Origin of the sequence: Pseudomonas sp. NPDC087817 (genome assembly GCF_044742875.1) — a bacterium.
Lineage (GTDB): Bacteria > Pseudomonadota > Gammaproteobacteria > Pseudomonadales > Pseudomonadaceae > Aquipseudomonas.
In genome coordinates, this window is the sequence record NZ_JBIUVJ010000003.1 from 55,461 (window position 1) to 112,140 (window position 56,680).

Annotated in this window: 51 protein-coding genes (1 of these 51 running past the window's edge); 20 read left to right on the plus strand and 31 right to left on the minus strand. The window is 60.0% G+C overall.

From position 1 onward, the window contains the following. Window positions 1-685: 685 nt before the first annotated feature. Window positions 686-1,858 carry a cystathionine gamma-synthase gene (locus ACIONG_RS04000; protein ID WP_401296893.1) on the minus strand — a complete coding sequence of 391 codons (1,173 nt, stop codon included), beginning with the start codon at window positions 1,856-1,858 and terminating at the stop codon, window positions 686-688. Beyond that, on the minus strand, window positions 1,855-3,231 hold the full coding sequence (locus ACIONG_RS04005; RefSeq protein ID WP_103305740.1) for a cystathionine beta-synthase: 1,377 nt from the start codon (window positions 3,229-3,231) through the stop codon (window positions 1,855-1,857). Before ACIONG_RS04005 ends, ACIONG_RS04000 begins: the two co-directional genes overlap by 4 nt. A 234-nt stretch (window positions 3,232-3,465) precedes the next feature. On the opposite strand from ACIONG_RS04005, the gene ACIONG_RS04010 reads away from it, so the two are divergent. From ACIONG_RS04010 to ACIONG_RS04020, 3 genes are read left to right on the plus strand one after another with little or no spacing between them, the layout of a single operon-like run. Next, on the plus strand, window positions 3,466-3,663 hold the full coding sequence (locus tag ACIONG_RS04010) for a hypothetical protein (protein ID WP_212809241.1): 198 nt from the start codon (window positions 3,466-3,468) through the stop codon (window positions 3,661-3,663). A 48-nt stretch (window positions 3,664-3,711) separates the two neighbouring features. Next, window positions 3,712-4,938: a YcaO-like family protein gene (locus tag ACIONG_RS04015; RefSeq protein WP_401296896.1), complete on the plus strand. Its 1,227-nt coding sequence runs from the start codon at window positions 3,712-3,714 to the stop codon at window positions 4,936-4,938. Continuing rightward, on the plus strand, window positions 4,931-6,640 hold the full coding sequence (locus ACIONG_RS04020; protein WP_401296898.1) for an ATP-binding cassette domain-containing protein: 1,710 nt from the start codon (window positions 4,931-4,933) through the stop codon (window positions 6,638-6,640). The genes ACIONG_RS04015 and ACIONG_RS04020 overlap by 8 nt, the downstream gene beginning before the upstream one ends. Before the next feature lie 123 nt (window positions 6,641-6,763). On the opposite strand, the gene ACIONG_RS04025 is transcribed toward ACIONG_RS04020, so the two are convergent. Then, window positions 6,764-7,699 carry a Ppx/GppA family phosphatase gene (locus ACIONG_RS04025; RefSeq protein WP_401296900.1) on the minus strand — a complete coding sequence of 312 codons (936 nt, stop codon included), beginning with the start codon at window positions 7,697-7,699 and terminating at the stop codon, window positions 6,764-6,766. A gap of 308 nt (window positions 7,700-8,007) precedes the next feature. On the opposite strand from ACIONG_RS04025, the gene ACIONG_RS04030 reads away from it, so the two are divergent. Both ACIONG_RS04030 and map read left to right on the plus strand, forming a co-directional pair. Next, window positions 8,008-8,235, plus strand: a complete 228-nt coding sequence (locus ACIONG_RS04030; RefSeq protein ID WP_262139874.1) for a ParD-like family protein — start codon at window positions 8,008-8,010, stop codon at window positions 8,233-8,235. Next, a complete protein-coding gene (gene map / locus ACIONG_RS04035; protein WP_401296902.1) occupies window positions 8,232-9,023 on the plus strand; it encodes a type I methionyl aminopeptidase in 792 nt (263 codons plus the stop codon). The genes ACIONG_RS04030 and map overlap by 4 nt, the downstream gene beginning before the upstream one ends. Window positions 9,024-9,195: 172 nt before the next feature. Here map and ACIONG_RS04040 read toward each other — a convergent pair whose 3' ends face one another. From ACIONG_RS04040 to ribBA, 5 genes are all read right to left on the minus strand, one after another. Next, window positions 9,196-10,350 carry an ABC transporter ATP-binding protein gene (locus ACIONG_RS04040; protein WP_401296904.1) on the minus strand — a complete coding sequence of 385 codons (1,155 nt, stop codon included), beginning with the start codon at window positions 10,348-10,350 and terminating at the stop codon, window positions 9,196-9,198. Between the two features lie 17 nt (window positions 10,351-10,367). Then, complete coding sequence (locus tag ACIONG_RS04045; RefSeq protein ID WP_007918021.1) at window positions 10,368-11,177, minus strand: ABC transporter permease; 810 nt, start codon at window positions 11,175-11,177, stop codon at window positions 10,368-10,370. Between the two features lie 6 nt (window positions 11,178-11,183). After that, window positions 11,184-12,131 (minus strand): ABC transporter permease, encoded by a 948-nt coding sequence (locus ACIONG_RS04050; RefSeq protein ID WP_177431443.1) that lies wholly within the window; start codon window positions 12,129-12,131, stop codon window positions 11,184-11,186. After that, complete coding sequence (locus ACIONG_RS04055; protein WP_401296906.1) at window positions 12,128-13,153, minus strand: ABC transporter substrate-binding protein; 1,026 nt, start codon at window positions 13,151-13,153, stop codon at window positions 12,128-12,130. Before ACIONG_RS04055 ends, ACIONG_RS04050 begins: the two co-directional genes overlap by 4 nt. A gap of 319 nt (window positions 13,154-13,472) precedes the next feature. Continuing rightward, complete coding sequence (ribBA, locus tag ACIONG_RS04060; protein ID WP_212809233.1) at window positions 13,473-14,582, minus strand: bifunctional 3,4-dihydroxy-2-butanone-4-phosphate synthase/GTP cyclohydrolase II; 1,110 nt, start codon at window positions 14,580-14,582, stop codon at window positions 13,473-13,475. A 68-nt stretch (window positions 14,583-14,650) separates the two neighbouring features. Here ribBA and ACIONG_RS04065 point away from each other — a divergent pair, with 68 nt between their 5' ends. Further along, window positions 14,651-14,947, plus strand: coding sequence for a DUF1330 domain-containing protein (locus ACIONG_RS04065; protein ID WP_103305747.1), 297 nt, complete (start codon window positions 14,651-14,653; stop codon window positions 14,945-14,947). A 162-nt stretch (window positions 14,948-15,109) separates the two neighbouring features. Here the strand turns inward: ACIONG_RS04065 and ACIONG_RS04070 are convergent, their stop codons facing one another. The 7 genes from ACIONG_RS04070 to ACIONG_RS04100 form a co-directional block, all read right to left on the minus strand. After that, window positions 15,110-15,673 (minus strand): NUDIX hydrolase, encoded by a 564-nt coding sequence (locus ACIONG_RS04070; protein ID WP_103305748.1) that lies wholly within the window; start codon window positions 15,671-15,673, stop codon window positions 15,110-15,112. Window position 15,674: 1 nt separating this feature from the next. Next, window positions 15,675-16,427, minus strand: a complete 753-nt coding sequence (locus tag ACIONG_RS04075) for a GntR family transcriptional regulator (RefSeq protein ID WP_103305749.1) — start codon at window positions 16,425-16,427, stop codon at window positions 15,675-15,677. A gap of 58 nt (window positions 16,428-16,485) precedes the next feature. Then, complete coding sequence (locus ACIONG_RS04080; RefSeq protein WP_315447727.1) at window positions 16,486-16,875, minus strand: carboxymuconolactone decarboxylase family protein; 390 nt, start codon at window positions 16,873-16,875, stop codon at window positions 16,486-16,488. Between the two features lie 131 nt (window positions 16,876-17,006). Next, window positions 17,007-17,492, minus strand: coding sequence for a flavin reductase family protein (locus tag ACIONG_RS04085; RefSeq protein ID WP_401296910.1), 486 nt, complete (start codon window positions 17,490-17,492; stop codon window positions 17,007-17,009). A 12-nt stretch (window positions 17,493-17,504) separates the two neighbouring features. Further along, entirely contained in the window at window positions 17,505-18,986 is a 1,482-nt protein-coding gene (locus tag ACIONG_RS04090) for an aldehyde dehydrogenase (RefSeq protein WP_401296911.1), read from the minus strand. Further along, window positions 18,983-19,816 (minus strand): alpha/beta fold hydrolase, encoded by an 834-nt coding sequence (locus ACIONG_RS04095; RefSeq protein ID WP_103305753.1) that lies wholly within the window; start codon window positions 19,814-19,816, stop codon window positions 18,983-18,985. The genes ACIONG_RS04090 and ACIONG_RS04095 overlap by 4 nt, the downstream gene beginning before the upstream one ends. 31 nt (window positions 19,817-19,847) lie before the next feature. Then, window positions 19,848-20,438 carry an amino acid synthesis family protein gene (locus ACIONG_RS04100; RefSeq protein WP_007917992.1) on the minus strand — a complete coding sequence of 197 codons (591 nt, stop codon included), beginning with the start codon at window positions 20,436-20,438 and terminating at the stop codon, window positions 19,848-19,850. A gap of 450 nt (window positions 20,439-20,888) precedes the next feature. Here ACIONG_RS04100 and ACIONG_RS04105 point away from each other — a divergent pair, with 450 nt between their 5' ends. Both ACIONG_RS04105 and ACIONG_RS04110 read left to right on the plus strand, forming a co-directional pair. Beyond that, window positions 20,889-21,932, plus strand: coding sequence for a WD40/YVTN/BNR-like repeat-containing protein (locus ACIONG_RS04105; protein ID WP_401296914.1), 1,044 nt, complete (start codon window positions 20,889-20,891; stop codon window positions 21,930-21,932). Further along, window positions 21,929-24,313 carry an RND family transporter gene (locus ACIONG_RS04110; RefSeq protein WP_401296916.1) on the plus strand — a complete coding sequence of 795 codons (2,385 nt, stop codon included), beginning with the start codon at window positions 21,929-21,931 and terminating at the stop codon, window positions 24,311-24,313. Before ACIONG_RS04105 ends, ACIONG_RS04110 begins: the two co-directional genes overlap by 4 nt. Before the next feature lie 178 nt (window positions 24,314-24,491). On the opposite strand, the gene ACIONG_RS04115 is transcribed toward ACIONG_RS04110, so the two are convergent. After that, window positions 24,492-25,211 (minus strand): FadR/GntR family transcriptional regulator, encoded by a 720-nt coding sequence (locus ACIONG_RS04115; protein ID WP_103305757.1) that lies wholly within the window; start codon window positions 25,209-25,211, stop codon window positions 24,492-24,494. A 187-nt stretch (window positions 25,212-25,398) separates the two neighbouring features. Continuing rightward, on the minus strand, window positions 25,399-27,135 hold the full coding sequence (locus ACIONG_RS04120) for an IlvD/Edd family dehydratase (RefSeq protein ID WP_007917984.1): 1,737 nt from the start codon (window positions 27,133-27,135) through the stop codon (window positions 25,399-25,401). A gap of 193 nt (window positions 27,136-27,328) precedes the next feature. On the opposite strand from ACIONG_RS04120, the gene ACIONG_RS04125 reads away from it, so the two are divergent. From ACIONG_RS04125 to ACIONG_RS04160, 8 genes are all read left to right on the plus strand, one after another. Further along, window positions 27,329-28,651: an MFS transporter gene (locus ACIONG_RS04125; RefSeq protein WP_103305758.1), complete on the plus strand. Its 1,323-nt coding sequence runs from the start codon at window positions 27,329-27,331 to the stop codon at window positions 28,649-28,651. 153 nt (window positions 28,652-28,804) lie between these two features. Continuing rightward, a complete protein-coding gene (gene araD1, locus ACIONG_RS04130; RefSeq protein ID WP_401296918.1) occupies window positions 28,805-29,797 on the plus strand; it encodes an AraD1 family protein in 993 nt (330 codons plus the stop codon). Between the two features lie 9 nt (window positions 29,798-29,806). Then, on the plus strand, window positions 29,807-31,387 hold the full coding sequence (locus tag ACIONG_RS04135) for an aldehyde dehydrogenase (NADP(+)) (protein WP_401296919.1): 1,581 nt from the start codon (window positions 29,807-29,809) through the stop codon (window positions 31,385-31,387). A gap of 181 nt (window positions 31,388-31,568) precedes the next feature. Beyond that, the gene (locus ACIONG_RS04140; RefSeq protein ID WP_103305761.1) at window positions 31,569-31,859 is read left to right on the plus strand and encodes a DUF5629 family protein; all 291 of its coding nucleotides are present in this window, start codon (window positions 31,569-31,571) and stop codon (window positions 31,857-31,859) included. Then, window positions 31,846-33,021: a lactonase family protein gene (locus tag ACIONG_RS04145; RefSeq protein WP_401296922.1), complete on the plus strand. Its 1,176-nt coding sequence runs from the start codon at window positions 31,846-31,848 to the stop codon at window positions 33,019-33,021. The genes ACIONG_RS04140 and ACIONG_RS04145 overlap by 14 nt, the downstream gene beginning before the upstream one ends. Window positions 33,022-33,177: 156 nt before the next feature. Beyond that, window positions 33,178-33,357, plus strand: a complete 180-nt coding sequence (locus ACIONG_RS04150) for a hypothetical protein (RefSeq protein ID WP_007917967.1) — start codon at window positions 33,178-33,180, stop codon at window positions 33,355-33,357. Window positions 33,358-33,713: 356 nt separating this feature from the next. Next, entirely contained in the window at window positions 33,714-33,926 is a 213-nt protein-coding gene (locus ACIONG_RS04155) for a hypothetical protein (RefSeq protein ID WP_103305763.1), read from the plus strand. Beyond that, entirely contained in the window at window positions 33,923-34,180 is a 258-nt protein-coding gene (locus ACIONG_RS04160; protein WP_212809222.1) for a hypothetical protein, read from the plus strand. The genes ACIONG_RS04155 and ACIONG_RS04160 overlap by 4 nt, the downstream gene beginning before the upstream one ends. A gap of 203 nt (window positions 34,181-34,383) precedes the next feature. On the opposite strand, the gene ACIONG_RS04165 is transcribed toward ACIONG_RS04160, so the two are convergent. Genes ACIONG_RS04165 through ACIONG_RS04175 form a run of 3 tightly spaced genes read right to left on the minus strand, consistent with a single transcriptional unit; the run spans window position 34,384 to window position 39,847 of the window. Continuing rightward, the gene (locus ACIONG_RS04165) at window positions 34,384-34,968 is read right to left on the minus strand and encodes a glutathione S-transferase (RefSeq protein ID WP_103305765.1); all 585 of its coding nucleotides are present in this window, start codon (window positions 34,966-34,968) and stop codon (window positions 34,384-34,386) included. After that, window positions 34,965-38,606 (minus strand): AAA family ATPase, encoded by a 3,642-nt coding sequence (locus ACIONG_RS04170; RefSeq protein ID WP_401296925.1) that lies wholly within the window; start codon window positions 38,604-38,606, stop codon window positions 34,965-34,967. Before ACIONG_RS04170 ends, ACIONG_RS04165 begins: the two co-directional genes overlap by 4 nt. Continuing rightward, complete coding sequence (locus ACIONG_RS04175) at window positions 38,603-39,847, minus strand: exonuclease SbcCD subunit D C-terminal domain-containing protein (RefSeq protein WP_401296927.1); 1,245 nt, start codon at window positions 39,845-39,847, stop codon at window positions 38,603-38,605. The genes ACIONG_RS04170 and ACIONG_RS04175 overlap by 4 nt, the downstream gene beginning before the upstream one ends. Before the next feature lie 221 nt (window positions 39,848-40,068). Here ACIONG_RS04175 and ACIONG_RS04180 point away from each other — a divergent pair, with 221 nt between their 5' ends. The 3 genes from ACIONG_RS04180 to ACIONG_RS04190 are packed head-to-tail and all read left to right on the plus strand — an operon-like array spanning window position 40,069 to window position 41,120. After that, window positions 40,069-40,437: a hypothetical protein gene (locus ACIONG_RS04180; protein ID WP_401296928.1), complete on the plus strand. Its 369-nt coding sequence runs from the start codon at window positions 40,069-40,071 to the stop codon at window positions 40,435-40,437. Window positions 40,438-40,478: 41 nt separating this feature from the next. Continuing rightward, window positions 40,479-40,874: a hypothetical protein gene (locus tag ACIONG_RS04185; protein WP_401296930.1), complete on the plus strand. Its 396-nt coding sequence runs from the start codon at window positions 40,479-40,481 to the stop codon at window positions 40,872-40,874. 21 nt (window positions 40,875-40,895) lie between these two features. Continuing rightward, a complete protein-coding gene (locus ACIONG_RS04190) occupies window positions 40,896-41,120 on the plus strand; it encodes a hypothetical protein (protein WP_401296932.1) in 225 nt (74 codons plus the stop codon). Window positions 41,121-41,222: 102 nt separating this feature from the next. Here ACIONG_RS04190 and ACIONG_RS04195 read toward each other — a convergent pair whose 3' ends face one another. From ACIONG_RS04195 to ACIONG_RS04225, 7 genes are all read right to left on the minus strand, one after another. Continuing rightward, window positions 41,223-42,860, minus strand: a complete 1,638-nt coding sequence (locus ACIONG_RS04195; RefSeq protein WP_401296933.1) for a BatD family protein — start codon at window positions 42,858-42,860, stop codon at window positions 41,223-41,225. Continuing rightward, the gene (locus ACIONG_RS04200) at window positions 42,857-44,593 is read right to left on the minus strand and encodes a tetratricopeptide repeat protein (protein WP_401296935.1); all 1,737 of its coding nucleotides are present in this window, start codon (window positions 44,591-44,593) and stop codon (window positions 42,857-42,859) included. Before ACIONG_RS04200 ends, ACIONG_RS04195 begins: the two co-directional genes overlap by 4 nt. After that, a complete protein-coding gene (locus tag ACIONG_RS04205) occupies window positions 44,590-45,669 on the minus strand; it encodes a VWA domain-containing protein (protein WP_315447763.1) in 1,080 nt (359 codons plus the stop codon). Before ACIONG_RS04205 ends, ACIONG_RS04200 begins: the two co-directional genes overlap by 4 nt. Further along, window positions 45,662-46,159 carry a DUF4381 domain-containing protein gene (locus ACIONG_RS04210; RefSeq protein WP_401296938.1) on the minus strand — a complete coding sequence of 166 codons (498 nt, stop codon included), beginning with the start codon at window positions 46,157-46,159 and terminating at the stop codon, window positions 45,662-45,664. Before ACIONG_RS04210 ends, ACIONG_RS04205 begins: the two co-directional genes overlap by 8 nt. Continuing rightward, window positions 46,156-47,100, minus strand: a complete 945-nt coding sequence (locus ACIONG_RS04215) for a DUF58 domain-containing protein (RefSeq protein ID WP_103305775.1) — start codon at window positions 47,098-47,100, stop codon at window positions 46,156-46,158. The genes ACIONG_RS04210 and ACIONG_RS04215 overlap by 4 nt, the downstream gene beginning before the upstream one ends. Before the next feature lie 5 nt (window positions 47,101-47,105). Further along, a complete protein-coding gene (locus tag ACIONG_RS04220) occupies window positions 47,106-48,065 on the minus strand; it encodes a MoxR family ATPase (protein ID WP_003218556.1) in 960 nt (319 codons plus the stop codon). A 334-nt stretch (window positions 48,066-48,399) separates the two neighbouring features. Then, window positions 48,400-48,753, minus strand: coding sequence for a hypothetical protein (locus tag ACIONG_RS04225; protein WP_103305776.1), 354 nt, complete (start codon window positions 48,751-48,753; stop codon window positions 48,400-48,402). Window positions 48,754-49,257: 504 nt separating this feature from the next. Between ACIONG_RS04225 and ACIONG_RS04230 the strand changes: the two genes are divergently transcribed. Then, the gene (locus ACIONG_RS04230; RefSeq protein ID WP_401296940.1) at window positions 49,258-54,153 is read left to right on the plus strand and encodes an NAD-glutamate dehydrogenase; all 4,896 of its coding nucleotides are present in this window, start codon (window positions 49,258-49,260) and stop codon (window positions 54,151-54,153) included. 174 nt (window positions 54,154-54,327) lie between these two features. Here the strand turns inward: ACIONG_RS04230 and ACIONG_RS04235 are convergent, their stop codons facing one another. The 4 genes from ACIONG_RS04235 to ACIONG_RS04250 form a co-directional block, all read right to left on the minus strand. Next, the gene (locus tag ACIONG_RS04235; protein ID WP_401296942.1) at window positions 54,328-55,041 is read right to left on the minus strand and encodes an ATPase; all 714 of its coding nucleotides are present in this window, start codon (window positions 55,039-55,041) and stop codon (window positions 54,328-54,330) included. A 227-nt stretch (window positions 55,042-55,268) separates the two neighbouring features. After that, window positions 55,269-55,673 carry a cupin domain-containing protein gene (locus tag ACIONG_RS04240; RefSeq protein ID WP_103307410.1) on the minus strand — a complete coding sequence of 135 codons (405 nt, stop codon included), beginning with the start codon at window positions 55,671-55,673 and terminating at the stop codon, window positions 55,269-55,271. Between the two features lie 227 nt (window positions 55,674-55,900). Beyond that, complete coding sequence (locus ACIONG_RS04245) at window positions 55,901-56,194, minus strand: putative quinol monooxygenase (RefSeq protein ID WP_103307409.1); 294 nt, start codon at window positions 56,192-56,194, stop codon at window positions 55,901-55,903. 123 nt (window positions 56,195-56,317) lie between these two features. Continuing rightward, window positions 56,318-56,680, minus strand: the 3' end of a protein-coding gene (locus ACIONG_RS04250; RefSeq protein ID WP_401296945.1) for a PLP-dependent aminotransferase family protein. The gene runs 1,071 nt beyond the window's last position; 363 of the gene's 1,434 nt are visible here — the last part of the coding sequence; the start codon falls outside the window, past its right edge; it ends in the stop codon at window positions 56,318-56,320.

Below are 56,680 nucleotides of genomic sequence, written 5' to 3' on the forward strand. Positions count from 1 at the left end.
TGCGGCGCCGAACAGACGGCAAGTCGAAGCCGTCCGTTGGGCCGAAAGAGGTATTACTGAGTGCTGTTGAACTGGTCGGAATAACTGCCGGTCATCAATGCCGAGGCGACTCGATCAGAGCCGACGCCTACGCGGGAGTAAGCGAGGCGGTTGGCCTTAACCCGATCAGCACCGTCCGCTGCGAAGGCGCCTGCGATCAAGCTGTTTGGCAATTGGCACGGGTGCACCCTTCAGTGCACGGGTGTCGACGATTTCGATGACACTGGGAAACGCGACTGAAGCAGTATGGATCGGCATCGACTGCCCATCCTGCCGGGGGACGAGGGGACAATCAGCGATTAGTCGTTTCACTTCCTTGCAGGCAGGGGCAAGAAGGAAATCGGTCTAAAAACGCCAGCCCGGACCTCCGGCCTTTTGCTAGGCTCAAGAATGTAGGCGAAGACGCAGACTGATGCGCAAACGGATAGCAAGGGGACGTGGGGCGCGTTCCGAAGGGTACACGGTTAGAAAGATCTCCGCGCTGAGATCCAGCCCTTACGCCGTGTGAAGCAGCCGAGGCACTACTTTTTCAATTTCGCCCGGTACTGTGAGAAGCCTGATAAACCTTGTAAGCCAGAGACCAGCACTGGCCGCCTGCTCAAACAACCAAAGCCCGCATCGTGCGGGCTTTGTCGTTCTTGCCTGATCAGATTTTTGTCAGCGCGTGCGCCAGATCGGCGCGCAGGTCTTCGACGTCTTCGACGCCCACCGACAGCCGCACCAAACCATCGCCGATACCCAGTATGGCGCGGGTTTCAGGTGGAATGGTCGCGTGCGTCATGATCGCCGGATGCTCGATCAGACTCTCGACACCGCCGAGGCTTTCAGCCAGAGCGAAGATCTTCACGTTCTCCAGGAAACGCCGTGCGCCGGCCAGATCAGTGTTCAGATCCACCGAAATCATCCCGCCGAAACCGCGCATCTGCCGCTTGGCCAATTCATGCTGCGGATGCGACGCGAGGCCCGGGTAGTAGACGCGTTTGACCTGCGGCTGCTGCTCCAGCCACTGCGCCAGATCCAGTGCGTTGCTGCAATGCCGCTCCATGCGCAGCGCCAGGGTTTTCACCCCGCGCAAGGTCAGGAATGCATCGAACGGCCCGGAAATAGCGCCGACCGCGTTCTGCAAAAAGCCCAGGCGTTCGGCCAGTTCGGCGTTCTGCCCGACCACGGCAATACCGCCAATGACGTCGGAGTGACCGTTGAGGTATTTGGTGGTCGAGTGCAGCACGATGTCGAAACCCAGCTCCAGCGGGCGCTGGATGTACGGGCTGGCAAACGTGTTGTCGGCCACGCTGATGATCCCGCGTGCGCGGCAGATCCGCGCGATGGCCGCCAGATCTGACAGGCTCAGCAGCGGATTGGTCGGCGACTCGACGATGACCAGGCGCGTGTCGTCCTGCAGCGCCGCTTCGAACGCCGACAGGTCAGTCAGGTCGACGTAGCTGAAACGATGCCCGGCGCTGCGTTGGCGCACCTTGTCGAACAGGCGGAAGGTGCCGCCGTACAGGTCGTTGCCGGAGATGATGTGCGAACCGGCATCGATCAGTTCGAGGACGGTGGAAATCGTCGCCAGCCCGGAAGCGAAAGCAAACGCCTGGGTGCCACCTTCCAGATCCGCCACGCAACGCTCAAGGGCAAAACGCGTCGGGTTGTGCGAGCGGCCGTAGTCGAACCCTTTGTGCACACCGGGGCTGTCTTGCAGGTAAGTCGAGTTGGCATAGATCGGCGGCATCAGCGCGCCGGTGGTCGGGTCAGGCTCTTGCCCGGCGTGGATCACCCGGGTCGCGAAGCCTTGGGAATTCTTGTCGTGCTGACTCATGCGAGGGATCTCCGTAATTGGTTGAGCATGTCGGTGCGGGTGATCAGGCCATGGAAGCCCGACGCGTCGGCGACGATGGCCACGAGGCCACGGCTGAGCACCGATTCCAGTTCCGCAAGGGTAGCGCCTGGTGCCAGCGTTTGCAGTTTATCGGTCATCACGCTGGAAACTGATTGGCTGAAGCGTGCAGCGTCTTCGTGAACGGCCAGCAGGATGTCGGATTCATCGATAACGCCAACCAGCTCCTTGCCTTCAACCAGCACCGGCAGTTGCGAAACGTCTGCCAGACGCATGCGCTGGAACGCGGTCAACAAGGTGTCGTCGGGGCCGACGCTGATCACCCGGCCATCCTCGAAGCGACGGGCAATCAGGTCGCGCAAGTCGCCATAACCCTTGCGTTGCAACAGGCCCTGATCGGTCATCCACTGGTCGTTGTAGACCTTCGACAAATAGCGAGTGCCGGTGTCGCAGACAAAGCTGACGACGCGTTTCGGCTCGGTCTGTTCGCGGCAATAACGCAGCGCAGCGGCGAGCAAAGTGCCGGTCGACGAGCCGCCGAGAATACCTTCGGCCTTGAGCAGTTGGCGGGCGTGATCGAAGCTTTCTTCATCGCTGATCGAATAGGCGTGACGCACACTGGAGAGATCGGTGATCGACGGAATGAAGTCTTCGCCGATGCCTTCGACCGCCCACGAACCAGGCGTCAGCATCGAGCCGTCACGGCTGTATTGCGCCATGACCGAGCCGACCGGGTCGGCCAGAACCATTTCCAGATCCGGTTGCACGCGCTTGAAGAAACGGGTCAGCCCGGTCAGGGTCCCGGCCGAACCGACGCCGACGACGATGGCATCCAGGTCGTGTTCGGTCTGCGCCCAGATCTCCGGTGCGGTACTGCATTCATGGGCCAGCGGGTTGGCCGGGTTGTTGAACTGGTCAGCGAAAAATGCGCCGGGAATGTCTTTCGCCAAACGTGCGGCGACGTCCTGGTAATACTCGGGATGGCCCTTGCCGACATCGGAGCGGGTGATATGCACCTCGGCGCCCATGGCTTTCAAGTGCAGGACTTTTTCCGTGGACATTTTGTCCGGCACCACCAGCACCACGCGGTAGCCTTTGGCGCGCCCGACCAGTGCCAGACCCAGGCCGGTGTTGCCGGCAGTGGCCTCGACGATGGTGCCGCCGGGTTTGAGGCGACCATCACGTTCAGCCGCATCGATCATTGCCAGACCGATACGATCCTTGATTGAACCGCCGGGGTTTTGCGATTCGAGTTTGAGAAACAGTGTGCACAGGCCGGTATCGAAGCGGGTCACTTGTACCAGCGGCGTATTGCCGATCAGCCCAAGTACGGCAGGGCGTGAATCCTTTGACATTTCTTCACCTTTTTTTGTGGTGTTGATCGCGTTCCATTCGCGGGGAATAAGCTCGCGTGCAACATAGGCTCAGACATCATCTGTCGCAACCTTTTGTCGCTCGGAATTACTGCCATTTCGATCTAACTATAGAACTAAAAAATCCTATAAAAACCGATCTCTAATCGCACAACGAGAAGAGCGCGGGACATCCGCGCTGAAACCCGAAACTCATTGATTAGAGGAAGTACAACGATGGGAAGCAAACGTACAGAAATTACCTGCGAAGGATCGGCGGCTGGAATCTCCGCACGAATCTGCCTGGAAATCGAAGCCTCGTTCTTTACGCCTCTGGCAGAAAATGACGAAGCGTTGCCACGCCTCGCAGACAGGGAGGCGCTCGATCCGGAACAACAGTTTGATCGGCGTACGGTAACCCGGCCTTCTCTCTAAACAGGCGATGGCCGGATGAAGTGCATCCGGCCATTCGGGGGTATGTCCATGTTCAGCGAGCGCGAATCTGCGGGTGAAGAGCGGGTGGCAACGTTTTTGCGGGTGATTAGCGAGGAAGCCGGATTGTCCGTCAATTACTACGAATCCGGTGCCAATGTTGCCGCCGTGGAGTTGAAAGACGAACGAGGAAGAGTGGCCGCTGCCGGTGCCGGGAAAGGCCGCGCGCGAACGGTCGGCGCATTGGCCGAGGCTCTGGAACATTACAGCTTTGCCCACAAGGTCGAACCTTTGCGCCGTGTGCCGGTCAGGCAACTGCTGGCACAGGAGGCGACGCGCAACGATGGCTATCTGCAGAGTCTTGGCGATAGCAGCCACCAGGACGATTCGGTTCAATGCCTGCGTTTTTATCGTATCAATCAGCGTAACCATTGCATCCTGGTACCGGCATCGCTGGTGTCGCTGGCGTACCTGGGGCAAGAGGGCGCCGGCGGCGAACAACGCAACGCCGGTCCCGATGCGCATTTACTCAAATATTTCACCAATTCGGGCGTAGCCACGGGTTACGGCTGGCGCGAATCCGTCCTCTACGGGCTCAATGAAGTGATTGAGCGCGACGGGTTGTCCTCGATCTACGAGCAACTGGTCGCTGGTCGCCGACCGGATCTGGCCGAGGTCCATCCACACTGGCTGGCGGCGCACTTTCAGGACAATGCGGAGCTGCTCGGCTTCGTCAGCAGTGCGCGGGTTTTTTTTGGCGAACACAAAGGCATGCCGTTCGCGATGGCACTGAGCAAGGCATACCATGAGGGCAGACTGGCATTGATCGGTTCCGGCTGCTCGATATCGCCGACCCAGGCAGTCTATCGGGCGGTGACCGAGTTGTTGCAGGTGTCGAAGCTTCAGGACGATGTCACGCGGCGCGAGGACGAACGCGTCAAGGCGCATCTGCTAAGCGGGCGTGGCTTGCATCGTTTGATTGAGTTGGCGGACTGGCTGGCTGGCCCGTTTCCACTGCTCGATTCGTTGCATGCGTCGGGGGGCTTGAGTGTTGCCCAACAGTTGTCCTGGGTCGTGCGCCGACTGCGTGAACATGGATTCGCGGCATACTTTCGCCCGATCAAAGTGTTCTCCGATCGAGTGGTGGTTACTCAGGTTTACGTCCCGGGGCTGGAACGGTTCAATCTGGTGCGCAGCGGTCTTCGCGTCGTCCCTCAGCGTATCTTGTTCGCCGCCGCGCAGTGCCGTGGCGCAAAGGAAGAAGCCAACCATGTTTAAGGAAATGAAACAGGCGGTGGTGACGCATCGTTCAGCGTTTGCCCTGGTTTTGTTGATTGTGGTGCTGTCGAAAATCGCGGGTGTCATGCCCACGTTGATTCTCGGTCGGGTGGTCGACAGTTTTTCCAGTGCTGCTCAGGGCGTCGGTGCCAGTGGTTACCTGCTGGGTTTTGTCTTGCTGGGGCTGTTGAACGTGCTGTTACTGCCCGTTCAGGGGTTGCTGCTGACGCGCTTCATCCAACAGGCGCTCTATGACGCCTCCATGCACTGGATGGGCATGCTGATGAAAAAAGACTTCGGCCTCTATTCCTCGGTCAACGTGGGGAAAATGCTCAAGTCGGTAGAACGCGGCATCCTGGCCAATGAAAAGATGCTGGGTTACGCCCTTGGAACCGTATTACCGTTGGTGGTCGAGTTTGTGGCGATAGCGGTCTGGCTGGTTTATATCGCCAACGTGCTGTTCCTGGCGGTGGTTATTGCACTGTCAGTGGCCTATCTGTTGGTGACACATCGGCTGATCCGCTGGCGACGCAAGCACATTGATGAAGTCAACGATGCCGAAGACGAGCAGGGCGGCGTTTTTGCCAATACGATTCAGGCGACCAAGCAGATTCGCCTGGAAGTGGCGCAGCACGCTGCACTGCAGCCATTGGCCGCAACCTTTCGGCGCTACGCCGATGCTGCAACCCGGGTGGGGTTTTCCGGGGCCATACTCAACGCCTCCAGAACCTTTTTCCTGACGGCGACCACCGGCCTGGTGATTCTCTACGGGATGACCGATCAGGCAGCATTGACACCCAATCTCTCGGTCGGTGAGTTCGTGGCGTTGTTCTCGTTGTCCGGGATGTTTTTCAACGGCGTGTTCAATGTCGGTGAAACCTATCGCTTCGCCGATCAGTTCGCCGCGGATCAGGCGCGGCTCAAAGAGTTGCTGTTGTTGCCGGACTTCAAGCAAACCGATCATCTCGAGGTAGTCGGGTTCGCTCCCCAGACACTGGTTTTTCCTGGCATACAGTGGGAAAGCAATGGCAAGCGGGTGTTGCACATCCAGCAGCCACTGACGTTTTTCGCCCATCAGCGGGTGGCCCTGATCGGGGCCAGCGGTTCGGGAAAAACCACTTTTCTCGAAGTGTTGAGTGGAATCAGAAAAGTGCCCGGTGGCGTTGTTCGACTGGACAGCACGCCGCTGGACAACCTGCCGGAAAGCACACATTTCAACGTTTTGCGCTATTGCCCCCAGTTGCCACGGTTTCTGGCTGGCTCGCTGGAAGATGCGGTGTTTTTCTACACGCCCAGACATGCACGCTTTCGCCAGGAAGCCACAGCGCTGGGCCTGGAGAACCTGTTCCTCGGGGATAAGGAAAAAGTGGTGAATGAAGACGCCAGCAGCTTGTCCGGGGGGGAGGCGAAAAAGCTCTCGCTGCTGCGATTATTGTTGAAACCTGGAACCTTCAACCTGTTCGACGAGCCCACCGCCTCTGTGGATGCAAAAGGTGCCTCACTCATCTGGAATGCACTGTTTGAAAGACTCGCATCGCGCGCATTGATTTGTGTCACCCACGATCTGCAAGGGCTGTCGCGCTTTGATCGGGTGCTGGTGTTCGAACGTGGAGAGGTGATTGCCGATGGCCCGTGGCAGCGCATCGCAATGACGGAACGGGTTCAGGACGTTATCAGCCGAATCAGGACCGAAGTGCTTTGAAGGCAGTGCAACGGGGAGTAACAGCACAAATCCAGTGTGGGAGGGGGCTTGCTCCCGAAGGCGGAGTGTCAGGCAGCCTCGATGTTGAATGTGCCGGCCCTTTCGGCAGATGTTCTGCAATTGTCAGTGATTGCTCATCAGCCCATGCAGCACGCCCAGCCTCAATCCCGGCTCGGAGGGCACCATCTGCGAGATGCCAAACACCTTGAAAGCCGCCAGCATCAACACCAGCCCGCCGGGCAGGATGCTCTGGCGATGAGGTTGCAGACCGGCGAGCTTCAACTGTTGGACGTTGCTGACCTTCAGCAACAGCAAGGAAAGACGCAACAGGCCAGCGTAGGTAATACCGTCCTGAGCGAAGTCGTTAAGTCGATTGGCCTTCAGCACTTTGGCGAGCATGCGCGCAGTGCCCGAAGAGCCAATGGTCTGCTGCCAGCCCTGAGCGCGATAGCGGCGGGCGACTTTTTCGAATTGCAGGATGGCCACGCGTTCGGCTTCTTGCAGGGCGCCGGCAGAAATGGCGCCACCGCGAAAGAATCGCGTACTTAACGTGCCGCTGCCGACGGCGATGCTTTCGGTCAGTAGCGGTTGCGAACCCTGGCCGAGAATCAGTTCGGTGGAGCCGCCGCCGATGTCGACCACCAGACGCATGTCTTCGACGCCCGGTAACGTGTGCGCCACGCCGGCGTAGACCAACCGAGCCTCTTCATGCCCGGAAATGACGTCGATGCGAAAACCCAGATGCCGCTCGGCACTGGCCAGAAACAGCGGCGCGTTATCGGCCTCGCGCACCGCGCTGGTCGCCACTGCCCGCACTCGACCCGGGTCGAACCCGCGCAGTTTCTTGCCGAATCGCGCCAACGCCTGCCAGCCTCGATCCAGCGCCAGCGTATCCAGTGCGCCTCCGTCAAAGCCCTCGGACAAACGCACCGGCTCGCGCAGGGTTTTCACTTCCTGAATCATCAGGCCTTTGCGACTGCGTACCGACTGGCCGATCATCATGCGAAATGCATTCGAGCCCAGGTCGATGGCGGCGAACAGCGAGGCGTCTTCTTTCATGGGAGTCCTTGCAAAGCATCCGTCGAAGGCTCAAGACGGTTTGCGAGGATTCTGCCTTTGGCTTGATGACATCCTGATGACGACACAGGGGCGATTGAATGAATTTGCCGCTGTCATGACACTGTCATTTTCCGGCGCCTACACTTTGCTCAATACATCGCGTGTTCTTGAAGTTTTTGCTGCCATTTCCGGCAGCTTTTTTTTGCCTGAAATTTGTCACCCCATTACCCGCCACAGGTCTTGGTTTGCAATTTCTCATAGAGCTTGGCTAATATACGATCCATATACACATCGTATTGGATTCATATATGGGCATCGTAAAGATTTCAGAGGACATGCACGAGAATCTGCGCGTCTCCAGTAACGCTCTCAGCCGCTCGATCAACGCGCAGGCCGAGCACTGGATGCGCATCGGCATGCTCGCCGAGCTGCATCCCAACCTCGACCACAGCGCCATTTGCCGCTTGCTGATCCGCGCCGAGCAGAACGGTGGGCTGGATCTGCAACAACTGACTCAGGAAGCCGTCAGCGCATGAGAAACCAGATCAGGATCAACACCCCGGCCGATATAGCCCAATCGCGTGCCGCTGGCAAACTCGCTGCAGAAGTACTGGCAATGCTGGTGCCGCACGTCAAGGCTGGCGTCACCACCGATGAGCTGGATCGGCTGTGCAACGACTACATCGTCAACGTGCAGAAAGCCGTGCCGGCCAACGTCGGTTATCACGGTTTTCCGAAAACCGTCTGCGCCTCGGTCAACGATGTGGTCTGTCATGGCATCCCTTCGGGCACGCCGTTGAAGGATGGTGACATCGTCAACCTCGACATCGCGGTGATCAAGGACGGCTGGTTCGGCGACACCAGTCGCATGTACGTGGTCGGCGAGGCAACGCCTGAGGCGCAGCATCTGATCAAGACCACTTACGAGGCGATGTGTGCGGGAATCCGCGTGGTCAAGCCGGGCGCGACTCTCGGTGATATCGGCCACGCGATCCAGACGTTGGCGGAAAAGGAAGGCTTCAGCGTAGTGCGCGAGTACTGCGGCCACGGCATCGGCAAGGTCTATCACGATGAGCCGCAGATTCTGCATTACGGTTTTCCCAATCAGGGTATGAAGCTCAAGGCCGGGATGATTTTTACCGTTGAGCCGATGCTCAACGCGGGCAAGCGTCATGTGAAGAACATGCCGGACGGCTGGACCGTGCTGACCAAGGATGGCTCGTTGTCGGCGCAGTGGGAGCATATGGTCGCGGTGACTGAGACCGGGTTTGAAATTCTTACGGCGTGGCCGGATGAGATTGAAGGGTTTGCGCCCATCGTCTGAAAAAAAGGGCCACCGCAGCCCGACGCTGTGATGACCCGAGGGGTACACGCAGTTCAACTGTAGGAGTGAGCCTGCTCGCGATAGCGGTTTATCAGTCAACATCGTTGTCGTCTGACACGCCGTCATCGCGAGCAGGCTCACTCCTACAGGGGTTGTGTGTTGCCAGTAAAGCTCAGTGAGAACCCGCAGCCTTGTTGAGGTCGCTTTCAGTCCACTCGGTGTAGACGCAGGCGTCGGCAGTCGCCCAGCGCACTCGCACCGGATCCCCGGCCTTGAGCGGCATGCCAGCGGCTGACAATGCCTTCACCGTCATCGAGGTGCCGCCCGAAGTCACCACGCTGCAAGTCTGGCTTTCTCCGAGAAACAACACTTCTACGACCTTCGCTGACACCTCGTTCCAGCCCGACGGCAGCGGTTCGCTGATCGCCTGCGGCACGCTCAAGGCCAAGGCTTTTTCCGGCCGCACCATCAGCAATACATCCTGATCGGTGTGCAATCCCGCCGTCAGCCGAATCGACAACGACTGCCCTTCAAAACTCGCCGCTGCATTGCCCTGCGCCTTGAGTTTGAGGAAGTTCGAGTTGCCGAGGAACGAGGCGACAAAGGCATTCGGCGGATTCTGATAAAGGTCATATCCGCTGCCCAGACCGACAATCTTGCCGTGACTGAAAATTGCAATGCGTTGCGACAAGCGCATGGCTTCTTCCTGGTCGTGGGTCACGTAAACAATGGTGATGCCCAGACGACGATGCAGTTGGCGCAATTCGTCCTGCAAGTCTTCACGCAGCTTTTTATCCAGCGCACCGAGCGGTTCGTCCATCAGCAGAATGCGCGGTTCGTAAACCAGCGCCCGGGCGATGGCGACACGCTGTTGCTGGCCGCCAGACAATTGCGAAGGGCGGCGATGGGCGAACTGCTCAAGTTGCACCAGTTTCAACATCGCGTCGACACGCTTGTCACGTTCGGCTGCGGCAAGTTTGCGAATTGCCAAGGGAAACGCGATGTTGTCGCGCACCGACAGATGCGGGAACAGCGAATAACGCTGAAACACCATGCCGATGTCGCGCTTGTGCGGCGGCACGTTCACCAGCGATTGGCCGTTGACGAGTATCTCGCCGCTGCTCGGCGTTTCGAACCCGGCAAGCATCGACAGCGTGGTGCTTTTGCCCGAGCCGCTGGAGCCGAGGAAGGTCAGGAACTCGCCGTCCTTGATGTCCAGCGAGATGTTGTCGACGGCGGCAAAGTCGCCGTAATGCTTGTTCAGGTTGCGCAGGCTGACCAGGGGTTTGTCGTTCTGCTGGGATGCGTCTTTGATCACGGCACTCATGTCGTACTCCTGGGCGCTCAGGCGCTGATTTCGTTGCGCCGGCGCAGCGCGGCGGCGATCACCATGACCAACACTGACAAGCCGATCAGCAGCGTCGAAGCGACGGCGATCACCGGTGTCAGGTCCTGGCGCAGGGTGGTCCACATTTTCACGGGAAGGGTTTGCAGGGTCGGGCTGGCCATCATCACGCTGAGCACCACTTCATCCCACGAAACGAGGAAGGCGAAGAGGGCGCCGGCGACCATGCCCGGACGAATCGCCGGGAAGGTCACCTTGAACACTGCTTGCAGACGCGAGGCACCGCAGATCACTGCCGCGTCTTCAATCGACTGATCGAACAGCTTCAGCGAGTTGATGATCGAGATGATGGTGAACGGCAACGCGACGATCACATGGCTGACCACGAAGGCGAACATCGTCCCGGTGTAACCGAGCTTGAGGAACAGCGCGTACACCGCCACGGCGATGATCACCAGTGGCACGATCATCGGCAGGGTGAACAGGCCGTAGAGCATTTCCCGGCCGGGAAAGCGCCCGCGCACCAAAGCAAAAGCGGTCGGCAAACCGAGGGCCACGGCGCAGATTGTGGTCAGCACGGCGACCTTGAGGCTGGCCGCTGCGGCGTTCATCCAGTCCGGGTTGGAGAAGAACTGGCCGTACCATTTCAGCGTCCAGCCCGGTGGCGGAAACACCAGCCACTGCGACGAGCCGAACGACAACAGCACGATGAAGACGATCGGCAACAGCAGGAACAGACCGATCAGCCCGGTGGTGGCGTAGAGGCCGAAACGCATGCGCCGGCTCATCGCATTGGGAGTCAGGAGCATGTCGGCTTACCTCGCGTTACTGGCGCCAACCGGGGATTCCGGCTGAAGCTTCAGGTAGAAGTAGAACAGCACCAAAGTGATCGCGATCAGCAACGCAGCGCCGGCACTGGCCAGACCCCAGTTGAGGAACGATTGCACCTGCTGAATGATGAACTCCGGCAGCATCATGTTCTGCGCGCCGCCGAGCAGTGCCGGGGTGACGTAGTAACCGAGCGACATCACGAACACCATCAAGCCGCCGGAGGCCAGACCCGGCCGGCACAGCGGCAGGAACACCCGGAAGAAGTTGGTCCACGGACTGGCGCCACAGATCGAACCAGCCTGCAGAATCATCGGGTCGATGGCCTGCATGGTCGCCTGCAGCGGCAGCACGATGAACGGGATCATGATGTAGCTCATGCCGATCACCACACCGGTGAGGTTATGCACCATTTCCAGCGGCTGATCGATGATGCCCATCGCCATCAGGGCCTTGTTGATCACCCCGGACGCTTGCAGCAGCACCAGCCATGAGTAGGTGCGGGCGAGCAGGCTGGTCCACATCGACAGCAGAACGATGTTGAGAATCCAGCGACCCCAGCCGCGCGGCACCAGAGTGATCGCCCAGGCCAGCGGAAAGCCCAGCAGCAGGCTGAACAGCGTCACCAGCCCGGCCACCGAAAAGGTGTTGAGCAGCACCCGTGCATACGCCGAGTTGGCGAACAGTTGTTCGTAGTTGCCAAGGCCCGGGGTCGGTTCGAGCACGCCGCGCAACAGCAGGCCAATCAACGGCGCGAGAAAGAACAGGCCGATGAACAGCAGCGCCGGTGCGAGGTTGCCGGCGCCGCGCCAGCGTTGTCTGAGGGACGGGGCTTGCTGCATCGCAACCGCCTGTTTTCCGTGGGCCGAGCCGGCAGCGCTCGCGGCGCTCCCGGTGGCAGTGGAGGGACGGGACGCGGTGGCCGCCATTTTCATTTGACCAGCCATTCGTTCCACCGTGTCGCGATGGCCTGGCCGTTTTTGGCCCAGTACGCGAAATCAAGAGTGATCTGATCCTTAGCGTAGGCAGTCGGCAGGTTGGGGGCCAGCGTCGAATCCAGACGCTCCACACTGTCGAGGTTGACCGGGGCGTAGGCGGTCAGGTTGGAGAAGTCGGCCTGGCCTTTGGCGCTGCTGGCATTGGCCAGAAACTTCATCGCCGCGTCCTTGTTTTTCGAGCCTTTTGGAATCACCAGAATGTCGGCCATGACCAGGTTCTGTTTCCAGCTCACGCCAACCGGCGCGCCGTCTTCTTGCAGGGCGTGAATGCGGCCGTTCCAGAACTGACCCATGCTCGCTTCGCCAGAGGCCAGCAGTTGCTGCGACTGCGCGCCGCCGCCCCACCAGACGATGTCTTTCTTGATGGTGTCGAGTTTCTTGAAGGCGCGATCCAGATCCAGCGGGTAGAGCTTGTCGGCCGCGACGCCGTCGGCCAGCAGCGCCAGTTCGAGCACGCCGGGGCTTGGCCATTTGTACAGGGCGCGTTTGCCGGGGTAGGTCTTGGTGTCGAACAGTGCCGTCCAGTCTTGCGGCTTGGCAGCGCCGAGTTTGCCCTCGTTGTAGCCGAGGACGAAGGAGAAGAAGAACGAGCCGACGCCGTAATCGCTGACGAAACGCGGGTCGATCTTGTCGCGCTGAATCACTTTGAAATCGAGGGGTTCGAGCAGGCCTTCAGCGGCGGCACGCAGGGCGAAATCGGCTTCGACATCGACCACATCCCACTGCACGTTGCCGCTTTCGACCATGGCCTTGAGTTTGCCGTAGTCGGTCGGGCCGTCCTGCACCACGGTGATGCCGCTGGCCTTGCTGAACGGATCGGCCCAGGCCTGTTTCTGCGCATCCTGGGTGCTTCCGCCCCAGCTGACAAAATTCACGCTGTCGGCAGCCATTGCAGCCTGGCCGGTGACGCTGAGCAGTCCCGCAAAAAAGATCGCGGTTGCAGCTTTGTTCAACACCATTTTTACGCCCTCATTGTTGTGTTTTTGAGCGGGCTTGCGTTGTTGCCCGCCTATCGGGAGCAGTAGATGGACGTTCGTTGGAGTGTCCGGTCTATGGAATATCATATTATGGTATTCCAAACTTTGTGCAAGCACTTTGCCTTACCGGTTATCTGGCGAATCTGTTTTTTGGAAGCTCAGAGGAATCAGTTTGAAATGCAAAACCCTGTAGGAGTGAGCCTGCTCGCGATAGCGGTATTTCAGTCAACATCATTGCTGAATGTCACACCGCTATCGCGAGCAGGCTCACTCCTACATTTGGATTTTTGTTCGTCGTGGGTTATTCGGTGAAGGGGATGCTCTCGACCACTTCCAAGTCATACCCGGTCAACCCCGCATACTTCAGCGGTGGGCCGAGATGACGCAGCTTGCCAACCCCCAGATTCTGCAAAATCTGCGCCCCAGTCCCCACCTCGGAATAAATCCGCGATTGCGAGCGACTGAACTGCCGCGGCGGTTGGGTCAATTGCGGCACGCGCTCAAGCAACGCCTGCGACGACTCATGATTGGCCAATACCACCACAACCCCATGCCCTTCAGCGGCAACCCGTTGCAGCGCCGCCCACAGTGTCCAGTTGCTCGGCCCGCTGTACTCGGCACCGACCAGATCACGCAGCGGATCAATCACATGCACGCGCACCAGCGTCGGCTCTTCGCGGCGCAGATCGCCCATGACCATGGCCATATGCACGCCGCCCTCGATGCGATCCTCAAAGGTGATCAAGCGGAACGTGCCGTGCACCGTCGGCAGCTCACGTTCGCCAATCCGTTCGATGGTGTGTTCGGTGCTGAGTCGATAGTGGATCAGGTCGGCGATGGTGCCGATCTTGATCCCGTGCTTGCGTGCAAACACTTCCAGATCCGGGCGACGGGCCATGGTGCCGTCGTCGTTCATCACCTCAACGATGACCGAGGCCGGTGTGAAACCGGCGAGACGCGCTAAATCGCAACCCGCTTCGGTATGACCAGCGCGGGTCAGCACGCCACCTTCCTTGGCACGCAACGGAAAGATATGGCCCGGCTGTACCAGGTCTTCGGCGCGAGCGTCTTTGGCTACGGCGGCGGCAACCGTGCAGGCGCGGTCGGCGGCGGATATGCCGGTGGTGACGCCAACCGCCGCTTCAATCGACACCGTGAAGGCTGTGCTGAACACGCTCCCATTGGCCGGCACCATTTGCTCAAGGCCCAAACGCTGGCAATGTTCGTCAGTCAGCGTCAGGCAGATCAGCCCCCGCGCTTCACGCGCCATGAAGCTGATCGCCTCGGGCGTGCAGCAGTCGGCGGCCAGCAGCAGGTCGCCCTCGTTTTCGCGATCTTCATCATCGACCAGCAAGACCATTTTGCCGAGACGATAATCTTCGATGATTTCTTCGATGCTGTTGAAGGCCATGCTGGACTCTCAGGGTTCGTTGGAAATATATTGGTATACCATAATACAAAATCAACAAAGAGGTCACTATGAAGGCGTACTGGATTGCTCACGTGGATATCGCCGATGCCGATCACTACAGCCAATACACCCAGCGCGCGCCGGCGGCCTTCGCCGAGTTCGGCGCGAAGTTTCTCGCGAGAGGCGGGCGCAGCGAGGCGATGGAAGGGCGCAGGACGCCGCAACGCAGTGTGGTGATCGAGTTTGAAAGCTACGAAAAAGCCGTGGCGTGCTACCAATCGGCGGCGTACCAGGAGGCGAAAAGTTACCGCGAGGAATGGGCGAAGGCGGAAATCATCATCGTCGAAGGCATCGCCCCACTCTGAACCCCGCGGAAGTGATCGTTCCCACGCAATGATCGTTCCCACGCTCCGCGTGCGAATGCCTCTTCGGACGCTCCGCGTTCGGCTTTTGAAGGGACGCGGAGCGTCCCGGGCTGCATTCCCACGCGGAGCGTGGGAACGATCAGGCAGGGGGGAATGCGGTCTTCAGCGGATAAAGTGGATCTTGCCGCTATCGTCATTGCCCATGTAGATCCCGTAAACCCCAGCCTGGCGCTCCTCGATATAGCGCTCGAGAATCTGCCGGATCGCCGGGTAATAGATCTGTTCCCACGGGATGTCTTCAGGCGCAAAGAACTTGTAGTCCAGCGTTTCCGGCCCGTACTGCCCGGTGATCTCCAGCGCAATGGCGCGGAAGATGATGTACACCTCGCTGATCTTCGGCACGCTGAAAATCGAATAGGGCGAGAGAATCTCCGCACGCACGCCGCTTTCTTCCCAGACTTCACGCAGCGCCGCCTGCTCGGTGGTCTCGCCGCTTTCCATGAAGCCGGCCGGCAGCGTCCAGGTGCCCGGGCGCGGGGGAATCGCCCGTTGGCACAAGAGGTATTTGCCGTCCTGCTCGATGATGCAGCCGGCAATGATCTTCGGATTGACGTAGTGGATGTAGCCGCAACCGCGACACATCAGGCGTTCGTGCGTATCGCCCGGCGGTACCTGCTGACTGAGGTCAGGGCCACCGCATTTCGGGCAATAGCTCGGGCTGAACATATCAGTGACCTATACGAGGTTCTTTCAGCGCAATCGGCAGGGTGATTGGCGGGGTAGCCCCGGTCTCTTCCTGCTTGCGCTTGAGATAGTCGAGTGCCACCGCAGCGGCAGCACGAACGTGATCAACACAGGCCTGATGCGCCGCCAGCGGATCGCCGCTCTTGATCGCCGCGACCATTTTTTCCATTTCCTGATTACTCGCGCCGCGACGGTTTTCCTGGGAAACCGAGGTCGCGCGCAAGTAGCTGATGCGAGCCTGCAACTGACGCAACTGAGTCGCCGCGACATGATTGCCCGAACCTTCCAACAGCACGTCGTAGAAACCCTGGACCGAGTCGATCACCTGTTGCAGTTCGCCGTCCTTGAGTGCCTTGCGGTTCTCGTCGAGGGCTTTTTCCAGGGCTTTGATGTCCTTGGCCTTGGCGCGCAGCGTGAACAGCTGGACGATCAAACCTTCCAACACGCAGCGCAGCTCATAGATATCGACGGCATCGGCGAGGGTGATGATTGCCACGCGCGGGCCTTTGGCATCGGCGAACTCGACCAGGCCTTCGGATTCAAGGTGACGCAAGGCTTCGCGCACCGATGTGCGGCTGACGCCAAGGCGATCGCATAGATCGCGCTCCACCAGACGATCGCCCGGCATGAGCTGGAAATTCATGATCGCGCTACGCAGTTTATCCAGCACGATTTCGCGCAGGGTAACGGGGTTGCGATTGACCTTGAAGCTGTCGTCGAGTGGCTGGCGTTTCATGGGGTCCGCTCTTTACTGTGGCTGTCCATGCCAGACGGGCATCAAAACAGCCGAGGGGTTAACTGGAGGCCTCGGCGTCGGCTTCGGCGAAGGCTTCACGGGCGAGCCGGAAACTGTCCACGGCCGCCGGGACGCCGCAATAAATGCCGACCTGAAGCAGAATTTCGCGTATTTGCTCACGACTAAGGCCGTTACGCAAGGCGCCGCGCACATGCAGCTTGAGTTCGTGCGGACGGTTGAGCGCCGAGATCATCGCCAGGTTGATCATGCTGCGCTCCTTGAGCGACAAGCCTTCGCGGCCCCAGACATGACCCCAACAGTATTCAGTGACCATTTCCTGTAGCGGACGGGTGAAGTCGTCGGCGTTCTCTATTGAGCGTTGCACATAGGCTTCGCCGAGTACCTGGGTGCGGATCTCCAGGCCTTTTTCGTACTTCTCGTTATTCATATTCTTTGCCTCACCTCAATCCCTGTGGGAGCTGGCTTGCCAGCGATAGCGGACTATCAGCCAACATCGATGTTGAATGTTAAGTCCTCATCGCTGGCAAGCCAGCTCCCACAGGGTTTTGCATTGTTCTCTCAACCAAGGGTCGGCAACGGCCCGAGCTTGCCTTTGTGGTAGATCATCGGCGTCACGGGTTGCGCCGGCAGGATCAGGTTCTTCACCGCGCCCACGATGATCGCGTGATCACCACCGTCGTATTCCCGCCACAGCTCACACTCGATGATCGCCGTGGCCTTGGCGAGGATCGGGTTGCCGAGTTCGCTCAAATGCCACTCGATGTTCTTGGCCTTGTCCTTGCCTTTACCGGCGAAAGCGTAGGCCTCGGCGGTCTGGTCGGCGGACAGCAAATGGATCGCGAATTTCTTGCTGTCGCGCAAAACCGGATAGGTGTCGGAAGCGTAGTTGGGACAGAACAGCACCAGCGCCGGATCAATCGACAGCGCGCTGAAGGCGCTGGCGGTGATGCCGACGATGCCGCCTTCCGGGTCGAGGGTGGTGACCACCGTGACGCCAGACGGAAACGAACTCATCACGTCTTTGTAAATGCCGGGTTCGATCATTTCGCAGGACTCCTAGCGCATCACAAACGGATCAGGCATCGGTGCCTGAGAGAGGTTGATCCACACCGTTTTCAGTTCGGTGTAGGCCAGCACCGAATCGATGCCGCTTTCGCGTCCATAGCCACTGTTCTTGAAACCGCCAATCGGCGCCATCGCCGACACCGCACGGTAAGTGTTGACCCAGATAATCCCTGAACGAACATCACGAGCGAGGCGATGGGCGCGACCGAGATCGCGCGTCCAGATGCCGGCGGCGAGGCCGAACTGTGAGTCGTTGGCGATCGCCAGCGCTTCAGCTTCATCTTTGAATCGAATCACCGAAGCCACCGGGCCGAACACTTCTTCCTGCATGATCTTCATCGAATTGCGGTCGCATTCGAACAGCGTCGGCTCGTAGAACCAGCCTTCACCAAGACCCGCCGGACGCTTGCCGCCGGTACGCAAACGCGCACCTTCTGCGATGGCATCAGCCACAAGACCTTCGACCACCGCCAGCTGCTGCGCAGTGGCCATCGGGCCCATCTCACTGTTGTCTTCCTGTGGGTTGCCGATGCGAATGCGTTGGGCGCGCTCGACCAGTCGATTGACGAATTCGTCGTAGATTTCGTCCTGCACCAACAGGCGCGAACCCGACACACAACTTTGCCCAGAGGCGGCGTAGATCCCGGCGATGGCGCCGTTGATCGCGCTGTCCAGATCGGCATCGGCGAAGATGATGTTCGGCGACTTGCCGCCCAGTTCCAGCGACAGCTTGGCGAAGTTCTCGGCGCTGCTGCGCACCACATGCCGCGCCGTCGCCGCGCCGCCAGTGAAGGCGATCTTGCGGATCAGCGGATGACGGGTGAGGGCGGCGCCGGTGCTCGGGCCATACCCGGTGACGACGTTGACCACGCCCGGCGGAATCCCGGCTTCGAGGGCCAGACGCGCCAGCTCCAGAATCGTCGCCGAGGCGTGCTCGGACGGCTTGATCACAATCGTGTTGCCGGCGGCGAGGGCCGGGGCGAGTTTGATTGCGGTCAGGTATAGCGGGCTGTTCCACGGAATGATCGCGGCGACCACACCCATCGCTTCGTGCACGGTGTAGGCGAACAGGTCGGGCTTATCCAGCGGCAGGGTGCCGCCTTCGAGCTTGTCGGCGAGGCCTGCGGTGTAGTGGAAGAACTCCGGCAGATAACCGACCTGACCCCGGGTTTCGCGGATCAGCTTGCCGTTGTCGCGACTTTCCAGTTGCGCCAGTTGTTCCTTGTTTTCGGCGATCAGATCGCCGAGGCGACGCAGCAACTTGCCGCGTGCGGTGGCGGTGAGGCCGCGCCAGGCCGGGCTGTCGAACGCGGCCTGCGCCGATTGCACGGCGCGTTCGACGTCCGCTTCATCGGCGTCGGGCAGTTGCGCCCAGGCTTGTGCGGAGGCCGGGTTGAGGCTTTCGAAAGTCTTGCCGGAGAGGGCTTCGACCCATTCTCCGCCGATGCACATCTGGAAGCGTGCGAGTGTCATGCAACGATCCCCTTTATTTGGTTTTGTCGGGAGTGTGCGAATTGGAGAAATTCCAGCAGCGTCTGGTTGACCAGTCGCGGCGACTCTACGGGCATCATATGCCGTTGCTCGGGCAGCACGGCAACCTTCGCGCCGGGAATGCGCCGGGCCAGTTGCTCGGCCATTTCCGGGGTCGAACCCGGGTCGAGTTCGCCGGTGGCAATCAGCGTCGGCGCCTGAATGCTGCCCAGGTCGTCGGCGCGGTACATGTCTTGGGTGGCGAACAGCTCATAAGTGGTCAGATAGCCTTGCGGATCATTGCCGGCGAGGGTCTGGCGGATCGCGGCGATCTGCGCCGGGTTAGCCGCCTGATATTCACGGCTGAACCAGCGTGACAGCGCCGCTTCGGCATTGGCGTCCGGTCCATGTTCGGCAGCCTGAGCGGTGCGGGCGATAACGCCGGCACGCTGCTCTTCGCTGCGGTTGAACACGCTGTTCAACACCACCAGGCTTTGCAGGCGCTGCGGGTAATGCAAGGCAAACGCCCGCGCCACCAGCCCGCCCATGGAAAAACCGATCACCGCTGCCTCAGGCAGGTTCAAGTGATCGAGTAGTTCCAGCAGCTGATCAGCGTACCCGAGCAGGTCGGTGCCGCTGGCCGGTCGCGGGCTGGCGCCGTGGCCGAGCATGTCGTAGGCGATCACCTGATATTGGGCTGACAGGCCAACGATCTGGCCGCCCCACATTTCTTTGTTCAGGCCCACGCCGTGGATCAAGACCACGGGCTGGCCTTGGCCGGTCGCCAGGTAACTGGTGCCAGCCGGGGTGAGTTCAGCGGTGAGCCGAATCATGGAGCGCTCCTGCAATGCCTTTTTATTGTGATTACTGGGCTTTTTCGGCGGCCAGTTCTTCCAGATCGATGTAACGGTTGCCGATGCGCGGATGCAGGCGACCACCGTCGGCGCAACCGAGCACCACGACGATTTCGTCGGCACGCGGCGCGTCTTCGATCTGCATTTCCAGAGTGATGTAGTGCGAACGCTGGCCTTCGTCGTCCTTGTGCATCATCGGGATCTGGATCGAGGTGCCCGGGCCGCCGCGCTTGTTGGTGAAGCTCAGATAGCTCTTGGCGTTGACCGCTTCGCGATAGTGATTGCCAAAGCGCAGGGTGTGGATCACGGCGGAGGCGTGTTCGATTTCGCCATCAGCGCCGACCACGGCCGCTTTGCCGTAAGCCTCGATCTTCTCGGCGCCGCCGATGATGCCGACCAGACGCTCGACCATCAGGGCACCGAGGTCGGAGCAATTGGCGCGGATCTGCGGCTTGAGGTCTTCAACGAAACCGTTACCCACCCACGGGTTTTTCATCACCACGGCGAGGCCGACCATGGTCACTGGCTTGTCAGTGGCCTTACCGCCTTCGATGAAGGTCTCTTCGACATAGCTGACGATCTTGCGAATTTCGAAACTCATGAGCTGCTCCGTTGGGGGATTGAGAGTGTCTGTGCGTCTGATGGTATACCATAATACCGATCGTGCAAGTCCCCCTCACAAGATTTGCCGCATCACTCCGGCGAATGGTCATGCATTCAAATCCCGAAGCCCCCACGATCCCTTGTAGGAGTGAGCCTGCTCGCGATAGCGGTGTGTCAACTGAACAATTGCTAAGTGACACACCGCTATCGCGAGCAGGCTCACTCCTACAAGGGGAATATCTCGGCAATAGCGGGCCGCTTTTGGTTAACAAAAGATAACGTGGCGCCGATTGTCAGACGTTTCTAAAGCCCGATAGGATGGGCCAGCTTCCGAAGTGGCTCTGGATTGCGGGTTTCAGGACTATGCTTCTGACCAGCCATCACAGGAGCACACTTGCGGCGCCCTTGAAGGCCAGATGGCCTAACAATAATAAATAGGGGAAGGTCTATGAGTCGTTGCCGCCCGCCGGCGTTACGCAACACCGCGTTGCTGGCCACAGCACTCTCTCTGCTGGGCTTCGCCACGTTGTCGGCACCTGTGATCGCCGCCGAGGCCCCGGCCGACGTGGTGTACGCCACCGAATCCGCCAAAGCCACGAAAAGCCTGATTCTCGATGTTGTCCACGCCGGAACGCGGCTGGTGGCGGTCGGAGATCGCGGGCACATCGTCTATTCCGATGACCAGGGCAAGACCTGGACTCAAGCCAAGGTGCCGAGCCGGCAACTGCTCACGGCGGTGTACTTTGTCGACGACAAGCACGGCTGGGCGGTCGGCCATGACGCGCAGATTCTCGCCAGTGAAGACGGCGGTCTGACCTGGACCAAGCAATTCGAAGACCTCAAACGTGAATCGCCGCTGCTCGACGTCTGGTTCAAGGACGTCGACAGCGGCCTTGCCGTGGGCGCCTACGGGGCCTTGCTGGAAACCACCGACGGTGGCAAGAACTGGGAAGACGTCAGCGACCGCCTCGACAACGAAGACCAGTTCCACCTCAACGCCATCGCTGCGGTGAAAGACGCCGGGCTGTTCATCGTCGGCGAATCCGGCAGCATGTTCCGCTCCGCCGACTGGGGCCAGACCTGGGAAAAACTCGAAGGCCCGTACGAGGGCTCGCTGTTCGGCGTGATAGGCACCGCGCAAGCGCAGACCCTGCTGGCCTACGGTCTGCGCGGCAACCTTTACCGCTCCACCGATTTCGGCAGCACCTGGGAACAGGTCGAACTGAAAGCCGCGCGCGGTGCGCTGGAGTTCGGCCTGTCCGGCGCCACGCTGCTGGCGGACGGCTCCATCGTCATCGTCGGCAACGGCGGTTCGGTGATCAGCAGTAGCGACAATGGCGAAACCTTCAGCGTGTTCAACCGCCCGGATCGCATTTCGCTGTCTTCGGTCACTGCGGCTGGCGACGGCAACCTGATTCTGACCGGGCAGGGCGGTGTGCACACCACACTGCCAAACGGCGCCGAGATCAATAATAAGAAGGCGGGGCTATGACTTCCTTGATCACTCCTCAGCAGGACAAGGCGACGTTCCTCGAACGTCTGATTTTCAACAACCGCCCGGCCGTGATCCTTATCTGTCTGGTGGTCAGTATTTTCCTGTTCTGGCAGGCCACGCTGATCCGGCCGTCGACCAGCTTCGAAAAAATGATCCCGCTCAAGCATCCGTTCATCGAGAAGATGATGGAGCACCGCAACGATCTGGCGAACCTGGGCAACACCGTGCGGATTTCGGTGGAAGCCACCGACGGCGACATCTTCTCCAAGGAGTACATGGAGACCCTGCGTCAGATCAACGACGAGGTGTTCTACATCTCCGGCGTCGACCGTTCCGGCCTCAAGTCGCTGTGGAGCCCGAGCGTACGCTGGACCGAAGTGACCGAAGAAGGTTTTGCCGGCGGCGAAGTGATCCCGCAGAGCTACAACGTCTCGCAGGACAGCCTCGATCTGCTGCGCAACAACGTGCTCAAGTCCGGTCAGGTCGGGCGTCTGGTGGCCAACGACTTCAAGTCGAGCATTGTCGACATCCCGCTGCTGGAGTCCTATCCGGACCCGGATGACCAGGGCAAGTTGCTGGCGCTGGACTACCGCAAGTTCTCCCATGAACTCGAAGACAAGATCCGCAACAAGTTCGAAGCGCAGAACCCTAACGTCAAGATCCACATCGTCGGTTTCGCCAAGAAGGTCGGTGACCTGATCGACGGTCTGGTGATGGTGGTGATGTTCTTCGGCATCGCCTTCGTCATCACCCTGATTCTGCTGTTGTGGTTCACCAATTGCTTGCGCAGCACCATTGCGGTGTTGAGCACGACACTGGTGGCGGTGGTCTGGCAGCTCGGATTAATGCACTTCTTCGGCTTCGGGCTCGATCCGTATTCGATGCTGGTGCCGTTCCTGATCTTCGCCATCGGTATTTCCCACGGCGTACAAAAGATCAACGGTATCGCCCTGCAATCCAGCGAGGCCGACAACGCCCTGACCGCAGCGCGGCGCACCTTCCGGCAACTGTTCCTGCCGGGGATGATCGCGATTCTCGCGGATGCGGTCGGGTTTATTACGCTGCTGATCATCGACATCGGCGTGATCCGTGAACTGGCCATCGGCGCGTCGATCGGCGTGGCAGTGATCGTGTTCACCAACCTGATCCTGCTGCCGGTAGCGATTTCCTATGTCGGCATCAGCAAGCGGGCGATTGCCAAGAGCAAGAAGGACGCGAACCGCGAACACCCGTTCTGGCGCCTGCTGTCGAACTTCGCCAACCCGAAAGTCGCACGCATCTCGGTAGTGCTGGCGCTGATCGCCTTCGGCGGCGGCCTCTGGTACAGCCAGAACCTGAAAATCGGCGACCTCGACCAGGGCGCGCCGGAGCTGCGTCCGGACTCGCGTTACAACAAGGACAACAACTTCATCATCAACAACTATTCGACCAGTTCCGATGTGCTGGTGGTGATGGTCAAGACCAAGGCTGAAGGCTGTTCACGCTTTGAGGCCATGGCGCCAATCGACGAACTGATGTGGAAGATGCAGAACACCGAGGGCGTGCAGTCGGCGATCTCGCTGGTGACTGTGTCCAAGCAGATGATCAAGGGCATGAACGAGGGCAACCTGAAATGGGAAACCCTGTCGCGTAACCCGGATGTGCTGAACAACTCGATTGCCCGCGCTGACGGTCTGTACAACAACAGTTGCTCGCTCGCGCCGGTGCTGGTGTTCCTCAACGATCACAAGGCCGAAACCCTCGATCGTGCGGTGCATGCGGTGCAGGAATTCGCCAAGGACAACAACAAGGACGGTCTGGAATTCATCCTCGCCGCCGGTAACGCCGGGATCGAAGCGGCCACCAACGAAGTCATCAAACAGGCTGAGCTGACCATCCTGATTCTGGTGTACATCTGCGTGGCGGTGATGTGCATGATCACCTTCCGTTCGTGGGCGGCGACCTTGTGCATCGTCCTGCCGCTGGTGCTGACCTCGGTACTCGGCAACGCGCTGATGGCGTTCATGGGCATCGGCGTGAAAGTCGCCACGCTGCCGGTGGTGGCGCTGGGTGTGGGGATTGGTGTCGACTACGGCATCTACATCTACAGCCGCCTGGAAAGTTTCCTGCGTGCCGGTCTGCCGTTGCAGGAAGCTTATTACCAAACGTTGAAATCCACCGGTAAAGCGGTGCTGTTCACCGGTCTGTGCCTGGCCATCGGCGTGTGCACCTGGATCTTCTCGGCGATCAAGTTCCAGGCCGACATGGGCCTGATGCTGACCTTCATGCTGCTGTGGAACATGTTCGGTGCGCTGTGGCTGTTGCCGGCACTGGCGAAGTTCCTGATCAAACCGGAGAAGCTGGCGGGGCAGAAGGGCAACTCGTTGTTTGCTCACTGATCTGCAAGGCTGAAACGACAAAGCCGCAACCTCAGGGTTGCGGCTTTTTTACATCTTATGATCCACACAAAACCCTGTGGGAGCTGGCTTGCCAGCGATAGCGGACTAACATCCAACAGCAATGTTGAATGCTAAGCCCTCATCGCTGGCAAGCCAGCTCCCACAGGTTCTTTGGTGTTCAGGAAAGTTCTGTGCCTAGCACGACGCTAAGCGCACTTCGCGCATCATCCAACTGCACCAACGTCGCATGCCGTGCCCCCAACGCATCGCGATTTTCGATCGCGGTGAGAATCGCCTTGTGCCGAGGCAACGCCAATTCATGCAGATTCGGCCGTTGATTCGAATGCTTCAACGCTTCGGCAATCGCCACCGACAGCATGTTGCACAGGTTCGCCAGCAAATCATTGTGCGTCGCATCGGCAATCCGGCTATGAAAGTCCAGATCCGGTTGCAACAGGGCTTCGGGCGTCGGCGCCGCTTCCATGCGTTGGTAGGCTTCGCCGATGAGGGCAATGTCGGCCTCGGTCGCATGTTGGGCGGCGAGGGCGGCGGCGGCGGGTTCGATGATGCTGCGCACGCTGGTCAGCACGTTGAAAAACTCATTCTGCGGGCTGCTTTGCATCAGCCAGTGCAGCACATCCGGATCGAGCATGTGCCACTCGCGCCGAGCCTTGACCACCGTGCCGACACGCGGTTTGGAATACACCAGCCCCTTCGCCACCAGCACCCGCGTGGCTTCACGCAACACCGGCCGACTGACCGCGTACTCCTCGCAGAGCAAGGCTTCGGCGGGCAGTTTGTCATCGGGCAAAAAGCGTCCGGAGACGATCTGCATGCCCAGTTCCTGGACGATGCGCGAGTGCATGCTTTTACGGTCGGAAGGTTTGCGGTAATCCATGGGGAACGGCGCGATCCTGAGCGATGGAGATGGCGCGCATCATAACAGGCACGAGGCGATCTTGAGGCAGATGCACAAAGCAAATGTGGGAGCTGGCTTGCCAGCGATGGCGGAGTGTCAGTCAACATGAATGTCAGCTGAAAGACCGTAATCGCTGGCAAGCCAGCTCCCACAGGGGACGGCGGTGTTAGTGGGAATGGCGGGGGACTTCAGCCCCTCGGCACCCGACCAGGAAGTCAAAATCACAACCCTGATCCGCCTGTAGCACATGGTCGATGTACAACTGACGATACCCGCCCACCAACAATTGCTGCGGTGGTTGCAGATCGGCCATACGCGCTGCCAGCTCGGCATCCGGAATATCCAGATGCAAACGTCCGGTCGCGCAATCCAGCTCGATCCAGTCGCCTTCCTTGACCGTCGCCAAAGGCCCACCAGCCGCTGCTTCCGGCGCTACGTGCAAAACCACGGTGCCGTACGCCGTGCCGCTCATTCGCGCGTCAGAAATGCGCACCATGTCGGTCACACCCTGCGCCAACAGCTTCGCCGGCAGCCCCATGTTGCCGACCTCGGCCATGCCCGGATAACCCTTCGGCCCGCAGTTCTTCATCACCAGAATGGAATCTTTATCGACATCCAGTTCCGGATCGTTGATCCGCGCCTTGTACATGTCGAAGTTCTCGAACACCACCGCACGGCCACGATGCTGCATCAGTTCCGGGGTGGCGGCGGACGGCTTGAGCACCGCGCCAAGTGGCGCCAGGTTACCGCGCAACACGCAAATTCCACCGTCGGCGCGGATCGGATTGTCGAGCGTGCGGATCACTTCGTCCTCGCCATAGATCGGCGCGTCCTTGGTGTTCTCGCCGATGGACTTGCCATTGACGGTCAATGCGTTCGGATTAGGGATCAGATTGGCTTCACCGAGACGGCGCAGCACCGCTGGCAAACCACCGGCGTAATAGAACTCTTCCATCAGGAAACGCCCGGACGGTTGCAGGTCGACGATGGTCGGCATGCCGCGCCCGATGCGGGTCCAGTCGTCCAGATCCAGCTCGACGCCGATGCGTCCGGCGATGGCTTTCAAGTGAATCACCGCGTTGGTCGAACCACCGATGGCTGCGTTGACCCGAATAGCGTTCTCGAAGGCTTCCTTGGTCAGAATCTTCGACAGTTTCAGATCCTCGCGAACCATCTCCACCGCACGCATACCGGACATGTGTGCCAACACATAACGCCGCGCATCCACCGCCGGAATCGCCGCGTTGTGCGGCAGGGAAGTGCCGAGAGCTTCCGCCATGCAGGCCATGGTCGACGCGGTGCCCATGGTGTTGCAGGTGCCCGCGGAACGCGACATGCCGCCCTCGGCCGCCAGAAAATCGTCGATGGTGATGGTGCCGGCCTTGACCTGTTCGCTGAGCTGCCAGACCACAGTGCCGGAGCCGATGTCTTTGCCTTTGTGCTTGCCGTTGAGCATCGGCCCGCCGGTCACGACGATGGCCGGCACGTCGCAACTGGCCGCGCCCATCAGCAGCGCCGGGGTGGTTTTGTCGCAACCGGTCAGCAGCACCACGCCGTCAATCGGGTTGCCGCGAATCGCTTCTTCAACGTCCATGCTCGCCAGGTTGCGCGTCAGCATCGCGGTCGGGCGCAGGTTCGATTCGCCATTGGAGAACACCGGGAATTCCACCGGGAAACCACCGGCCTCGATCACCCCGCGTTTGACGTGCTCCGCGATCTGGCGGAAGTGCGCGTTGCACGGGGTCAGTTCCGACCAGGTGTTGCAGATGCCGATGATCGGCTTGCCATGAAACTGGTGGTCGGCGATGCCCTGATTCTTCATCCAGCTGCGGTACATGAAGCCGTTCTTGTCGGCCGTGCCAAACCATTGGGCGGAGCGCAGGGTGGGTTTCTTATCAGACATGATCGATTCTCTTATTGTATGACTATAGTGTTCGAGCTACGGCCTAACATAAGCGCAAAATCGATGGTTTGGAAGTGTTGTTGGGTAATTAGTAATACTATATAGTCGTTTTCGACGGAGGGATGGCCCTGACGGTTTTTCGTGAGAGGCGTCCCCCGAGGTTCTATAAAAACAACAATCGGAGACCGATCTCATGAGCCAGGAACTGCGGCTGATCCGGCGCATTACGCTGAAACTGATTCCCTTCCTGATCCTGCTATACCTGATCGCCTATGTGGATCGCTCCGCCGTCGGCTTCGCCAAGCTGCACATGGGCGCCGACATCGGCATCGGCGACGCCGCCTACGGTCTCGGCGCCGGGCTGTTTTTCATCGGCTACTTTCTCCTCGAAATCCCCAGCAACCTGATGCTCGAACGCTTCGGTGCGCGGCGCTGGTTTGCGCGGATCATGATTACCTGGGGCGCCATCACCATCGGCATGGCGTTCGTCCAGGGGCCGCACAGTTTCTACGTGATGCGCTTTCTGCTCGGCGCGGCGGAGGCGGGGTTCTTCCCCGGCGTTCTGTACTACATCACCCAATGGTTCCCGGTGCGCCATCGCGGCAAGATCCTTGGCCTGTTCATCCTCTCGCAACCCATCGCGATGATGATTACCGGCCCGGTGTCCGGCGGCCTGCTGGGCATGGACGGCATCCTTGGGCTGCATGGCTGGCAGTGGCTGTTCATCGTCATCGGCACCCCGGCGATCCTGCTGACCTGGCCGGTACTGCGCTGGTTGCCGGATGGCCCGCAACAAGTGAAATGGATGGATCAGGCCGAGAAAGACTGGCTGACCGGCGAGCTGAAAAAGGATTTGCAGGCATACGGTCAGACCCGTCACGGCAATCCGCTGCATGCGCTGAAAGACAAGCGAGTGTTGCTGCTGGCGCTGTTTTATCTGCCGGTGACGTTGAGCATTTATGGGCTGGGTTTGTGGCTGCCGACGCTGATCAAACAGTTCGGCGGCAGCGATCTGGTCACCGGTTTTGTGTCGTCGGTGCCGTACATCTTCGGGATCATCGGCTTGCTGATCGTGCCGCGCAGTTCCGACCGTATGAATGATCGCTACGGCCATCTCGCCGTCCTTTATGTGTTGGGCGCGATTGGCCTGTTCATGAGCGCGTGGCTGTCGTTACCGGTAGCGCAACTGGCGGCGCTGTGCCTGGTCGCTTTCGCGCTGTTTTCCTGCACGGCGGTGTTCTGGACTTTGCCAGGGCGGTTCTTTGCTGGCGCGAGTGCGGCGGCGGGGATCGCACTGATCAACTCGGTGGGGAATCTTGGCGGGTACATCGGACCGTTCGTGATTGGTGCGTTGAAGGAGTACACCGGGAATCTGGCTTCAGGTCTGTACTTCCTCTCCGGGGTGATGGTGTTCGGGTTGATCCTGACCGGAATCGTCTACCGCGTGCTGGAACGTAAACACGTCCTGCCAGTCGACCAGTTTGCTGCCAGCGCCCGTGGTGCCACGCGAACCTGATATCAAACGATCCATCACCGCAAACCCTGTGGGAGCTGGCTTGCCAGCGATAGCAATCTGTCAGTCACATCAATGCTGAATGTGCCGCCGCCATCGCTGGCAAGCCAGCTCCCACAGGGATCAGCGGTGTTTTCGAAGGAATAGGAGAAGAACATGCATCTGGTTCAATTCGAATTAAGCAACGGCGAGCGCCGCGTCGGCGTGGTCGAGGACGGTCTCGTGCGCGAAGTGCAAGACGCCCGCAGCACCCGCGATCTGGCGCTGGCCGCCATCGAGGCCGGCAGCACCCTCGAACAGCAAGTGCACACCCTCGGCCTGGGTATCAGCCACGACTATGCGCAGTTGCTCAAAGACCTGCGCATCCTGCCGCCGCTCGATCATCCGGACCCGGCGCACACGCTGGTCAGTGGCACCGGTCTGACGCATTTGGGCAGTGCTTCGGCCCGGGACAAAATGCATCAGCAGGCTAGCGACGAAGCGACGATGACCGACACCATGCGCATCTTCAAATGGGGCGTGGAGGGCGGCAAACCAGCGGCGGGGCAGGCTGGTGTGCAGCCGGAATGGTTCTACAAGGGCGACGGCAGCATTGTCGTGCGTCCGGGGCAAGCGTTCCCGCTGCCGCCGTTCGCCGAGGACGCCGGCGAAGAGCCGGAGATGGCCGGGCTCTACGTCATCGGGCAGGACGGCAAACCGTATCGGCTGGGCTATGCGGTCGGCAACGAGTTTTCCGACCACATCATGGAACGCAAGAATTACCTGTACCTCGCGCACTCGAAACTGCGCAGTTGCAGTTATGGTCCGGAACTTCGCGTCGGCGGACTACCTCAACACCTTGCGGGCAGCAGCCGCATTCTGCGCGACGGCGAAGTGCTCTGGCAGAACGAGTTTCTCAGCGGCGAGGCGAACATGTGTCACAGCCTCGCCAACCTCGAATACCACCACTTCAAATACGGCCAGTTCCTGCGCCCGGGCGATGTGCACATTCACTTCTTCGGCACCGCGACCCTGTCGTTTGCCGATGGCATCCGCACGCAACCGGGCGATGTATTCGAGATCAGCCAGGCCGAATTCGGCGCACCGCTGGTCAATGGCATCGCGCCGGTTGCAGCGGCTTTTGAACCGGACAGCATCGGCACCCTTTAAGGAGATCCCATGACTCAGATTCTCGGTCACAACTACATCGGCGGGCAGCGCAGCGCAGCTGGCGACGTCAAACTGCAATCCGTCGATGCAACGACGGGCGAGCAATTGCCTCACGATTTCATCCAGGCCACGGAGCAGGAAGTCGACGCTGCCGCCAAAGCCGCCGCGGCCGCGTACCCGGATTATCGCAGCCTCAGCGCTGAACGCCGCGCACAGTTTCTCGATGCGATTGCCGATGAACTGGACACACTCGGCGATGACTTCGTTGCCGTGGTCTGCCGCGAAACGGCATTGCCAGCCGGGCGTATTCAAGGTGAGCGCGGGCGCACCAGCGGGCAGATGCGCCTGTTCGCCAAAGTGCTGCGCCGTGGTGATTTTTATGGGGCGCGGATCGATCTGCCGCTGCCGGATCGTCAACCGTTGCCGCGTCCCGATTTGCGCCAGTACCGCATCGGCCTCGGCCCGGTAGCGGTGTTCGGCGCCAGCAACTTTCCGCTGGCATTTTCCACCGCTGGCGGTGACACCGCGTCGGCCCTGGCCGCCGGTTGCCCGGTGGTGTTCAAGGCACACAGCGGCCATATGGCGACAGCGGAACTGGTCGCCGATGCGCTGATTCGTGCGGCGGAAAAAACCGCGATGCCCGCCGGCGTATTCAACATGGTTTATGGCGGCGGCGTCGGTGAATGGCTGGTCAAACATCCGGCGATCCAGGCTGTCGGCTTCACTGGCTCGCTCAAGGGCGGGCGTGCCTTGTGCGACATGGCCGCTGCGCGTGCGCAACCGATCCCGGTGTTTGCCGAGATGTCGAGCATCAATCCGGTGATCGTTCTGCCGCAGGCGCTGGCCGAGCGCTCGGAAACCGTGGCCCGCGACCTCACTGCGTCGGTGGTGCAGGGCTGCGGTCAGTTCTGCACCAATCCGGGCTTGGTCATCGGGATCCGCTCGCCGCAGTTCAGCGCGTTCGTGCAGCAGGTTGCCGGGCTGATTGGCGATCAACCGGCGCAAACCATGCTCAACGCTGGCACCCTTGGCAGCTACGGCAAAGGTTTGCAGAAGCTGCTGGCGCATCCTGGCGTCGAGCATCTGGCCGGCAATCCACAGCAGGGCAATCAGGCGCAGCCGCAGTTGTTCAAGGCTGATGCAAGCCTGCTGATTGATGGCGATGAAGTGCTGCAGGAAGAAGTGTTCGGCCCGACCACAGTGATTGTCGAAGTCGCGGACAAGGCGCAACTCAGCGCGGCGTTGACGGGGCTGCACGGCCAACTCACGGCGACGATTATCGGTGAACAGGCGGACTTCGAACGCTTCCCCGAACTGACGCCGTTACTGGAACAGAAGGTCGGACGGATCCTGCTCAACGGCTATCCCACCGGCGTCGAAGTGTGCGATTCGATGGTACACGGCGGGCCGTATCCGGCGACGTCCGATGCGCGGGGCACCTCCGTCGGCACGCTCGCCATCGATCGCTTCCTGCGTCCGGTGTGCTTCCAGAATTACCCGGACAGCTTGCTGCCCGAGCCGCTGAAGAATGCCAACCCGTTGCGCATCCAGCGACTGGTCGACGGCAAGCCATCGCGCGACGCCATTTAAAGCAACCCCAATCCCCTGTGGGAGCTGGCTTGCCAGCGATGACTGCGGCACATCCAACATTGATGTGTCAGACAGATTGCTATCGCTGGCAAGTCGAATCGTCGCACCGCAGCTCCCACAGGGGTTCTGCGTCGCCAATGAGCTATCATTGGCCCTTTCCCCCCTAGAAAGACTGTTTGCCATGACTGCCCAAACCCTTCTCGACGTCCTCGAACACTCCGATATGGTCGAAATCGACGGCTTGCATGCCTTCGAATTTTCTCTCGACGAAGACGACAACCTGCACATCGAATGCATGGATGGCCGAGCGGCCAAGCACTGGGAGTTCACGCCGGCGCAGGTCGCAGCAGCAACCTTTGATAATGACCTGCAAAGCTGGTTGATCGTTGGTGATTCCGGTGAGCACCGCTTGGTCTGCAGCGAAGCCTTCGGCGGCAGCGACGATGAGGATGAAACCGATGAAAATGCGTAAATTCTGGCCGCTGCTGATGGCCGGCAGCGTCGGCGCGATGGGCCTTTCCAGCGCCAGCGCGGAAAACTTCCAGTTGCTGGTTGGCTCCTACACCGCAGGCACCAGCCAGGGCATCTATCGAATGAACTTCGACAGCGCCACCGGCCAGATCGCCACCAAACCGCTGCAAGTGATCAAGAGTGAAAACCCGTCGTGGCTGACCCTTTCCAAAGACCAGAAACGCCTGTTCGTGGTCAATGAAAACGGCCCTGGCCAGAAAGACCCGGTCGGTCGCGTTAGCAGCTATGCGATCGATCCGAAGACCCACACGTTGAGCCTGATCAATCAAGTGCAAAGCCTGGGTAACGAACCCACCCATTCGAGCCTCAGCGCGGATGCCAGCCATCTGTTCGTCAGCAACTATTCGGTGGTGGAAGATCCGGGTGGAACGCTGGCGGTGTTGCCGGTCGGCGCCGACGGCAAGTTGAAACCGGTGGTGCAGATGAGCGCGCACCCGGCGAGCCGGGTCAATCCCGAGCGTCAGGCCTCGAACCACGTGCACTCGACGGTATCTTCGCCGGACGGCCGCTATGTGTTCTCCAACGACCTGGGGGCGGACAAGGTCTTCATCTACAAATTCGACCCGAAAGCCAATCCTGACTTGCCGCTGACCCCGGCCAAAACCGCCTCGGTGACTTTGCCGGCAGGCAGTGGCCCGCGTCATCTGCTGTTCAGCGCTGACGGCAAACACGCCTGGCTGACCATGGAAATGAGCGCGCAGGTTGCGGTGTTCGACTACAACGACGGCGTGCTGACCCAGACGCAACTGGTCGATCTGGCCGCTGGCCAGCCGACATCGGACAAGGCCGGGGCGGCGCTGCATGCGTCGGCGGACGGCAAGTTCCTCTACGTCAGCAACCGTGGCACCGCTAATCAACTGCTGGTGTTCAGCATTGATCCGGCGACCGGTCAGCTCAAAGAGCTGCAAAAACGTGCGGTGGAAGGTGATCACCCGCGCGAATTCAGCCTCGATCCAAGTGGCAGATTCCTGCTGATCGCCAACCAGAAAAGCAACGAAATTGTCGTCGTCGAACGCGATGGCAAGACCGGTCTGCTCGGCAAAACCGTGCAGAAACTGCCGATGGATGCCCCGAGCGACCTCAAGTTTCTAGTGCGACAATAAGCCACAGGCCCCGGTTTACGGGGCCTGTCTCTTTGTATTAATCGCGCTGATAACTGCTAATGCTACAAAGCATTTCAAGCGATCAACCCTCGAGCGTTAAGTTTGCTCCACGGCCCAACCGGGCAAGCAAGCCAACCGAACACGAGGGTTACCGCCATGAACTTCAATCTCTTCTCCGTTATCGCCGCTTCCGCCATCTCCGCCACCGTGGTTCTGCCAGCCAGCGCCAACGTTGAAATCAACAGCAAAAAATCCCACACCCAGAGCTACACCCAGAAATACCTGCAACAGAGCGCCAACTTCTACGCCGCCCTGGATCACAAAGCCCAACACTGAAATTCCCGCCTCGCGCGACGCCCTATAGGAGCTGCCGAAGGCTGCAGTCTTGATCTTGCCCTTGGGATCGTTCCCATGCTCTGCGTGGGAACGCAGCCAGTGACGCTCCGCGTCACTGGACGCAGAGCGTCCCAAGAGGCATTCCCACGCTGAGCATGGGAACGATCAGATCGCAGCCTTCGGCAGCTCCTACACGTTTGCGTGTGTTTTTCGCGGCACGATAGGTTTCTTCAAACTCGCAAATAGACTGGCTAAATAATCAACGAAGCTGATGGTTACTATGGGAAACGCTGAGTGGTTAGCTGAAGTTTTTTGATCGATTCTGTGGCCATCGAAACATGCCCACGGAGAACACCATGGCCAGCGCAATCATCTCTTCTGCCAAATTCGGCGCCTACCTGGCCATCGGTCTTTACCTGGCTCTGGTGCTGATCGTCAGCATTTCATCGCAACTGGAACACACCTTTGAAGCGCCGATTCAAGTCGCAAACCCCGGCATCCAGTTTGAACACCGTTCGCACAGCGTGATGGTTGATAGGACTGAACTCGCAGGAGTCGGCGGAGCATGAAAGGCTACAGACTCTGGGTGATTGCCGGTCTGGCATTAATCACCAATGGCGCTTCATTACTGGGGATTGGTCAAGGCTCGGTCGGTGCATTGGCCCGGGCCATAGAGGCCAACCACAACATTGCGCACAACATTGAGCGGGCGAATACGCTGGGGTTGCTGGCCGGTAATCCACCGGCAAAGGTCTCGGTCGATTTCCTCGGGCCGTTTGAAGTGGATTGCTCGGCGTTGGGTATGTGCGATGCTCTGGCGTAACCCAATAACGGGCTGAACACCCATTCTGAAGAAGTACTCATTTGTGGCGAGGGGATTTATCCCCGATGGGCTGCGAAGCAGCCCCAAAACCAGCAAACCAGATTAATCTGACTCACCGGGGCATCTGAATTCAGGGCCGCTTCGCAGCCCATCGGGGATAAATCCCCTCACCACAGGGTTTACCTTGTGCAGGAGAAATGGTGCTACTTCTTCATGATCGAGGTGAAGAGGTCGGATTCTAGAAAGTGTTGTAACCAAGCCTGTAATCGTACGAAAGGCGTCTGCGCAAACCACTCGCGATCAACATGGGCGAACTGACGTACGAACGGCAACAAGGCGATATCCGCCAGGCTCGGATGATCCGCCAACAAATAATCGCGATCCGTCAGCAGTTCCTCCAGCCTCTGCAAATACACCGCGCCCTCGGCCCGATAAACCTCCATCGGTTGCTCCGGATAGCGTTCGGCATATTTATAGCGATTCAACTGCACCTTGAACCCCTGATCATTCGCTTCGATCAAGTCGGCAATCCGTGAATCCCCGTCAAGCAACCATCCCTGTGGATCATTCTGCGCCAGCGCCCAGCGCATGATCTCCAGGCTCTCGTCAATCACAAGACCACCGGCATCCAGCACCGGTACCGTGCCTTTGGGCGAGATCGCGAGCATCTCGGCCGGTTTGGCCTTGAGGCTGACCTCAACAATGTTCACCGCCACGCCCGAATAACGCAGCGCCATCCGCGCCCGCATCGCGTACGGGCAACGGCGGAAGGAGTACAGCGTATTCATTTCACCTCCAATGTGCTCAAACCATTGCCCTGACGCTGCACCTGAATCTGCACCGGGATCCGCTCGTGCATTTCCTGTACGTGGGAAATCACCGCGACCTTGCGACCCTGCGCCTGCAAGCCGTCGAGGGCGTCCATCGCCAGTTGCAGGGATTCCGGGTCGAGGCTGCCGAAGCCTTCGTCGATGAACAGCGATTCGATTTTCAGCGTGCTCGATGCCATCGATGCCAGGCCCAACGCCAGAGCCAACGACACCAGGAACGTCTCGCCGCCGGACAGTGAATGCACCGAGCGCAGTTCGTCGCCCATTTCCGTGTCCATCACCAACAGCCCCAACATGCTGCCGCCGCGCTTCAAGCGGTAGCGCTTGACCAGTTGACGCAACTGCACGTTGGCGTGATGCACCAGCAAGTCGAGGTTGTAGGCCTGGGCGATCTTGCGGAATGTGTCGCCAGTCGCCGAACCGATCAATGCGCTCAGGCGTGCCCAGCGCTGGTATTCGGCATAGGCGTCGGCGATCTGCTGCGCCAGCGCCTGATTGGCGTTCTGCCGACGCTGGTCTTCAGCCTGTTCGGCACGCAGTTCGGCGCATTGCTGTTCACTGACGTTGAACTGGTTTTGCAGGTTGGCAAGGGCGCTGGCCAGTTGTTCGGCGTCGAGATTGCCGTTGTGCTGGGCCTGATGATCGAGCAAGCGCTGCTCACGCTCCTGCAACAGAACATTCGCCTGTTCGATGGCTTTTTCATTGAGTTGCAGGCGTTGGCGCAGTTCAGTGAGTTGCCCGTCGTCGACGCGCAACAGCTCTTCGAGGCCGCCGTCGTCCAGTTCGGGGTGACGGGCGCGCCAGTCGGCAATCTTGCCGGCCAGATCCTTGTCTTCAGTGTCCAGCGCCTGCAAGCGTTCCTGCTGCGCCTTGAGCTCGGCAGCGATCTGCACAAGTTGCGTGCGCACGTTTTGCAGTTCCTGGGCAGTCGTGGTTTCTGCGTGACGCGCCCGCTCCACGGCCTGTTCCAGTTGCTGCTGCCAGCGCTCGGCGCTGCTGTGCTCGCCGAGCAGTTGCGCGAGTTTTTCCTGACAGGCCCGCTGTTGCTCGGCCAGCGCTTTGAAATGCTGTTCGGCGGCTTGCGACTGTTGCACGCGGCTCTGCTGACGATCCTGTTCTTTCTCCAACGTCTGCTGACGTTGTTGTTGTTCGGTCAGCTCTTCCTTTTGCTGATCGACTTGCTCAAGGCGCTCGGCGATCTGCCGGTCGAGTTGCATGAACGTTGCCGCAGGCTCTACACGCAAGGCCTCAAGAGTGTCCGCTGGCAGCAGACTGGCGAACGCGCTGATTTCTTCTTCAAGCCGCTGCCGGTCGCTGTTCAGCTCGCGCTGTTGGTTGCTCAGATGCTGCGCCGCTTGCTGATGCGCGGTTTCGGCCTGACGCAGTTGCTGGGTCAGCCGCGCGGCATCCTGCTGCAAGGTGAGCAGGGCGCTTTGGCGTTGTTCGTCCTGAGTGATGCTCTGGTGTAACTGCTCGTTCTGCCGGGTGAGCCAGGCGTCGCGCTTGTCGGCGTCCTGATTCATCAGTTGCACGGTTTGCGGATGAGCGTCGAGGCTTGGTGCCAACGCCTGCTGCTGATTCGCCAAATGCTCCTGCTGTTGCAGCAGTTCTTTCTGCTGAGCGATGACGCCAACCACTTCGGCGCGCAGTTCCGTGAGTTTTTCCTTGAGCTGATCGACCACTCGCTGGGCGTTGGCCTGCTCGCTTTCATCGTGTTTGCCAAGGCTTTGCAACAGCGCCTCGGGCTGGTGGTACGGATGTTCGTTGCTGCCGCAGACCGGGCACGGCTGGTCGTCCTGCAACTGCGCGCGCAACTCCTCGACACTGGCACTGCGGGCCAGACGCTGACGCTCAAGCAGTTCGCGGGTAACCGTGAGGGTTTGCTCGGCGATGGTCAGTTCGGCTTTGGTTTTGACCCCGTCCTGAGTCAGGCGCTCGCGCTCCTGCTGAGCGTTGAGCTGACGCTGGTGCAGCTCGGCGCCGCGTTTGTCCAGATCCTGGCGGGTGGCCCACAGCCGCGAGAGGTCTTCAATGGCACGCAACTGTTTGCGGTTGTCCTGCAACAGGTTGCCGAGGATGCCGATCTGCTCGGCCACGGCATCCGGCTCGGCGCCAGCCTCTTTGAACAACACTTCCAATTGCTGCTTTTGTGTCGTGAATGCTTCGGCGCTGCGAGTGGCGTTTTCTTCGAGCGAAGCCAGTTCCGTCTGGCCCTTGTTCAAGCGATTGCCGATCAGCATCAGCTGTTGCAGGCGATCGCGGTACGCATTCCACGCATCGCTCAATGGCGCGAGATGAGCGCTTTGCTCAAGTCCGGCGGCAATGCGTTGCAGGCGTTCGGCGACCTGGGTCTGCTTGTCCAGCAAGGCTTGAATGGCGCTCTGACCCTGGCTGCAGGCTTGCTCCGCGTTGTGTTTCGCTTCGCTGCTCTGGGCCGTGTCTTTGGCCAGACGGGCGAGGGTGCTTTGCTCTTCAAAAGCCTGACGCAACAACGCTGCACTTTCGCTTTGCGTGTGCTGCGCTTCGCTCAGGGCGACTTTCGCCGTGTCGAGGTTTTGCTCCAGCAGTGTCTGGTGCTCGGTCAGCTCGGCGAGTTGCTGCGTGTGCGCGGCAATCTGTTCGGCCAACGGGGACAAGAGCGCGTCGAGTTCAGTCTTGCGGGCGAACTGGTGCCGTTGCGGGCCGAGCTGCTCCAGTCGCGTCAGTTTGACCCGTTCACCCGCCAGACTTTCCCACTGCTGTCGGGCACTGTGCAGTTGTTCGGCTGCCGCTTGCTGCGCGTCCTGCAACTGGCGCAGATCCTTGAGCCAGCCGTGCTGCTGCTCAAGCTGCTTGAGTTGCGCCTGTTGCAGTTTCAGCTGTTGCTGCGCTGCATTGAAACGCTCATCCAGTTCGGCGCGGGCTTCAGGGGCCAGCGGAGTGACGCCGGTCGCCTGATCCTGCAACAGCTTGTGCGCCTCGCGGGCTTCTTTGGTCTTGTCGAAAGCACGACGGCCGAGACGGGTGTACAACGCAGTGTCGGTGAGTTTTTCCAGCAGTTCGCTGCGGTCGTTGTCATCAGCCTTGAGGAACGCGCTGAACTCACTTTGGGCAAGAAGCACGGCGCGGGTGAATTGTTCGAAATTCAGACCCAGCGCCGCTTCCAGTTGCGTCTTGTATTCGCCTTTCTGGCTGGCGAGCAGTTGATCCTGATCGATGTCGCGCAGGCTTTGACGGCTGGCCTGCAACTTGCCGCCGGCCTTCTCGCGGGCGCGGTTGGCTTCCCAACGTGCGCGATAGCGACGGCCGTCGACACCGACGAAATCGACTTCTGCGTAGCCTTCACCCGTGCCTCGACGGAGTAGCGTGCGTGGGTCGCCGGTGGCGATTTCGCCGTCGGCATCCGGCACCTTGGCATCGCGGCCCGTGTTGTTCAGGCGTGGAACCGCGCCGAACAGCGCCAGGCACAAGGCGTCGAGCAGGGTGCTTTTACCGGCGCCGGTCGGGCCGGTAATCGCGAACAGACCGGCGCTGGCCAGCGGCTCGGCGGTGAAATCGATCTCGAAGGGGCCCGCCAGCGAAGCGAGGTTTTTCAAGCGAATGGCGAGAATCTTCATGGCTGCTCACCCTCGAGTTGCACGTCTTGCAGCAGTTCGGCGAAGTCCTTCAGCGTCTGCTCATCGACCTCGCTGCCGTAGTTGTCCAGCCAGGCGCGGCTGAATAATTCCTGCGGGGTGAGTTGATCGAGTTCGATCAACGCGGTGCCGTCCTCGCTGCCGTCCGCGCCACGGTTGCCGGCGTATTCTGCGGCAATGCGTACCAGTCGAACGGCTTTGCCTTGCAAGGCGTTTTCCACTTGATGGCGCAGATCCGGTTGCGGTTCGTCGAGGGTTACGCGCACTTCCAGCCACGGTTGCCGCTGGGTTTCGGCGAGCAGATCGATGTTCGGCAGGTCGGCCAGTTGCAGCAGAATCTCCGCCAGCGGTGCCGGGCCGATGCGCTGCAGGTTGACCGAGCGCGGGATCAGTTTCGGCTCGACGCTGACCAGGGTTTCGCCATCAAGCACGACGTCGAGAATCTGGTGCTGGTAGCCAATCTCCGAGAACGACAGCGGAATCGGCGAACCGCTGTAGCGAATGCGTTCTTCGCCGTTGACCTTCTGCGGCTTGTGCAAATGACCTAGGGCGACGTAGCTGATGCTCGGCCCGAACAGGCTGGCGGGCAGGGCTTCGGCGTTGCCAATGATCAGGCTGCGCTCGGAGTCCTCGGACACCGAACCACCGGCCATGTGCGCGTGGCTGATGGCGATCAGCGCTTGGCCGGGCTTGCGCTTGGCGTTGGCCGCTTCGATCAGCCACTCATGCACCTGACCGATACCGCGCAAATAGTTGTCGCCCAAATGCGCGCCAGTCACCTCCGCCGGGCGCAGGAACGGCAGCGCCAGGCACCACGCGGCGATCTCCCCCTGTGCGTTCGGCAGCGGCAGCAGCAGACGCTCGGCATCGAGTTGGCCATCGTCCAACCACAGCACCCGACCCAGCGCATGAGTACGCAAACGGCGCATCAACGGCGCGGGCAGTTCGATCCGCGAGCCGGAATCGTGGTTGCCGGCAATCATCACGATGGTCAGCAACGGCTGCTGCTCGTGGGCACTGACGATGAAATCGTAGAGGCGTTCCTGGGCTTTGACCGGCGGGTTCACCGTGTCGAAGATGTCCCCGGCAATCAACAGCACATCCGGCTGCGCCAGTTGCAATTGGCGCAGCAGCCATTCGAGGAAGCACGCATGCTCGAAATCGCGCTCCTGGCCGTGCAGGTTTTGCCCAAGGTGCCAGTCGGAGGTGTGAAACAGACGCAAGGCGGACTCCGCAACAATTAAAGAGGTGACGGCCGCGTGGAAATGAAGGGCGGCGAAAGAGGGGAGAGTTTACAGATTATTGCGGCGGGAGGGCTTATGCGCGATCGCGGTGAATAGGTCAATTGACGCGCTGAAACCCGCTGCCTACCATCGCGCCACTATATTGATGTCATTTTGGCTGCGGGCGATTCGCCGATGGTTGAAACCGGAGGACAACGGAAATGCGGGTTGAAAGCTTGTTCAATCAGGCCAGAGGCATGGTTAAAGGTCTTTATTCTCTGGCAATGGATGACTGGGGATTTCGTGCGGAGCAAGCGTTTGCCTATGCCCAGGATGATCTGGAACTCCTGCTGCGCAAAGATGCGCCCGGGCCAAATGCAATTCTTCAGACGGCCATCTATATAGAGGGACATCGTCGCGGTCTGAAGCTGTCGAAAGAAGATTCATACACGAGCGATATGTTGGATATCTTGGCGCAGACCTACAGCAAATGCAGCGTTGAGAGTCTGCTTGAGGCAGATGTCGATGATGAGGAGCTGAAGATTATCCAGTCGGACATGGAAACTGTACGAAAGCTTTTTCTTCTTTAGAAGTCGGTGGGTGGTTTCTTCAAAGGGTGGGCCAAGCGAGGATGTTTATTAAGTTTGATAAATTTATCGAGATGTTTGCTGATGAAGAGTATCCAAACGATTACTGGTCTGATGTCGCCATTATCAACGCCTCTGAAATGCTGGATGGCTTTTCTGACGCCGATTGGCTGGAGCTATTGGCAGTTGTAGACAGCAAAAGCGATTTCTGGGTATTGCGGTTATGCGAGACGTTGGGAGACCCGGATGAGAGAGCACTGGTCGTATTACTGAAGGTGACTTCACGTCACGGCAACCGTGCGATTTACGTCGCATTGGAATCGATCAGGTCGATGATCAGTCTGGGTCTGGATGTGTCAGCGTATGCGGATGAGATCAATGCTGCGACTGAACGTGCAAATCATGAGACTGGTAAAGTGGGTTTGCTTTTGTCTCTCTAATCAGGATGGGTCAAGAGTAAGTTGTTATTTAAATTTCGCGATGTGGAAATTTGCCGGCGCCATGAGCGTTATTTCATCAAGTACGACGCGGGCAGTCATGTGGATGTCATGCGTGAGGATGAGATTTCGGAGCAGGAGGCGCTGACCGCAGCCATGGGTGAGGAAGCGGTTATGAAGCTTTTGTTTGAGTTGCAGGAGCGATTGATCCGGGAGGGTGTTGACCCTTATGTTTCCAACACTGATTGAAGATCGATTGGGTCTGATGTCTTAAAGTCAAAAGATCGCAGCCTGCGGCAGCTCTTACAGAAATATGTGTAGGAGCTGCCGCAGGCTGCGATCTTTTGCTTTTTACTTCGGATAAAGCGGCGGCAACCCGCTGTCACCCACCGGATCCTGCACCCGCTCAGCCGCCGGAATAGTACGAATCGCCCGCCACAAATCCTCACCCTGCCAATGCTGGCCGGTCTCGCTGTATAGCGCACCATTGAGCCCATCCAGCGCATCCGACAACGGCACAAACCGCGCCGCCATGTCCGCCAATGTCTCCGGCTGCTGCCGCGCCCACGCATCCAGTGCCTGCCGTGTCGCCTGCGGGTCATTCGCCTGGCTCGCACGCTTGATGTCGTCCATCAAGGTGCGCGGGCTCGGCCCGGTTTGCGCGGCGCGATGGATCGCCGGTTGCCAGCGCGCGCGCCACCACAGGCCGAAGCCGAGCAGGGTGGTGCAGGCCAGAATCAGGGTGCTGAGTTTCCACCACCACAGCACGTCGTTATCGACGACGCTCGGTTGCAGATTGCCGGCCGGGGTGTCGACTTGCAGGCTCGGGTTGTTCGCCACTTGCAGGGTGCGCGCTGGCAGGCTGGTGTGTTCCAGATGGTCTTCGAAGGTGTTCCACCACACCACATCGACCGTCGGTAAATCAATCGAGCCACTGCGGCTCGGCACCAGCGCTTCGCGTTCTTCACGGCTGCCGATCAGGCCCCGGTCGCTGCTCTGGTTGCTCAGCACCGGTTGATCCGGATAGCGGCGCAGGCCGTTGACTTCGGTGGCGGGCAGCGCTGGCAGTTGCGAGCTGGCCAAGCCTTCGACTTTCAGCGTCAGGCTGCGGGTCAGGGAGTCGCCGACCTGGATGTGCTCCGGCTCCGGGTTCCAGCTCTCGCTCAGGCTCAGGCTGCGCGCCGGTAGCCACGGCGCATCGGCGGGGTAGGTCAGCGGCTTGGGCTTGACGGTCAGGGGGATTTCGGCGGAACTGACGCGCATCAATTTGCCGGCCTTTGGCCCTTGTGCGCTGGCGTCCTGGGCCGGCTGCGTGTCGACCAGCGTCGCGCTGAACGTCTGCGGCACGATGGTCAGCAAACCGCTGTGCTGCGGATAGATCGCATAGCGCATCTCGATCACGCCATGGCGCACACCGTTGATGTCTTTTTCGTATGTGCGGGTGTCGCCCAACTGCTCAACCCGCGCATCGGCAATTTGCAGCGGGGTCAGGCTGCTGTCGTCATACAACGAGACCGAATGGTAGATGCGCAGGGTCAGAATCGCCTGGGCCTGTACGTAAACACTGGACTGGTCGAGGCTGGCCTCGATGAACACCGGATCAAGGTTGTTCTTCTCGTCACGGGTGTCACTTTTGACCACTTGCACGGTGATCGGCTGGCTCTGCACGTCACCCACTTGCAACGGCGGAATGACCACGCTGCCGTTCTTTTTCGGCAACAGTGTGATGATCCAGCGCGTGGTCGCGCGGTTGTCGCCATTGAGGGTGTTGAGTTGGTTGACTTGCCGCGTGCCGCGCACTTCGAACAACGCTTCCAGCGGGGCCAGGTCGGGTTTGCCGAACTGGGTGACGTCGCTGGTTTCGAGAGTGAGTTCGACCGTCTCGCCGGAATTCAGGCGGCTGCGATCCACACTGGCGGTCAGCTCGGCCGCATTGGCGGTGGCCGTGCAGAGCAGCAGGGGCAGCAAGAGCGCGGTGAAACGGTTCATCGAGTGTTTTCCTGATCCTGATGTTGTTGCTGTTCGTACCAGAATTTGCGTCGCAGCAATTCGCCCGGATCGTCCGGGATCTTGCCCAGCCATTGTTCCAGTGCCTGGCGTTGCTCGCCTTCGAGGTTGTCCTCGCTCGGGCGCAGGGTCGGCACGGTGTCGGTTTGTTCTTCCTCAACGCTGCCCGGTAGTTCGTCGGGGCCTGGCTGCGGAGGTGTGGTTGGCGGCGGTTCGCTGGCCGACTCGGCGGGCTGCGCCTCGCTTTGTGTTTCACTTTTCACTGCCGGCGGCGGTGCAGTCGCTGGCGGCGGTTCATCGCCGGGCAGGTTTTGCTCGCTGGGCTTGTTTTCCGGCTCGGCGGGCGGCGGGGTGTTTTTCTGCTTCAGCAGGTTTTCCACCAGGGCCTTGTTGGTCTGTGCCGGGCGCAAGTCCGGTTGCAGTTCCAACGCCTGTTCATAGGCGTCGATCGCTGCGTCCAGCTCGCCGCTTTTCGCCAGCGCGTTACCACGATTGTAGTGAGCGCGGGCATCGCTGCCTTCGGCGAAACGCTGGGCGGCGCCACTGTAGTCGCCGGCCTCGTACAACGCCACCCCTTGCCACTGGTGATCGTCAAAATGTTGCGCCGCTTCGGCCGGGCGTTTCTGTTTGAGCAGATGCAGGCCTTGCTGGTCGGGGCGCAGCCAGAGGTCTTCGAAATCGAAAGCGTAGCTCGGTTGCGGCAGGCACAACAGCAACGGCAAACAGAACAGCCAGCCGCGCCGTCCGGCACACGCGGCCAATAACAACAGCGGCAACAGCAGCCAGTAACCCTGATCGGCCCAGGTATCCAGGCGTACGGTCTGGCCGTCGTCGCGCAGGCTGCGCGGGCCGTCGAGCAGGCCGAGGGCAGCTAGATCGCCTTCGTCCAGACGGGCAGGGTGGTATTCGCCGCCGACGCTATTGAGGAATGCGCTCAGGCCTGGACTGTCGAGTTGCGGCACGCGAATCGCGCCTTGTTCGTCCTTGAGGAAACTGCCGTCCTCTTGAGCGATCGGTGCACCTTCAGCGGTGCCGATGCCGAGCATCAACAATTGCGCCGATTGTCCGCTGAGTGCGCGACGAATGCCTTGGCGTTCCTCTTCGCTCAGCGATGAGCCGATCAGCAGAATCCGCCCCTGACCGAGCGCGCCCTGTTTCAGCAGCGCCAGCGCTTTGCCAACGGCCAGATCGGCGCGATGGCCGCTTTCCGGCATCAGCGACGGCTTGAGCGCATCGAGCAGATTACGACTGGTCGCGAGGTCATCCGACAGCGGTACCAGCGTGTGCGCGCTTCCGGCGTAGACGACGATGGCGGTCTGCGCATCGCTGCGCGCCTGCAACAGATCGAACAGCTTGCGCCGCGCCTGTTCCAGTCGCGTCGGCGGCGAATCGGTGGCGAGCATTTCCGGGGTCAGTTCCAGCACCACCACCAACGGGTCGGCAGGTTTCTGGCTGGTCTGTTCGACGCGTTCCCAGCTCGGCCCGAGCAGCGCCAGAATCGTCAGTAGCCACGCCACACCCAGGGCGACCCACGGCAGTTTGCTGTCGCGGCCGTTACCGCCGCTGAGCAGCGTGGCATGGAACGCCGGCGGCAGAATCATCTGCCAGCGCCCTGCGCGTTTCTGCCGATGCCAGAGTTGCCAGAGCAGCCAGCCGAGCAGCGGCAACAGCAGCAGCCACCAGGGACGGAACCAGTGCGGCCAGAGGGCGATCATCGACGCCTCCGCAGACGCAGGCGCTTGAGGCGCTCGCGCCAGTCAGGCAACGGACTTTGCAGATACAGCTCCTTGGTGAACAGGCGTTGCAGCGGGTTATCCGGCCACAATTCGCGCGCGACCAGCAGCAGGCTCAACCACAAGGCCAACGCCAGCGGCCAGTGATACAAGGCTTGCGCCGGCCGGGCCTGGGTCGGTTGCTGGGTGACCGGTTCGAGCTGGTCGAGGGTGTCCTTGATCGCTTGCAGCTCTTTGCCGTCGTGGGCGCGGAAATACTGGCCGCCGGTTACTTCGGCGATGGCTTTGAGCGCCGGCTCGTCGAGATCAAGGCTCGGGTTGACCCCGAGCAGCGCTGTGGAACCACTTTCTTCCGGGTTGGCGCCAATGCCGATCGGGTAGATCTTCACGCCTTCACTCGCCGCCAGTTTTGCCGCGGTCAGTGGATCGATTTCACCGCCATTGTTGGCGCCGTCGGTGACCAGAATCAGCACGCGACTTTGCGCCGGGCGCATGCGCAGGCGTTTCAGGGCCAGACCGATGGCATCGCCAATGGCGGTGTTCTTGCCGGCAATGCCGATGCGCGCTTCGTCGAGCCAGACGCGCACGGTGTGGCGGTCGAAGGTCAGCGGCGCCTGCAGATAGGCCTGACTGCCGAACAGGATCAAGCCGACGCGGTCGCCGTCACGGCTTTCGAGGAAATCGCCGAGCAAGTGCTGCACAAGATTCAGTCGGCTGACGTCTTCGTCCTGCCATTGCATGTCGGGGAAGTCCATCGAACCGGACACGTCGACGGCAACCAACAGATCACGCCCACTGGCCGCAATCGGCAGCGGCTCACCGAGCCATTGCGGACGGGCAGCGGCGGTCAGCAGCAACAGCCACAACAGCATGAACGGTGCCTGTTGGCGCCACGCCGGCAGATTGGCGCGGGCGCGACGGCGGGCGAGGCCTTCGAGGTCGGCGAGGAAACTGACTTTCAGCGCCGGCTCGCCGCTGTCGGCCACCGGCAATATAAGGCGCATCAACCACGGCAGCGGCAACAGCGCGAAAATCCACGGCCAGGCGAACTCAAACATGTTTGCGAATCCACGTGTCGACGGCTTGGGTCAGGCCGGCGATGGCTTTGTCGTCGAGTTTGCATTCCGGTTTGTACGCGCCTTCGACCAGCACCATCCAGCGTGTCAGGCCAGCCGCCGGGCAGCGGTTGTCGAGGAACGCCAGCCATTTACGGCCATTGAGGGTGTGGCTCTGGCTGTAGGGATAGTGGTTGCGGCACAAGCGCTTGAGCAGGCCGTTGAGCTGTTGCAGCCAGGCCCCGGCCGGGGCGCCGTCGTAAGGTTTGGGCATCTGCGCCAGTTCTGCGAGGGCGGCGACGCGCACCGGGTCGAGTGGTTGTTCGGCGCGGACGATCGGGCGTTTCTTCATCGGAATGAAACGCCGCAGGCGCCACACGGCGAAACCGAGCAGCGGCAGCAACAGAAGCAGCAGCCACCAGCCCGGCGCCGGTGGCCAGAAGGCAATCGGTGGCGGCGAGATAAGCGGTTGCAGTTGTTCGAGGCCGTTCATCGACCTTTCCCCGGGCGCTGCGGATTGAGGAACTCGCGCATCTGCTCGACCATTTCACTCTGCGTGCTCAGCGGCATCAGCAGCACCCGCAACTTCTGCGCGAGCAATTCCCAACGGGCGATTCGCGCTTCGGCCTGAGCGCGATAGGTCTGGCGCAGGTCGAAGTTGAGGGTGTCGAGTTCCAGTTGCGCGCCGCGTTCGGCGAATCTTAAAAGCCCGGCAGCGGGCAGGGCGTGATCGAGCGGATCGGACAACGGCAGCATCAGCAGGTCGCAGTGACGCGACAGCAGGCTCAGTTGCTGCTCGGCGCTGTCGGACAGCGCACGCTCATCACAAATCACGATCACCAGACTGCCCGGGCGCAGCACCTCACGGGCACGGCGCAGGGCGACGCCAAACGCATCGCGATCCGGCTCACGCTCGCTGTGCAGCGACTGATTGACCTTCACCAAGCGGTTGAGCAATTGCAGCAGGCTTTGTTTGCTGCGCCGTGGCTTGATTTCGTAGTGCTCGTTGTCGCCGAACACCAGCCCGCCAACGCGATCGTTATGGCCGAGCGCGGCCCAGCCGATCAACGCCGCCGCTTGCGCCGCCAGCACCGATTTGAACATCAGCCCGGAGCCGAAAAACAGCCGCGTGCTTTGCTCGACCATGATGAAAATCGGCCGCTCGCGTTCCTCATGGAACAGCTTGGTGTGCGGTTCTTGCGTGCGTGCCGTCACCCGCCAGTCGATGGTGCGCACGTCGTCGCCGGCCTGATAGACCCGCACCTGATCGAAGTCGACGCCGCGACCACGGAATTTCGAGTGATGCAGGCCGATCAGCGGGCTGCGCTGGCTCGGCGTGGAAAACAGCTGCACTTCGCGCACCCGGTGACGCATCTCGATTAGCTCGGCGAGGCTGACGCGGATGCCCGGTTCGGACGGCAGAGGGGCGTTCATGGGGGTCAAGCGACGGCTACGACGTCGAGAATCCGCTGCACCACCCGATCCTGATCGATGCCGGCGGCTTCGGCTTCAAACGACAGAATGATGCGGTGACGCAACACGTCGAACAGCACCGCTTGGATGTCTTCCGGGCTGACGAAGTCGCGACCGGCCAGCCAGGCGTGGGCGCGGGCGCAGCGGTCGAGGGCGATCGAGCCGCGCGGGCTGGCGCCATAGGCGATCCACTCGGCCATTTCCGGATCGAACTTGGCCGGGGTGCGCGTGGCCATGACCAGTTGCACCAGGTATTCCTCCACGGCGTCGGCCATGTACAAACCGAGGATTTCCTTGCGCGCGGCGAAGATCGCCTGCTGGCTGACACGACGCTCGGGCTTGGTCTCGCCGTTCAGCGCTTCGCCACGCGCCTGCTGGAGGATGCGGCGTTCGACGGCGGCGTCAGGGAAGCCGATTTTTACGTGCATGAGGAAACGGTCGAGCTGGGCTTCCGGCAGCGGGTAAGTGCCTTCCTGCTCGATCGGGTTCTGCGTGGCCATCACCAGAAACAGCGGCGACAGTTCGTACGTGCTGCGGCCGACACTCACCTGACGTTCGGCCATGGCTTCGAGCAGCGCCGATTGCACCTTGGCCGGGGCGCGGTTGATTTCGTCCGCCAGCACCAGGTTGTGGAAGATCGGCCCTTGCTGGAACACAAAGCTGCCGGTTTCCGGGCGATAGATCTCGGTGCCGGTGATGTCGGCGGGCAGCAGGTCAGGGGTGAACTGGATGCGATGGAACTGGGCTTCGATGCCCTCGGCGAGTTCTTTGATCGCTTTGGTCTTGGCCAGCCCTGGCGCGCCCTCGACCAGCATGTGGCCGTCGGCGAGCAGGGCGATGAGCAACCGCTCGATGAGTTTTTCCTGGCCGAGAATCTGCGTTGAAAGAAAGGTTCGCAGCGCCAGCAGCGCTTCACGATGTTCCATCGATGACTGTTCCTGGAAAGGGGTGGCCACGGGCGTTCGGATAACGCCGGGGCTGGGGGCGTTACTTTAATCCATCGCGGGGGGTGGCGACTAACGGCATTTTGCGCAAAGTGCGGGAAATGACTGGGGGATTTGTTGGATTTTTGTAGCAGCGGAGTGTTGGGGTGACTGTTCTGGCCTCATCGCTGGCAAGCCAGCTCCCACAGGTTCAGGGTTGTGCATGCGATTTGTGCGACACAGCCCCCACAGTTACCGGTGGTGTGTATGCGATTTGTGCAACACATCGATCACTGTGGGAGCTGGCTTGCCAGCGATGGGGCCAGCCCAGGCAACATCAAATCTCGTTAATGAACGTGCCAGTCCCATCAAGGATGTTCGTCAAGGTCTCGACAACCTCATCCAGATCCACCATGTCCGGGTTAAAGCTGATCTCCAGCACATCATCCCCGTTCAACGCATCGGCATCCGCTGCAGCGATTTCGATCTTCAACAGATTCGAGGTCAGGGTGACTTTCACCCCATCCAGCGTCGAAGGCTCGCCATCCAGCGTAATCTCCAGCTCATCCTCATCCGGATAACGGCTCATCAGAAACATGTCGCCCTTGTCGCTGTGGCAGCAGAGCATGGCCATGTTGTCTTCTTCGTCATCGCACGGGTTGACGATCAGTAGGGCGGTGGTCATTTGCATGGGGAATTCCTGCCTCGTAGGGCGTGTTGGTCGCAATTGGGCGCGATTCTGCCAGCCCTCGGGAATTTCTGCATGTGAGAGTGTCAGAGGATGTGTCGTGTACGCGACACAGGTCAATGGTCATTTCTGGCACGCATGTACCGTAAATACGGGCATTCAGACCAGCATTTTCCACCATGGCTGCTAGTGTTTACCGGTGCCAAAGCCTTGGTTTACGTGCCAATGACCGAATATGTCGCAGCACCGCAAGCAGACACATTGTCGCACCCATTAAGCTGCGCAACGGATGAGCACCCGTAAAGGCATTGTCGGCAGCCCCGACAGTCGTTTTTGCAGATGCTCATTCAATGGAAGGTGAATGTGACCTGAGTGTCCCGTCCAGCTTCACCCACCTGTCCCCCTGTTTCCTCTGCCCGAGAATCAGGAGCAGGGTGACTTGAACCCCGAAAGGGGTGTTGCACGCGACGCTTTCCATCAATAACAAGCTTAAGCGGAGTACCACAGATGGCGTTCTTCACCGCAGCCAGCAAAGCCGACTTCCAGCACCAACTGCAAGCGGCACTGGCGCAGCACATCAGTGAACAGGCGCTGCCTCAAGTGGCGCTGTCCGCTGCAGAAATGGTGGGCATCATGTGCCTGGACGAGCTGACTCAACGTCGCCTCTCCGACCTCGCTGGCTGTACTCTTTCTGCGTGGCGCCTGCTTGAGCGCTTCGATCACGCGCAACCGCAAGTGCGCGTCTACAACCCTGATTACGAGCGTCATGGCTGGCAGTCGACCCACACCGCGGTCGAAGTCCTGCACCACGACCTGCCATTTCTGGTCGACTCGGTCCGCACCGAGCTGAACCGCCGCGGCTACAGCATCCACACCCTGCAAACCACCGTGCTCAGCGTACGTCGTGGCAGCAAGGGCGAACTGCTGGAAATTCTGCCAAAAGGCAGCACCGGCGAAGGCGTTCTGCACGAATCGCTGATGTACCTGGAAATCGACCGCTGCGCCAACGCGGCCGAACTGAATGTGCTGAGCAAAGAGCTGGAACAGGTTCTCGGTGAAGTCCGCGTCGCGGTCGCCGATTTCGAGCCGATGAAAGCCAAGGTGCAGGAAATCCTCACCAAGCTCGATAACAGCTCGTTCCCCATCGATGCCGATGAAAAGAACGAAGTCAAAAGCTTCCTGGAATGGCTGGTGGGCAACCACTTCACCTTCCTCGGCTACGAAGAATTCGTGGTCACCGATCAGGCTGATGGCGGCCACATCGAGTACGACCAGAACTCCTTCCTCGGCCTGACCAAACTGCTGCGCACCGGCCTGACCTACGAAGACCTGCGCATCGAAGACTACGCCGTTGCCTACCTGCGCGAACCGACCCTGCTGTCGTTTGCCAAAGCTGCGCACCCGAGCCGTGTTCACCGTCCGGCGTACCCGGACTACGTGTCGATCCGTGAAATCGACGCTGACGGCAAAGTCATCAAGGAACACCGTTTCATGGGCCTGTACACCTCCTCGGTGTATGGCGAGAGCGTGCGGGTCATTCCGTTCATCCGCCGCAAGGTCGAAGAAATCGAAACCCGCTCCGGCTTCCAGTCCAAGGCTCACCTGGGCAAGGAACTGGCGCAGGTCCTCGAAGTGCTGCCGCGTGATGACCTGTTCCAGACCCCGGTCGATGAACTGTTCACCACCGTGATGTCGATCGTGCAGATCCAGGAACGCAACAAGATCCGCGTGTTCCTGCGCAAAGACCCGTACGGTCGTTTCTGCTACTGCCTGGCCTACGTGCCGCGCGACATCTATTCCACCGAAGTTCGCCAGAAGATCCAGCAAGTGCTGATGGAGCGCCTGAAGGCTTCCGATTGCGAATTCTGGACGTTCTTCTCCGAATCGGTTCTGGCGCGCGTGCAGTTGATCCTGCGTGTCGACCCGAAAAACCGTCTCGACATCGATCCGGTGCTGCTGGAAAAAGAAGTCGTCCAAGCCTGCCGCAGCTGGCAGGACGACTATGCTGCACTGACCGTCGAAAGCTTCGGCGAAGCCCACGGCACCAACGTGCTGGCCGACTTCCCGAAAGGCTTCCCGGCCGGTTACCGCGAGCGCTTTGCAGCGCATTCGGCCGTGGTCGACATGCAGCACCTGCTGAGCCTCAACGAAAAAAATCCGCTGGTGATGAGCTTCTATCAGCCGCTGGGCCAGGTCTCCGGCCAACGCGAGCTGCATTGCAAGCTGTACCACGCCGACACCCCGCTGGCGCTGTCCGACGTCTTGCCGATTCTGGAAAACCTCGGCCTGCGCGTGCTGGGCGAGTTCCCGTACCGTCTGCGTCACACCAATGGCCGCGAGTTCTGGATTCACGACTTCGCGTTCACCGCCGCTGAAGGCCTGGACCTCGACATCCAGCAACTCAACGACACCCTGCAGGACGCGTTCGTCCACATCGTTCGTGGCGACGCCGAAAACGATGCGTTCAACCGTCTGGTGCTGACCGCCGGTCTGCCATGGCGCGACGTGGCGCTGCTGCGTGCCTACGCCCGCTACCTGAAGCAGATTCGTCTGGGCTTCGATCTGGGCTACATCGCCAGCACCCTGAACAACCACACCGACATCGCTCGCGAACTGACCCGGTTGTTCAAGACCCGCTTCTATCTGGCGCGCAAACTCAGCGACGACGATCTGGAAGACAAGCAACTGCGTCTGGAACAAGCGATTCTGACCGCACTGGACGACGTCCAGGTGCTCAACGAAGACCGCATCCTGCGTCGTTACCTCGACCTGATCAAAGCCACCCTGCGGACCAACTTCTACCAGACTGACGCCAACGGCCAGAACAAGTCGTACTTCAGCTTCAAGTTCAACCCGCACGCGATTCCTGAGCTGCCGAAGCCAGTGCCGAAGTTCGAAATCTTCGTTTACTCGCCGCGCGTTGAAGGCGTGCACCTGCGCTTCGGTAACGTCGCTCGTGGTGGTCTGCGCTGGTCCGACCGTGAAGAAGACTTCCGTACCGAAGTCCTCGGCCTGGTTAAAGCCCAGCAAGTGAAGAACTCGGTCATCGTGCCGGTGGGTGCGAAGGGCGGCTTCCTGCCGCGTCGCCTGCCACTGGGCGGCAGCCGTGACGAGATCGCGGCCGAGGGCATCGCCTGCTACCGCATCTTCATTTCGGGTCTGTTGGACATTACCGACAACCTGAAAGACGGCGCACTGGTGCCGCCGGCAAACGTCGTGCGTCATGACGACGATGACCCGTACCTCGTAGTGGCAGCGGACAAGGGCACTGCAACCTTCTCCGACATCGCCAACGGCATCGCCATCGACTATGGCTTCTGGCTGGGTGACGCGTTTGCGTCCGGTGGTTCCGCCGGTTACGACCACAAGAAAATGGGCATTACCGCCAAAGGCGCGTGGGTTGGCGTACAGCGTCACTTCCGCGAGCGCGGCATCAATGTCCAGGAAGACAGCATCACCGTGGTGGGCGTCGGCGACATGGCCGGTGACGTGTTTGGTAACGGCCTGTTGATGTCCGACAAGCTGCAACTGGTCGCTGCCTTCAACCACCTGCACATCTTCATCGACCCGAACCCGAACCCGGCGACCAGCTTCGTCGAGCGTCAGCGCATGTTCGACCTGCCGCGTTCGGCCTGGACCGATTACGACACCAGCATCATGTCCGAGGGTGGCGGTATCTTCTCGCGTAGCGCGAAGAGCATCGCGATCTCCCCGCAGATGCAGGAACGCTTCGACATCAAGGCTGACAAGCTGACCCCGACCGAACTGCTGAATGCCTTGCTCAAGGCACCGGTGGATCTGCTGTGGAACGGCGGTATCGGTACTTACGTCAAGGCCAGCACTGAAAGCCACGCCGACGTCGGCGACAAGGCCAACGATGCACTGCGCGTGAACGGCAACGAGTTGCGCTGCAAAGTCGTGGGCGAGGGCGGTAACCTCGGCATGACCCAACTGGGTCGTGTGGAATTCGGTCTGAATGGCGGCGGCTCCAACACCGACTTCATCGACAACGCCGGTGGCGTGGACTGCTCCGACCACGAAGTGAACATCAAGATCCTGCTGAACGAAGTGGTTCAGGCCGGTGACATGACCGACAAGCAACGCAACCAGTTGCTGGCGAGCATGACCGACGAAGTCGGCAATCTGGTGCTGGGCAACAACTACAAGCAGACTCAGGCCCTGTCCCTGGCAGCGCGTCGTGCCTACGAGCGCATCGCTGAGTACAAGCGTCTGATGGGTGATCTGGAAGGCCGTGGCAAGCTGGACCGCGCCATCGAGTTCCTGCCGACCGAAGAGCAGATCAACGAGCGTATCGCTGAAGGCCACGGCCTGACCCGTCCTGAGCTGTCGGTACTGATCTCCTACAGCAAGATCGACCTCAAAGAGCAGCTGTTGGGCTCCTTGGTACCGGACGACGATTACCTGACCCGCGACATGGAAACGGCGTTCCCGCCGACCCTGGTCAGCAAGTTCTCCGAAGCCATGCGTCGTCACCGTCTGAAGCGCGAGATCGTCAGCACCCAGATCGCCAACGACCTGGTCAACCACATGGGCATCACCTTCGTTCAACGACTCAAAGAGTCGACCGGCATGAGCCCGGCGAACGTGGCTGGCGCCTATGTGATCGTGCGCGACATCTTCCACCTCCCGCACTGGTTCCGTCAGATCGAAGCGCTGGACTACCAAGTCAGCGCTGACGTACAGCTGGAACTGATGGACGAGCTGATGCGTCTAGGCCGCCGTGCCACGCGCTGGTTCCTGCGTGCTCGCCGCAACGAGCAGAACGCTGCCCGTGACGTCGCGCATTTCGGTCCGCACCTGAAAGAGCTGGGTCTGAAACTCGACGAGCTGCTGAGCGGCGAAATCCGTGAAAACTGGCAGGCGCGTTATCAGGCGTATGTCGAAGCCGGCGTACCGGAACTGCTGGCGCGTATGGTTGCGGGCACCTCGCACCTGTACACGCTGCTGCCGATCATCGAAGCCTCCGACGTGACTGGCCAGAACCCGGCCGAAGTGGCCAAGGCCTACTTCGCTGTGGGCAGTGCGCTGGACATCACCTGGTACCTGCAACAGATCAGCGCGCTGCCGGTTGAAAACAACTGGCAAGCCCTGGCCCGTGAAGCGTTCCGCGATGACGTCGACTGGCAGCAACGTGCGATCACCATCTCCGTCCTGCAACAGGGCGACGGCACTCAGGACGTGGAAGCACGCCTGGCGCTGTGGATGGAACAGCACGAAAGCATGATCTCGCGCTGGCGCGCCATGCTGGTGGAAATCCGTGCGGCGAGCGGCACGGACTACGCCATGTATGCGGTGGCCAACCGTGAACTGCTGGACCTGGCGTTGAGCGGGCAAGCGGTAGTGCCTGCGGTTGCTGCGAATGCCGAGCTTGAACTGGCGTAAGTAGTGGCTGAATGAAAAAGCCCCGGTGTCGTGAGATGCCGGGGCTTTTTTATGTCTGAGGGTTTTGTGGTGGCTGTTCTGGCCTCATCGCTGGCAAGCCAGCTCCCACAATGGTTTTGTGATCGACACAAGTGCCCTGTGGGAGCTGGCTTGCCAGCGATGAGGCCCTCACATTCAATACAACTTTTTATGCTGTTTACTATCAAGCATCGACACTTTATCTGTCGCCTTGGTCAATAAATTACTGAGCGACTGGTCAAACTTCTGCAACGCCCTAACTTGCACATCCTGCTGCTGATTAATATCCGCCACTATCTCTTCCGAGCGCTTGAAGTCCGCCCACACCGGCGTCAATTCCCGCGCATCCGAACCTTTCGCCGTACCGATATAGTTCAACCGCGCATCATAAAAATCGGCACTGACATCCGCCTTGATATCGGAACTGCGCGAAGTAATCAACTGGCTATGAGTGTCGATAATCGCCACCACATCCGGTCTGGCCGCACGCAGGCTCTGCATGTCCGGGTACACCGTCACCGAGCCAAACTGACGCTGCAGCGAGGCGTTGACCCAATCCACCGCCATGTCGGGTTTTGAACTGGCGACGTAGGCGTCGTGAATCGGTTGCACCAGCAGGCTCTGGCCGAAACCGGTGCCGGCGTTGGCCTGATAGTCGCGCAGGTATTCGCGGTTGGTCTGGGTGCTTGGGCTGTAGACCACGCCGAGCGATACGCCGGGACCGCTTTTCACCTGGGCGGCGCTGCTGCGGCCAACCGGTTGCGTGAACAGCGTGTCGAGGGATGAGACTGCTTTCGGTGCGGTAGGCACCGAGCAGGCGGAAAGGGCTAAAACCGATATCGCCAAAGTGCTGGCAAACGTAAGTTTCATGGTATTTCTCCCGTGAAACAACATCAGCGGAAAGTTTGAGTTGTCGTCGTCGACGACCGTTAATTGAGACTAAACCCGCTACGCTGGAAGCAACCTGACAATTTGCTGTCTGGTTTGCTGTTGAATAGTTTTATTTGCTGTAACGCGGGGCGGTTAATTGCGCCGGGAAATAAAAAGGCGCAAATCGATGATTTGCGCCTTTTTATTTATGGCTGATTAAACATCCATCAGTTTTTCAGCGGGATCAGCACTTGCTCATCCGGCGACAGCACCATGAACACCAGCAACTTGGCCGGTTTGGTTTTGCTGGCATTTTTCGACACCAGATGTTCGGAGCCGGCGGGTTCGTACCAGAACTGGCCCTTCTTGTAGGTGATCGCCTGTTCGCCTTTTACCTGGGAAATCACTTCGCCTTCGAGCACGTAGGCCATGGCGGTGCCGTCGTGTTTGTGGGCGATGGAGGACTGGCCGGGTTTGTAGTCGACCTCGATCATCATGGCTTTTTTGCCGGGGGCGTTTTTCAGCATCTGGTCTTGCAGCACGGTGACTTTTTCGGACGGGTCGTGGGCGAAAGCGGCCGAGGCGCAAAGGCTCAGGGCAAGGGCAGAGGCGAAGAGGTGCAGGGCTTTCATGGCGGGTTACCTGTGAGGTTGGGGGTGCAATCACAGTAGTCCGCAGGGTGGCGCATTCAAACGGCCAATATTCGGGAAGATCAGGTGACCAATCTGTGGATCTTCAGTGCTTTCAAATAAGCCATCGCTGGCAAGCCAGCTCCCACAGGTTTTTGCGTCGTTCGTATGATTAATGAACGACACAAAACCCTGTGGGAGCCTGGCTTGCCAGCGATGGCGTCCGTAAGTCAAACGATGGGAAAGCTGTTGAAGTCGACGCTATTGGCCAGCCGGCTATCGATCAGGTCAATAAACCCCTGCGCTTCGGGCCGGTTGAAATGCGCCTGCATCGCCGCTTCCGACTGCCAGCGCGCACTGACCGTCCAGCGGTGACTGTCCTCAGGGCAACGGTCGACCAGATAGGAATCGCAGCCCGGGGTTTCGCGCAGGGTTTCGACGATCTTCTGCAGTTGCCTGCCCAGTTCCTCCGAGCGGCCGGCGGCAGCCTGCACCTGGACCGTATTGATCACTTCGTTGGACATTGCTCACACTCCTGAATCAGGCCGGACGAATCCTGCTCATTGAGGGATAACGCCTGTGCAGAATAGGCCTGCACCTGTCGATCACCAATAACCAATCGGCGGTTAATACCCCAGACCAATCATTCAGGCAACTTGTTGCAGAATGTCGCGCAGGCGATCCAGAGCGATATCAATGTCGAGGGTTTCGATGGCGCCGAAGCCGAAGTACAGACCGTTTTTCGGCGGTTGCTGGTAATAGAAACCATTGATTGAATACAGGCCAACCTCGACTTTTTTCGCCAGTTCGATTACCAGCGGCAAGTCGATCGGCACCTTGCAGAACACCGCCATGTGGAAGCCCGCGCTGGCCGGCACCGCCTCCAGCCATGGCGCCAGATCGGTGGCCATGCGCGCGAGAATCCGCTCGCGGCGCTGCGCGTAGATCGCATGACAGCGGCGGATATGCTTGAGCAGGCAACCCTCGGCGATGAACTTCGCCAACGCCCA

Bases quoted from the DNA above. Each gene is read 5' to 3' on its own strand.
- ACIONG_RS04000 (WP_401296893.1), bottom strand. From the start codon at position 1,858: ATGAGTCAGCACGACAAGAATTCCCAAGGCTTCGCGACCCGGGTGATC.
- ACIONG_RS04005 (WP_103305740.1), bottom strand. From the start codon at position 3,231: ATGTCAAAGGATTCACGCCCTGCCGTACTTGGGCTGATCGGCAATACG.
- ACIONG_RS04010 (WP_212809241.1), top strand. From the start codon at position 3,466: ATGGGAAGCAAACGTACAGAAATTACCTGCGAAGGATCGGCGGCTGGA.
- ACIONG_RS04015 (WP_401296896.1), top strand. From the start codon at position 3,712: ATGTTCAGCGAGCGCGAATCTGCGGGTGAAGAGCGGGTGGCAACGTTT.
- ACIONG_RS04020 (WP_401296898.1), top strand. From the start codon at position 4,931: ATGTTTAAGGAAATGAAACAGGCGGTGGTGACGCATCGTTCAGCGTTT.
- ACIONG_RS04025 (WP_401296900.1), bottom strand. From the start codon at position 7,699: ATGAAAGAAGACGCCTCGCTGTTCGCCGCCATCGACCTGGGCTCGAAT.
- ACIONG_RS04030 (WP_262139874.1), top strand. From the start codon at position 8,008: ATGGGCATCGTAAAGATTTCAGAGGACATGCACGAGAATCTGCGCGTC.
- map (WP_401296902.1), top strand. From the start codon at position 8,232: ATGAGAAACCAGATCAGGATCAACACCCCGGCCGATATAGCCCAATCG.
- ACIONG_RS04040 (WP_401296904.1), bottom strand. From the start codon at position 10,350: ATGAGTGCCGTGATCAAAGACGCATCCCAGCAGAACGACAAACCCCTG.
- ACIONG_RS04045 (WP_007918021.1), bottom strand. From the start codon at position 11,177: ATGCTCCTGACTCCCAATGCGATGAGCCGGCGCATGCGTTTCGGCCTC.
- ACIONG_RS04050 (WP_177431443.1), bottom strand. From the start codon at position 12,131: ATGAAAATGGCGGCCACCGCGTCCCGTCCCTCCACTGCCACCGGGAGC.
- ACIONG_RS04055 (WP_401296906.1), bottom strand. From the start codon at position 13,153: ATGGTGTTGAACAAAGCTGCAACCGCGATCTTTTTTGCGGGACTGCTC.
- ribBA (WP_212809233.1), bottom strand. From the start codon at position 14,582: ATGGCCTTCAACAGCATCGAAGAAATCATCGAAGATTATCGTCTCGGC.
- ACIONG_RS04065 (WP_103305747.1), top strand. From the start codon at position 14,651: ATGAAGGCGTACTGGATTGCTCACGTGGATATCGCCGATGCCGATCAC.
- ACIONG_RS04070 (WP_103305748.1), bottom strand. From the start codon at position 15,673: ATGTTCAGCCCGAGCTATTGCCCGAAATGCGGTGGCCCTGACCTCAGT.
- ACIONG_RS04075 (WP_103305749.1), bottom strand. From the start codon at position 16,427: ATGAAACGCCAGCCACTCGACGACAGCTTCAAGGTCAATCGCAACCCC.
- ACIONG_RS04080 (WP_315447727.1), bottom strand. From the start codon at position 16,875: ATGAATAACGAGAAGTACGAAAAAGGCCTGGAGATCCGCACCCAGGTA.
- ACIONG_RS04085 (WP_401296910.1), bottom strand. From the start codon at position 17,492: ATGATCGAACCCGGCATTTACAAAGACGTGATGAGTTCGTTTCCGTCT.
- ACIONG_RS04090 (WP_401296911.1), bottom strand. From the start codon at position 18,986: ATGACACTCGCACGCTTCCAGATGTGCATCGGCGGAGAATGGGTCGAA.
- ACIONG_RS04095 (WP_103305753.1), bottom strand. From the start codon at position 19,816: ATGATTCGGCTCACCGCTGAACTCACCCCGGCTGGCACCAGTTACCTG.
- ACIONG_RS04100 (WP_007917992.1), bottom strand. From the start codon at position 20,438: ATGAGTTTCGAAATTCGCAAGATCGTCAGCTATGTCGAAGAGACCTTC.
- ACIONG_RS04105 (WP_401296914.1), top strand. From the start codon at position 20,889: ATGAGTCGTTGCCGCCCGCCGGCGTTACGCAACACCGCGTTGCTGGCC.
- ACIONG_RS04110 (WP_401296916.1), top strand. From the start codon at position 21,929: ATGACTTCCTTGATCACTCCTCAGCAGGACAAGGCGACGTTCCTCGAA.
- ACIONG_RS04115 (WP_103305757.1), bottom strand. From the start codon at position 25,211: ATGGATTACCGCAAACCTTCCGACCGTAAAAGCATGCACTCGCGCATC.
- ACIONG_RS04120 (WP_007917984.1), bottom strand. From the start codon at position 27,135: ATGTCTGATAAGAAACCCACCCTGCGCTCCGCCCAATGGTTTGGCACG.
- ACIONG_RS04125 (WP_103305758.1), top strand. From the start codon at position 27,329: ATGAGCCAGGAACTGCGGCTGATCCGGCGCATTACGCTGAAACTGATT.
- araD1 (WP_401296918.1), top strand. From the start codon at position 28,805: ATGCATCTGGTTCAATTCGAATTAAGCAACGGCGAGCGCCGCGTCGGC.
- ACIONG_RS04135 (WP_401296919.1), top strand. From the start codon at position 29,807: ATGACTCAGATTCTCGGTCACAACTACATCGGCGGGCAGCGCAGCGCA.
- ACIONG_RS04140 (WP_103305761.1), top strand. From the start codon at position 31,569: ATGACTGCCCAAACCCTTCTCGACGTCCTCGAACACTCCGATATGGTC.
- ACIONG_RS04145 (WP_401296922.1), top strand. From the start codon at position 31,846: ATGAAAATGCGTAAATTCTGGCCGCTGCTGATGGCCGGCAGCGTCGGC.
- ACIONG_RS04150 (WP_007917967.1), top strand. From the start codon at position 33,178: ATGAACTTCAATCTCTTCTCCGTTATCGCCGCTTCCGCCATCTCCGCC.
- ACIONG_RS04155 (WP_103305763.1), top strand. From the start codon at position 33,714: ATGGCCAGCGCAATCATCTCTTCTGCCAAATTCGGCGCCTACCTGGCC.
- ACIONG_RS04160 (WP_212809222.1), top strand. From the start codon at position 33,923: ATGAAAGGCTACAGACTCTGGGTGATTGCCGGTCTGGCATTAATCACC.
- ACIONG_RS04165 (WP_103305765.1), bottom strand. From the start codon at position 34,968: ATGAATACGCTGTACTCCTTCCGCCGTTGCCCGTACGCGATGCGGGCG.
- ACIONG_RS04170 (WP_401296925.1), bottom strand. From the start codon at position 38,606: ATGAAGATTCTCGCCATTCGCTTGAAAAACCTCGCTTCGCTGGCGGGC.
- ACIONG_RS04180 (WP_401296928.1), top strand. From the start codon at position 40,069: ATGCGGGTTGAAAGCTTGTTCAATCAGGCCAGAGGCATGGTTAAAGGT.
- ACIONG_RS04185 (WP_401296930.1), top strand. From the start codon at position 40,479: ATGTTTATTAAGTTTGATAAATTTATCGAGATGTTTGCTGATGAAGAG.
- ACIONG_RS04195 (WP_401296933.1), bottom strand. From the start codon at position 42,860: ATGAACCGTTTCACCGCGCTCTTGCTGCCCCTGCTGCTCTGCACGGCC.
- ACIONG_RS04200 (WP_401296935.1), bottom strand. From the start codon at position 44,593: ATGATCGCCCTCTGGCCGCACTGGTTCCGTCCCTGGTGGCTGCTGCTG.
- ACIONG_RS04205 (WP_315447763.1), bottom strand. From the start codon at position 45,669: ATGTTTGAGTTCGCCTGGCCGTGGATTTTCGCGCTGTTGCCGCTGCCG.
- ACIONG_RS04210 (WP_401296938.1), bottom strand. From the start codon at position 46,159: ATGAACGGCCTCGAACAACTGCAACCGCTTATCTCGCCGCCACCGATT.
- ACIONG_RS04215 (WP_103305775.1), bottom strand. From the start codon at position 47,100: ATGAACGCCCCTCTGCCGTCCGAACCGGGCATCCGCGTCAGCCTCGCC.
- ACIONG_RS04220 (WP_003218556.1), bottom strand. From the start codon at position 48,065: ATGGAACATCGTGAAGCGCTGCTGGCGCTGCGAACCTTTCTTTCAACG.
- ACIONG_RS04225 (WP_103305776.1), bottom strand. From the start codon at position 48,753: ATGCAAATGACCACCGCCCTACTGATCGTCAACCCGTGCGATGACGAA.
- ACIONG_RS04230 (WP_401296940.1), top strand. From the start codon at position 49,258: ATGGCGTTCTTCACCGCAGCCAGCAAAGCCGACTTCCAGCACCAACTG.
- ACIONG_RS04235 (WP_401296942.1), bottom strand. From the start codon at position 55,041: ATGAAACTTACGTTTGCCAGCACTTTGGCGATATCGGTTTTAGCCCTT.
- ACIONG_RS04240 (WP_103307410.1), bottom strand. From the start codon at position 55,673: ATGAAAGCCCTGCACCTCTTCGCCTCTGCCCTTGCCCTGAGCCTTTGC.
- ACIONG_RS04245 (WP_103307409.1), bottom strand. From the start codon at position 56,194: ATGTCCAACGAAGTGATCAATACGGTCCAGGTGCAGGCTGCCGCCGGC.